Source organism: Mesorhizobium sp. M7A.F.Ca.US.010.02.1.1 (genome assembly GCF_004023085.1).
Classification (GTDB): domain Bacteria; phylum Pseudomonadota; class Alphaproteobacteria; order Rhizobiales; family Rhizobiaceae; genus Mesorhizobium.
The window spans coordinates 1-53,026 of sequence record NZ_RZRV01000043.1 but is presented as its reverse complement, the minus strand read 5'-3'; the positions used below and the strand labels follow the sequence as shown (position 1 = coordinate 53,026).

General features: G+C 58.3%; 40 protein-coding genes and 5 pseudogenes. 16 read left to right on the top strand and 29 right to left on the bottom strand.

All coding sequences use genetic code 11. From position 1 onward, the window contains the following. Nucleotides 1-23: 23 nt before the first annotated feature. Together EOA19_RS36485 and EOA19_RS29345 are read right to left on the bottom strand one after the other, a co-directional pair. Nucleotides 24-152, bottom strand: a complete 129-nt coding sequence (locus tag EOA19_RS36485) for a hypothetical protein (protein WP_135907184.1) — start codon at nucleotides 150-152, stop codon at nucleotides 24-26. A gap of 880 nt (nucleotides 153-1,032) precedes the next feature. Next, a complete protein-coding gene (locus EOA19_RS29345; protein WP_256748481.1) occupies nucleotides 1,033-1,488 on the bottom strand; it encodes a transposase in 456 nt (151 codons plus the stop codon). A 793-nt stretch (nucleotides 1,489-2,281) separates the two neighbouring features. On the opposite strand from EOA19_RS29345, the gene EOA19_RS29340 reads away from it, so the two are divergent. Continuing rightward, on the top strand, nucleotides 2,282-2,797 hold the full coding sequence (locus EOA19_RS29340) for a DUF2285 domain-containing protein (protein WP_224570032.1): 516 nt from the start codon (nucleotides 2,282-2,284) through the stop codon (nucleotides 2,795-2,797). A gap of 784 nt (nucleotides 2,798-3,581) precedes the next feature. Here EOA19_RS29340 and EOA19_RS29335 read toward each other — a convergent pair. From EOA19_RS29335 to EOA19_RS29300, 8 genes and pseudogenes are all read right to left on the bottom strand, one after another. Next, nucleotides 3,582-5,057: an NAD-dependent succinate-semialdehyde dehydrogenase gene (locus EOA19_RS29335; RefSeq protein ID WP_095769043.1), complete on the bottom strand. Its 1,476-nt coding sequence runs from the start codon at nucleotides 5,055-5,057 to the stop codon at nucleotides 3,582-3,584. A 415-nt stretch (nucleotides 5,058-5,472) separates the two neighbouring features. Then, nucleotides 5,473-6,198 (bottom strand): annotated as a pseudogene (locus tag EOA19_RS36585) (pitrilysin family protein); the annotation flags it as partial. A gap of 549 nt (nucleotides 6,199-6,747) precedes the next feature. Further along, nucleotides 6,748-8,052 (bottom strand): annotated as a pseudogene (locus EOA19_RS29325) (pitrilysin family protein); the annotation flags it as partial. Between the two features lie 276 nt (nucleotides 8,053-8,328). Continuing rightward, nucleotides 8,329-8,601, bottom strand: coding sequence for a hypothetical protein (locus EOA19_RS29320; RefSeq protein ID WP_024505391.1), 273 nt, complete (start codon nucleotides 8,599-8,601; stop codon nucleotides 8,329-8,331). A 1,401-nt stretch (nucleotides 8,602-10,002) separates the two neighbouring features. Continuing rightward, nucleotides 10,003-11,331: a HAMP domain-containing sensor histidine kinase gene (locus tag EOA19_RS29315; RefSeq protein ID WP_063169275.1), complete on the bottom strand. Its 1,329-nt coding sequence runs from the start codon at nucleotides 11,329-11,331 to the stop codon at nucleotides 10,003-10,005. After that, complete coding sequence (locus EOA19_RS29310; protein WP_024505389.1) at nucleotides 11,328-11,987, bottom strand: response regulator transcription factor; 660 nt, start codon at nucleotides 11,985-11,987, stop codon at nucleotides 11,328-11,330. The genes EOA19_RS29315 and EOA19_RS29310 overlap by 4 nt, the downstream gene beginning before the upstream one ends. Nucleotides 11,988-12,606: 619 nt before the next feature. Next, nucleotides 12,607-13,039: pseudogene (locus EOA19_RS29305) on the bottom strand (helix-turn-helix domain-containing protein); the annotation flags it as partial. A 244-nt stretch (nucleotides 13,040-13,283) separates the two neighbouring features. Beyond that, the gene (locus tag EOA19_RS29300; RefSeq protein ID WP_224570033.1) at nucleotides 13,284-13,742 is read right to left on the bottom strand and encodes a response regulator transcription factor; all 459 of its coding nucleotides are present in this window, start codon (nucleotides 13,740-13,742) and stop codon (nucleotides 13,284-13,286) included. Nucleotides 13,743-14,493: 751 nt separating this feature from the next. Between EOA19_RS29300 and EOA19_RS29295 the strand changes: the two genes are divergently transcribed. Both EOA19_RS29295 and EOA19_RS29290 read left to right on the top strand, forming a co-directional pair. Then, on the top strand, nucleotides 14,494-15,615 hold the full coding sequence (locus tag EOA19_RS29295) for a DUF418 domain-containing protein (RefSeq protein ID WP_063169274.1): 1,122 nt from the start codon (nucleotides 14,494-14,496) through the stop codon (nucleotides 15,613-15,615). A 1,543-nt stretch (nucleotides 15,616-17,158) separates the two neighbouring features. Beyond that, the gene (locus EOA19_RS29290) at nucleotides 17,159-17,371 is read left to right on the top strand and encodes a cold-shock protein (RefSeq protein WP_008874821.1); all 213 of its coding nucleotides are present in this window, start codon (nucleotides 17,159-17,161) and stop codon (nucleotides 17,369-17,371) included. 228 nt (nucleotides 17,372-17,599) lie between these two features. Here EOA19_RS29290 and EOA19_RS29285 read toward each other — a convergent pair whose 3' ends face one another. The 6 genes from EOA19_RS29285 to EOA19_RS29260 all read right to left on the bottom strand — a co-directional run bounded on the left by EOA19_RS29285 (nucleotide 17,600) and on the right by EOA19_RS29260 (nucleotide 23,508). Continuing rightward, complete coding sequence (locus EOA19_RS29285; protein WP_024505385.1) at nucleotides 17,600-18,070, bottom strand: MucR family transcriptional regulator; 471 nt, start codon at nucleotides 18,068-18,070, stop codon at nucleotides 17,600-17,602. A gap of 894 nt (nucleotides 18,071-18,964) precedes the next feature. Then, nucleotides 18,965-19,507 (bottom strand): tetratricopeptide repeat protein, encoded by a 543-nt coding sequence (locus EOA19_RS29280; RefSeq protein WP_082826568.1) that lies wholly within the window; start codon nucleotides 19,505-19,507, stop codon nucleotides 18,965-18,967. Nucleotides 19,508-19,560: 53 nt separating this feature from the next. Next, nucleotides 19,561-21,624, bottom strand: coding sequence for a type III secretion system export apparatus subunit SctV (gene sctV, locus EOA19_RS29275; protein ID WP_063169272.1), 2,064 nt, complete (start codon nucleotides 21,622-21,624; stop codon nucleotides 19,561-19,563). A gap of 232 nt (nucleotides 21,625-21,856) precedes the next feature. Next, entirely contained in the window at nucleotides 21,857-22,747 is an 891-nt protein-coding gene (locus EOA19_RS29270) for a hypothetical protein (protein ID WP_024505382.1), read from the bottom strand. 117 nt (nucleotides 22,748-22,864) lie between these two features. Then, a complete protein-coding gene (locus EOA19_RS36140; RefSeq protein ID WP_224570034.1) occupies nucleotides 22,865-23,107 on the bottom strand; it encodes a nodulation protein NopA in 243 nt (80 codons plus the stop codon). Nucleotides 23,108-23,178: 71 nt separating this feature from the next. Continuing rightward, the gene (locus EOA19_RS29260) at nucleotides 23,179-23,508 is read right to left on the bottom strand and encodes a hypothetical protein (RefSeq protein WP_081714433.1); all 330 of its coding nucleotides are present in this window, start codon (nucleotides 23,506-23,508) and stop codon (nucleotides 23,179-23,181) included. A gap of 1,348 nt (nucleotides 23,509-24,856) precedes the next feature. On the opposite strand from EOA19_RS29260, the gene EOA19_RS29255 reads away from it, so the two are divergent. Next, the gene (locus EOA19_RS29255) at nucleotides 24,857-26,971 is read left to right on the top strand and encodes a hypothetical protein (protein WP_224570035.1); all 2,115 of its coding nucleotides are present in this window, start codon (nucleotides 24,857-24,859) and stop codon (nucleotides 26,969-26,971) included. A gap of 525 nt (nucleotides 26,972-27,496) precedes the next feature. Here EOA19_RS29255 and EOA19_RS29250 read toward each other — a convergent pair. The 12 genes from EOA19_RS29250 to EOA19_RS29195 all read right to left on the bottom strand — a co-directional run bounded on the left by EOA19_RS29250 (nucleotide 27,497) and on the right by EOA19_RS29195 (nucleotide 37,047). Next, a complete protein-coding gene (locus tag EOA19_RS29250; RefSeq protein WP_024505378.1) occupies nucleotides 27,497-28,300 on the bottom strand; it encodes a hypothetical protein in 804 nt (267 codons plus the stop codon). Between the two features lie 355 nt (nucleotides 28,301-28,655). Further along, nucleotides 28,656-29,693, bottom strand: a complete 1,038-nt coding sequence (locus EOA19_RS29245; RefSeq protein ID WP_024505377.1) for an EscU/YscU/HrcU family type III secretion system export apparatus switch protein — start codon at nucleotides 29,691-29,693, stop codon at nucleotides 28,656-28,658. Then, on the bottom strand, nucleotides 29,690-30,508 hold the full coding sequence (sctT, locus tag EOA19_RS29240) for a type III secretion system export apparatus subunit SctT (protein WP_063169270.1): 819 nt from the start codon (nucleotides 30,506-30,508) through the stop codon (nucleotides 29,690-29,692). The genes EOA19_RS29245 and sctT overlap by 4 nt, the downstream gene beginning before the upstream one ends. A gap of 8 nt (nucleotides 30,509-30,516) precedes the next feature. Further along, entirely contained in the window at nucleotides 30,517-30,792 is a 276-nt protein-coding gene (locus EOA19_RS29235) for an EscS/YscS/HrcS family type III secretion system export apparatus protein (RefSeq protein ID WP_024505375.1), read from the bottom strand. A 2-nt stretch (nucleotides 30,793-30,794) separates the two neighbouring features. Beyond that, the gene (gene sctR / locus EOA19_RS29230; RefSeq protein ID WP_029354851.1) at nucleotides 30,795-31,460 is read right to left on the bottom strand and encodes a type III secretion system export apparatus subunit SctR; all 666 of its coding nucleotides are present in this window, start codon (nucleotides 31,458-31,460) and stop codon (nucleotides 30,795-30,797) included. Continuing rightward, nucleotides 31,453-32,481 carry a type III secretion system cytoplasmic ring protein SctQ gene (gene sctQ, locus EOA19_RS29225; protein WP_095769044.1) on the bottom strand — a complete coding sequence of 343 codons (1,029 nt, stop codon included), beginning with the start codon at nucleotides 32,479-32,481 and terminating at the stop codon, nucleotides 31,453-31,455. Before sctQ ends, sctR begins: the two co-directional genes overlap by 8 nt. Before the next feature lie 89 nt (nucleotides 32,482-32,570). Beyond that, complete coding sequence (locus EOA19_RS29220) at nucleotides 32,571-33,083, bottom strand: hypothetical protein (RefSeq protein ID WP_063169269.1); 513 nt, start codon at nucleotides 33,081-33,083, stop codon at nucleotides 32,571-32,573. After that, nucleotides 33,059-34,417 carry a type III secretion system ATPase SctN gene (gene sctN / locus EOA19_RS29215; RefSeq protein WP_063169268.1) on the bottom strand — a complete coding sequence of 453 codons (1,359 nt, stop codon included), beginning with the start codon at nucleotides 34,415-34,417 and terminating at the stop codon, nucleotides 33,059-33,061. The genes EOA19_RS29220 and sctN overlap by 25 nt, the downstream gene beginning before the upstream one ends. Beyond that, entirely contained in the window at nucleotides 34,414-35,037 is a 624-nt protein-coding gene (gene sctL, locus EOA19_RS29210) for a type III secretion system stator protein SctL (protein WP_024505371.1), read from the bottom strand. Before sctL ends, sctN begins: the two co-directional genes overlap by 4 nt. After that, nucleotides 35,034-35,720, bottom strand: a complete 687-nt coding sequence (locus tag EOA19_RS29205) for a nodulation protein NolU (protein WP_210326671.1) — start codon at nucleotides 35,718-35,720, stop codon at nucleotides 35,034-35,036. Before EOA19_RS29205 ends, sctL begins: the two co-directional genes overlap by 4 nt. Beyond that, entirely contained in the window at nucleotides 35,665-36,528 is an 864-nt protein-coding gene (sctJ, locus tag EOA19_RS29200; protein ID WP_024505369.1) for a type III secretion inner membrane ring lipoprotein SctJ, read from the bottom strand. Before sctJ ends, EOA19_RS29205 begins: the two co-directional genes overlap by 56 nt. Nucleotides 36,529-36,537: 9 nt before the next feature. Beyond that, on the bottom strand, nucleotides 36,538-37,047 hold the full coding sequence (locus EOA19_RS29195; protein ID WP_024505368.1) for a nodulation protein NolB: 510 nt from the start codon (nucleotides 37,045-37,047) through the stop codon (nucleotides 36,538-36,540). Nucleotides 37,048-37,234: 187 nt separating this feature from the next. Between EOA19_RS29195 and EOA19_RS29190 the strand changes: the two genes are divergently transcribed. The 12 genes and pseudogenes from EOA19_RS29190 to EOA19_RS29135 all read left to right on the top strand — a co-directional run bounded on the left by EOA19_RS29190 (nucleotide 37,235) and on the right by EOA19_RS29135 (nucleotide 52,788). Further along, the gene (locus tag EOA19_RS29190) at nucleotides 37,235-37,933 is read left to right on the top strand and encodes a secretin N-terminal domain-containing protein (protein ID WP_024505367.1); all 699 of its coding nucleotides are present in this window, start codon (nucleotides 37,235-37,237) and stop codon (nucleotides 37,931-37,933) included. A gap of 301 nt (nucleotides 37,934-38,234) precedes the next feature. Further along, nucleotides 38,235-40,169 carry an HrpF/NolX family T3SS translocon protein gene (locus tag EOA19_RS29185; RefSeq protein WP_024505366.1) on the top strand — a complete coding sequence of 645 codons (1,935 nt, stop codon included), beginning with the start codon at nucleotides 38,235-38,237 and terminating at the stop codon, nucleotides 40,167-40,169. Between the two features lie 1,056 nt (nucleotides 40,170-41,225). Further along, nucleotides 41,226-41,570, top strand: a complete 345-nt coding sequence (locus tag EOA19_RS29180; RefSeq protein WP_082826567.1) for a helix-turn-helix domain-containing protein — start codon at nucleotides 41,226-41,228, stop codon at nucleotides 41,568-41,570. A 37-nt stretch (nucleotides 41,571-41,607) separates the two neighbouring features. Beyond that, nucleotides 41,608-42,945, top strand: coding sequence for a serine hydroxymethyltransferase (glyA, locus tag EOA19_RS29175; protein ID WP_063169266.1), 1,338 nt, complete (start codon nucleotides 41,608-41,610; stop codon nucleotides 42,943-42,945). 57 nt (nucleotides 42,946-43,002) lie between these two features. After that, nucleotides 43,003-44,178 carry a methionine adenosyltransferase gene (gene metK, locus EOA19_RS29170; protein ID WP_063169265.1) on the top strand — a complete coding sequence of 392 codons (1,176 nt, stop codon included), beginning with the start codon at nucleotides 43,003-43,005 and terminating at the stop codon, nucleotides 44,176-44,178. Between the two features lie 100 nt (nucleotides 44,179-44,278). Next, nucleotides 44,279-45,292 carry an adenosine kinase gene (locus EOA19_RS29165; RefSeq protein WP_063170366.1) on the top strand — a complete coding sequence of 338 codons (1,014 nt, stop codon included), beginning with the start codon at nucleotides 44,279-44,281 and terminating at the stop codon, nucleotides 45,290-45,292. A 65-nt stretch (nucleotides 45,293-45,357) separates the two neighbouring features. Continuing rightward, a complete protein-coding gene (tdh, locus tag EOA19_RS29160) occupies nucleotides 45,358-46,392 on the top strand; it encodes an L-threonine 3-dehydrogenase (RefSeq protein WP_063169264.1) in 1,035 nt (344 codons plus the stop codon). 714 nt (nucleotides 46,393-47,106) lie between these two features. After that, nucleotides 47,107-47,275 (top strand): annotated as a pseudogene (locus EOA19_RS36135) (transposase); the annotation flags it as partial. Nucleotides 47,276-48,080: 805 nt separating this feature from the next. Further along, nucleotides 48,081-48,767 (top strand): response regulator transcription factor, encoded by a 687-nt coding sequence (locus tag EOA19_RS29150; RefSeq protein WP_063169262.1) that lies wholly within the window; start codon nucleotides 48,081-48,083, stop codon nucleotides 48,765-48,767. A gap of 71 nt (nucleotides 48,768-48,838) precedes the next feature. Beyond that, entirely contained in the window at nucleotides 48,839-50,260 is a 1,422-nt protein-coding gene (locus tag EOA19_RS29145) for a type II and III secretion system protein family protein (RefSeq protein ID WP_063170365.1), read from the top strand. 12 nt (nucleotides 50,261-50,272) lie between these two features. Further along, nucleotides 50,273-50,833 carry a CpaD family pilus assembly lipoprotein gene (locus tag EOA19_RS29140; RefSeq protein ID WP_063169261.1) on the top strand — a complete coding sequence of 187 codons (561 nt, stop codon included), beginning with the start codon at nucleotides 50,273-50,275 and terminating at the stop codon, nucleotides 50,831-50,833. Nucleotides 50,834-50,916: 83 nt separating this feature from the next. Beyond that, nucleotides 50,917-52,788, top strand: coding sequence for an acyltransferase family protein (locus EOA19_RS29135; RefSeq protein ID WP_063169260.1), 1,872 nt, complete (start codon nucleotides 50,917-50,919; stop codon nucleotides 52,786-52,788). A 106-nt stretch (nucleotides 52,789-52,894) separates the two neighbouring features. Here the strand turns inward: EOA19_RS29135 and EOA19_RS29130 are convergent. After that, nucleotides 52,895-53,026, bottom strand: a pseudogene (locus EOA19_RS29130) (IS481 family transposase); the annotation flags it as partial.

Here is a 53,026-nt window from a genome sequence, read left to right as displayed (position 1 = left end):
GCATCTTCCGCCCATGCCAGCAGCTACGCCGCCAGAGCGTCATCCGCAGCCTGCTTGATCAGCCATTCGATGTGATTTGACCACATCTGCAACACCTCGCGCTTCTCCTTGACGTTGCTATAGAGATTGTAGATTTCGCCAATGTCTGTCAAGGACGCCGCCTTGTGATTCAGTATGTGCTCGATGACGTGTGGCAATACCTGCCGCCTGCCGAGATTTGTCGCGAGCGTCCTGCGCAGATCGTGAAGGGTCCAGTTCTCCAAAGCCACCCCGTCAGTATTGACCTTGCCGTCTAGAGCCTTCTTGCCCTTCGCGTAGCCTGAGAAGTGGCTTCTTTCGTTGCCCCTCGCAGGGAAAAAAACGTGTCATTGGTCTTCGGTACCGTCTGGGGGACCGACACCGCCAGTGTGGACAGCGGAATAAGCGTAGGCTCTTCGTTCTTCGTGCGGTCACCCGATAGTTCCATGTTCCGGCTTCAAGGTTGAGGACCAACGCATCGCGGCAACTTCCGTACGCCTCTGTCCGGTCAGAATGAGCAGCTTGACGATGGAGCCGAACGAATAGCCGATATCGCCCGGTTCGGGCTCACAGCCCGTTCATATAGCCGCCAGTTCGGCATCGTTCACCACTCGCTTGCGCTTGACGATCGGGGCCGGATCCGGATTTTCCAATCCCTCGCGGGGAAACCGCGGATGAGCCGTTGCGGCGGTTTGCGACACCAGTTGAAAAATGCCCGCATACACCAGAAGGCCGTGTTAGCCGCTTGCGGGTGACCCCCGGCGACGATCTTCTTGGTGATGTTAGCAATGTCGGTGTCGATCACATGGTGGATAGAGCGACTCCCGAGGGCAGGCACAAGATACCGGTTCAGGCTGGCCTCGACCAGTGCGGTGTTTTGAGGGTCGTTACTCGGCGGCCTGGAGGTGACCGCCATCGCCGTCCTCGGTATCGTCAGCGCTGATATGCGCCTGATCGGCAAGGAAGGCTGGCAGTTCCGATGGAGCTATGCTGGAATTTGGGTGACGAGGCTGATCAAGCGGCGCTCTGCGGCTTCGTTTCGATGACCTGGATTCCGTCCAGGAACCTGGCACCTGCGATGAGTTTCGGCAACTGATTTTGTCCTTTCAATCGTCGCCACTTCCTGGCCGCGGCCAACAGCTTGAAGACCATCAGCTGGGCGGTTTTCGAGGATAGCGAGCCCTTGGTACGCACCGTGCGATAGCGAACGGTTGCAAAGACGCTTTCGATGGGATTGGACGTTCGCAGATGATCCCAGTGTTGGGCGGGGAAATCGTAGAGCGCCAGCGACGCAATATGATCTTTCGTCAGGCAGTCGACCGCCTTGGCATACGCCTCGGCCTCCATCTCGATCGCATGCGCAAGCAATTTGCGCGCGCCGCTGCGAAGTACATCCGTCAGGGTATCATCGATTTCGTCGGGCTGACGAAGGCGAACAATGTGTTGATAGTCTCGTTCATGGCGTATCACTCTCCTTGAGAGGTACTGGCAGGCTTCATCCCCCGCCTCGATACGCCGCTCTCCTCAAGCCGCCATCATCCAGTTTCCGCCATGGCTCCCCCTGATTGATCCGCTTCACCTGTGCAACTGCACAGGCTGCCCTAGCGGGGAGATTGGCCTCCAATGGCGAAAGCTTGCCGCAGGAGACCCTCCGATGACCGTGCCTATGGCGCCGCCGCTACGACAACTTGCCGACAAGCAGCGTGCGATCCACTGCCGCGCTACTGCGCCTTCAAGGGACGTCTGGATCGCGACGCAGGAGCCGATGACCGTTACGGGATCAATTCCAGGTCGCGCTGGCCGTCGCTGTGCCAGTTCGACGGTCTGGTGGCAATTTGGGCACATCTTCTGTCGCCGACAGTGGCGATGGCTGACGCTTCAACGAAACGGGGTCTTCGACGTCTGCTGCCTTCGCCGATGCTTTGCGAAGTGGCATAATGTTTCGACGCACGCAGGCGCGGGCAGGGGATGTCAGTCATGAATCTCCTGACTGGCGCGGATCAGGCCGATTGGCGGGATGAAAGATCATACGACTACACCGCTGGCCTGACGCTGCGGGAGTGGGCTTGGGAGTTCTTACGCCGCAATCCAGCGTTCCAGCGCGATCTGACCGCTGCGCGCCAGCATTGCAAGACTTGGTCTCTCCAATCCTTTCTCGATATGGTCGCGTCGGCCGGCGACCTGTCACGCTGGGGTGTTCTGTTTCGCGGAGTCTTGTGGCCGCGCTTCGGTCGTATTCTGGTGTCCGCTCTGGTGCGTCCATGTGCTGCCGGTCATTGCGGAACGGTTGCCTGCCTCGTCGCCGACACCGCCGTTCGAACTCTCGGCATTGCCCTGTCGTGCAATCGTCCTGCTGGCGCCCGACAAGAGCCAGCATGTTCTTCTTCGCAATGCGGACCACGCGCTGCAGCTCGCCGTCTCGGGCGCGAATATCCTCCACCCTGTTTGCCTGCATACGCAAGCCATCTGGCCCGCGGTGCTTTTAAAGCATCGACTGAGGGGACTGGAGTGCCTCAATGCTCTCAGTCTAGGGCAACAGTTGCCCCCCCGCTTGTTTGCGCCGGAAAAGCGCGGCGTTCGTTTGTCCTTCGTTCTTCGTGCGCTCGACGGTTCGCTCGCCGGAGCACCTCATCGCGAGCTCGCCGAAGTTCTCATCGGTCAACGGCGCGTCCATGCCGACTGGGCGGATCCTCGCGATCATCTGCGCGACCGCATCCGTCGGGCCGTCTCGCGTGGCCGCGCGCTCATGAATGGTGGCTACAGAGATTTCCTAATTTGAAAAGCGACAGTCCGCGCTGTGCGTCGGTGGATGAACGTTCGCTCGCAGCTGTACCCGTCACCAACAGTTCGCCCGCCGACAGGACTGCATGGCGCCTTGCAAGTGCGCTCTGGTCTAGCTTGTCGATGCCGAAATGAGATGGGCGAGGGTGCCAAGGCGGTGGTTCATTAGGGCCGGCCTCGACCTGGACGCACATCATTGGTCGGAAAGCGGCGTGCACCGCAATGTCGCCATAGCAGCCAAGATCCTTTGAGGCCGGACCTGCAGTCCTGTTGGACCGGCGGGTGCAACAATATGGAGGGATCTGAGGCCTCACACCGTTCCCTGGTCGACAGCTCGGTCAACATAGCACCCACCGCTTGATTATGGAAATGGTGTGCCTGGAGTGCAGCGAGTAGCGGCTTGCTGCGCACTGTCCTAAGAATAGCAGTCATGACCCGTCTGGGGTTCTGCAACACGACGATTCAACCGCTTGGGCATTGTCGCATATCCCACAATGTAGAATGCGCAACAGGGCAAAAGCTGATCCATCGGCGGTTTATCAATGCTTTTTGGCTTGGCACGGCACATGCAACGCAATCGGCAAAAGGCGCACGAACTGAGTGGCCCATCGGCCCTAGGAGCGCTGACTTATGCCCTCCCAAGGCATGTCCGGCCCGACAGCGAGCTCAGTCTCCTGCCGGGCATCCGTGTTTCAGGTCAACGGCGTTTGGAACTTCCAATTAGGTGGCGGCATTGACCGCAGGCCGCCCCCCGGTGGGGCGGAGAGACAGTGCAGCAGGTTTCAAATCCCGCCCATGCAAAGATATTTCATTTCCAGATAGTCCTCGAGGCCATGACGGGAACCCTCCCGCCCGATGCCGGATTGTTTGATCCCGCCAAACGGTGCCGCCTCCGAGGACATGCGTCCCGTGTTGATGCCAACCATGCCATATTCCAGAGCCTCTGCCACACGCCAGACCCGCTTCAGGTTTGAGGCATAGAAGTATGCGGCGAGGCCGTATATCGTGTCATTGGCCTCGCGCACGACCTGATCCGCATCGTTGAAGCGAATGATCGGCGCGAGCGGCCCGAATGTCTCCTCTTGCGCGACTGCCATGACGCTGGAAATCTCGGTGAGGACCGTGGGTTCGAAAAACGTGCCATTCTTGCCGATACGCTGGCCCCCGCATCGTATTGTGCCGCCTTTCGCAATGGCATCTGCGACGTGAGACTCGATCTTGGCCAGAGCATGCTTGTCGATGAGCGGTCCGATGTCCACTCCGGCATCGAATCCGTCGCCAACCGACAAGTGCCGGATTCTTTCCACGAATTTCTTGACGAACTCATCGTGAACGCTCGATTGGACGTAAATGCGGTTCGCGGAAACGCAGGTCTGGCCGGCATTGCGGAACTTCGCCTGGACCGCACCGTCAACAGCACCGTCAATGTCGGCATCATCGAAGATGATGAAAGGTGCATTGCCGCCGAGTTCAAGGCTGACCTTCTTGATCTGGTCAGAGCACTGACGCATCAGCAGCCGTCCGACCTCGGTCGAACCGGTGAAGCTGATCTTTCGAATCTTGGAATTGGTGCAGAGTTCACGGCCCACGCGATCACCTTCGGACGCATAGATCAGGTTGACCACGCCATCGGGAAAGCCGGCCTGATGGGCGAGGGCGAACATTGCGCCAGCCACGAGCGGCGTCTGTTCAGCGGGCTTGAGCACGATTGTGCAGCCCGCAGCCAAGGCCGGCGAGATTTTGCGCGCCACCATGGAGGCCGGGAAATTCCATGGCGTGATCGTGCCAACAACGCCGATGGGCTGCTTGATCACTAGCATTCGGCGGTCTGTCGAGGGTGCCGAGATCGTCTCGCCATAGACGCGATTGGCCTCCTCGGCATACCATTGCAGATACGCCGCCGCATGCGATACCTCTGAAATGGCTTCGGCAAGCGGCTTGCCCATTTCCGCAGTCAGAATCGCGGCGAGATCGCCTGCATGGTCGATGATCAGCTGATGCCATCGCCAAAGAACGTCGCTACGTTCTCGGGCCGTCAACGCGGCCCATCCCGACTGCGCAACATAGGCCTTGTCTACCGCAGCACGTGTCTCCTCCACGCCCATATCGGGAAGCTCTGCCAAAACTTCGCCGGTCGACGGATTGACGACCTCGAACGTCTTATTGCCAACTGGTCTGCCGAGTGCCGGCAGGCGGTCGATGGCTCCAAACAGGTGCGGGGATTTCAGACGGCGGATCATCGGCAGGCACAGGGGCAATACCGGATTCCTCCTCAACGCAGCGAACATCCAGGTCGACAGGCCGTCAGTGTGTATTCTGCACCAGTGGGTTCGTCGTAGGGCCTCGGCAAAGCAGCTGGTAGACCACGCTAGCCCGATGAAAAGACAGCAGTTTCGTTAGTTTGAGTGCCCGCGGTTCATCAATTGATGGATTAAGCAGTCGGATGTTTGCTTCATCCACCATGCCTGCTGGTGGCATGCGACTGAATTCTGCAAAAAGGCGGCATACATGCTGAGGAGCGCCATTTCGGCGAGAGGCCGCCGGACCGCCAATGCCGCGCAAGGTCGGCGAAAACGACTCCGCGCGTCTGCATGATCTGCTTGGCCCACGGGCCTCCACATTCGCTCTTCCCACGAGAAGCCCCGATGAAGAAGGAAGGTGAGATGAGTTTCTTTACTCATCCTTGCCGCCCAGCGGCGGGCCGACCACCAAAATGGCGGGCTCGGCCGAAAGCAGCTTTTTGGCCGCCGCCTTGACCTGTTTGAGCGTCACCCGACCGATGCTGCGGGCGCGACGCTGGTTGTAGTCGACGTCGGCCTTGTGAATCTGCAAATCCAGGAGCCGGTCTGCAATCGAGCGGGTCGAGCCCAGTTGGTCGATGGCATAGGCGCCGATCAGGTGCTTCTTCGACGCCTTGAGCTCGGCCCCGGTCGGTCCTTGCTGCGCCATCTGCTTTACCACATCTCGCACGATGCTCAGTGTTTGGGCAGCGCAGTCCGAGCGTGTCTCTGTCGTAACCAGAAGCGAGTCAAGGGTTAGTTCAGAGCTGACGTGATAGGCAAGGCCGCGTTTTTGACGTACCTCCTCGTAAAGGCGGGAAGTCAAGTATGAGCCGCCAAGGATGTCGTTCAGCAGCACGGCCGCGTAGAAATCCGGCGCGCTAGGCTTCACGCCAGGCCAGGCCAACGTCAGCGAAGTCTGCGGCAGGTCGTAGTTCTCCTCCACCAGTTGACCGAGTTTCGGCGCGACATCGTAGACGGGGACGAGGGTTTGTTGCTCAGGCAAATCACCAAACAGCTGGTCAAGCCTTTCCCTCAACGTGTTCGCGTCAATGTCACCCACCACGGCAATATGGAGCCCGTCGCGAGCGAAAATGGCCTGGTGGAAGGCGCGGAGGTCGGACGGCGTGATGCCGGGCAGGCTCTCTTTTGTGCCTTCTCCCAGCCTTGAACAAGGATGCGCGCCATAGATCGCGCGCAGCCATTTGCGCTGAGCGATGGCGTTAGGGTCTCGCTCGCTGCCGACGATGCGGGAGACAATCTCGGCGCGGACGCGATCGATCGGCCCCTGCTCGAAGCGCGGCGCGTTCAGCGCGAGCCGAAGCAGGCCGAACGCCGCGTCCTGCTTTTTGGAAAGCATGCACATCGATCCGTAGATGTCGTCGCTTTGCGCGTCCAAACTCATTTCGGCGCCGGCATGGTCGAGCTTCACCTGGAAGGCACCGCTGTCGTAATGGCCAGCGCCTTCGATGAACAGGCCGGCCATCAGTTTGGCCATCCCCTCCTTCCCGACCGGGTCCTGCTTGGTGCCGCCCTTGAAGGCAAAGCCGATGTTGACGATTTCCACTGTGTGGTCCTCCACCAGCCAGGCGATGATGCCCTTTTCGGACTTCACCTCCTGGATGTTCATCGCAGCATGGGGCCGAGCGCCGAGCGTCATCTCTTGATTCTCCGTCTTGGGCAAGAGATAGCCCGTGGTCGAACGGTCGAACGCGAGATAGCGGGCGGCAACTGCTTTGATTTGCTCGGGGGTAACCTTGCGGATGCGATTCGGCCGTTCCTCGACATCCTTCACGGTACCGCCGGTGGCCAGCGTCGAGCCGTAGATGCTGGCGAGCCAGTCCAGGTTGTCTTCCGCAAAGATCATATTGAGCAAATAGTGGTCCTTGGCCTTGCCTAGTTCCTCGTTGCTGACACCATCCTCGGCAATGCGGGCAACTTCGGCAGCGGCCGCCGCTTCGAGATCAGCCAGCTTGGCATCGCCGCGCGGTGCGCCATAGATGGCGAACTTGGTGTCGTCGAGCATAGTGCCCTGGAAATAGACGCGGGCGCTGGAAGCGATACCTTGCTGGACAGCGAGCGCCTGGTAGAGCCGGCCGCGGTTACCGCCGCCGAGAATTTCGGCCAGCAGGTCGAGCGCTTCGGCCTCGCCCGGCTTGGCGGTGTGGTAGGACGGCACCACCCACTGCGTCGAAAAACTGGGCACGCTGACGCGGGCGTCTGAGAGCGTGACGGTGCGCCTGGTGTTCTGCTCGGGCTCAACCGGCCGGATGCGCGGCGGCAGGTCAGGTCCGCGCGCCACCTTGCCATAGGTCTTTTCGGCCAGCGCCCGCACCGTGTCCGGTTCGACATCGCCGGCCACGATCAGCACGGAGTTGTTGGGCCAGTAGTACTTTTCATAGAAGACGGTGGCGTCGACGCGGTTCAGCTGCTCGATCTCCTGCATCCAGCCGATGATCGGGATGCGATAGGGGTGGTTCTGCCACAGCGTCGCGTCGATCTCCTCATGGAGAACGTCCTGCGGGTTGGTGTCGGTGCTTGAGCGGCGCTCCTCGATGACCACATCGCGCTCGGTCTTGACGACATCGTCGGTCAGGATGAGGTTTCGCATTCGGTCGGCCTCGAAGCTCATCATCAGCTCGAGCGCCGACGGCGCCACTGTCTGATAGAAGGCGGTGTAGTCGGAGGAGGTGAAGGCGTTGTTGGAGCCGCCGATCTCGAACACTGCGCGGTCGAATTCGCCGCCCGCATGGTTGGTCGTCGCCTTGAACATCAGATGCTCGAAGAAATGGGCGATGCCGGATTTGCCCGGCGGCTCGTCGGCGCTGCCGATCTTGTACCACACCATGTGGGTGACGATCGGCGCCCGGTGGTTGGGAATGACGACCACCTCCATGCCGTTGTCGAGCACGAAATCCCTCGCCTTGCCGTCCTCCCATGCGACGGGGATCGGAGCCGGCCCCGCGCCGACCAACTCGGACGCAACGGACGTCCTGCGAAGCCCATGAGTGCGGGGCTTGCTTGGTAGTTCTGGTAGGGAGAGTGGGGTTATGGGCTGCGTTCCTGGCAAAGTGATCTGTTCCTCATTTTGAAGGATCTATGTCTCCCGAACGCCTATTGGGAGAAAGTGGATCGGCACGCGACGCCGAGCCACATGAGCCGTCAGCGTGTTGCTGGGCCTGACGCGAGCCTCATCTTTGGATGCGTCCGGGAAACTTTCGGCATGGTGAGGCCATGGGAAGTCTGCTCGTTATCCATTGGGTGTTTGCGGATACCTGAGCATGCCCCGTGCCAAGTAAGAAAGCCCCGATTCGCAAGGTTTGATCCAACCTTGATACTTGCGATATCCGACATTGTCGGGCATCCGACAGAAAGCGCCTTTCGCCGGCGCGCCGGCTATGACGCTCGCCTCCTCCGGCGTGACGACGATCCTTTGGCGGGCGCCGCGCACACCGATCTGCCCGCCTATCAGCACCGCGACATCGAAGGACAGCGCGATCGTGACTGGATGGGTCTTACGCAAACATGCAGCAGTGCCACCGCGATCAGGACTTCATCCGCCCCACAAAGACCCGAGCGCGAGGGACGACGTGTAAGGCAACATGTCATCCTCGATAATGATGCCGCGCATAAAGAGGTAAGGTCCCTCGTCGTACCGGCGAGCCCCTTCGCTGGGTCTCGCGAGGGTCTGGTTTGCGAACGTCGACCGACAGCATCACGGCATGGGCGGCCCCATCGGTAGGCAAGCATTGACCGTGCCATCAGCGTTGAGGCAGCGCAGAGCCCAATTTCCCGGTGCCAGCCGGTACGTTGGAGCTTCAACTGTGGCCAGCCAAGCGGGCCGAGGCCGTGAAACTCCTGATACCCTGGACCGTCCGGATTGCAACGCACGACGCCTTGGTCTCGCGCCAACGTCCATTGACGCTCAGCGAAGCATCATGCGGACGAGCTGGGAAAGCTTGGCCGGGCCGGCGCCTTCCCAGGCGCATGGGACGCGCGACGACCCATGTGGACCTTGGATTTCACTACGCACTTACGCTGCTTTGGCCTTGTCAGCAGCCTGAGCATAAAGCGTGCTCAGCTTTCAGGGCGAGCCTCTTTCATGTTGATAGCATCTGTCGTCATTCAGGATCGCCCCATTTTCGCATGCCGCTTGCAGCTTTCAGACTGTTGTCAGCCAGGGCCGCCATAAAGGGTCTCGTTTAACGCATTCGGGAGGCTTCATCACTCGACCACATTAATTTCGGGCCGTTCGCCGGCGCTCCGAATGGCACTTAACACCAGATCCTCTCCAAACCCGTGATGATCCAAGAGGAAAACGAAAAATCCCTAAATCATAAAAAAGCACCGATACGGTCGGCTCCAGGCTGATGAAATTGCGGTCTCACTGGCCACGCACGATACTTGCGATGGCGATGGCCATTGCAAAGGCCGGTCAAGCACCCAAGACGCTGACAAGCACGCCTCCGACCAAAGCTCGATCGTTGGCAGCCTTTCTAGCCGTATACTTGGGGCATTTTGGGACGGCGATCCGGACGCCGATTAAAACCTGCCGGTCGTCTAAATGGAATGGTTGGTCCGGGTCCTTACTGGACCTGCGCCAACCCGATCGGGCCGGCGCACAGGGGCACCCAGACAATTGGACACGTCGCCTTTGCGCGGCGGCTTGCACTTTCTCGGATGGCCTTTTTTCTCCCCGGGCGAAATCGAGCGAGCGGTGAGGCGGAGCCTTCGATTTTGCCGATCATGTCGTGTCGCTTCGATCGAACTGCTCAGACGATGATAGCGGCATTGATTGCCGCGGCCGAAATGCGTTGTGTGAAGTACGATTTCTACGCCGTATACATACTGCCGTACAGTTCGCCCTGTCAGCAGCCTTGCCAGCAATCCGCCCTGTGTCCAACTGTCGTCGAATTCACCGGTGTCATTGAGGAATTCGTATGATCGCCTCGAAACCATCATTGCGACCGCGGGCGGGCGACGCAAGCTCTAGACTGCCACCGATCCGCTGGATAACCATGTTAGCGATATGTAGACCAAGGCCTGAGCCCGCAGCAGGAGTAGCACCACGACTAAATCGCTTTGTAAGCCCTTCGAGGTCGGGGAGGGGCACCACCGGTCCGGCGTTTGCAATAGCGATGGTTCCATCAGTTTGGACGGAAACTGTTGTCGGAACAGTGGGCAGTCCATGTATCAGCGCATTCTCGATCAGGTTACGAAGGAGGATCCCAAACGCATCGACATCCACTTTGCGCATCAAAGTGGGGCAGCCGTCGACGTTAAGATGCAGGCGTCCGGCATATTGCGGCTTTTTCCTCAGGTCATCGATTTCCAGCCGAACCGATCGGACAAGATCGATCGCGTGATCCGCCATGCCAACCCCCGATTCGGCTTGAGCGAGCTGAAGCACTTTTTCGACAAGGCGGCCAAGGCTCGACAGCGCTTGCTCGATGCCGCGCGCACGCATTTTGGCCGACCCATTGGGAAGCTCGGCCACTAATCTCTGCATCTGAGCGATTGAACCTGCGATCGGCGTGCGCAGTTCATGCGCACTGTTTGCGGCGAACTCGCGTTCGGCCTCGAGAGCCGCCCGCAGACGATCGAGAAGCCGATTGACGGATGCCGCGATTGGAGCCAACTCTGCCGGGAAATCGCCCAAGTCCATTGGTGACAGATTGCCGCCGTCGCGCGATCCGATCTGCTGTCGCAGTACCTCGATTGGCCGCAGCGAGCGCCGGATCACGATCCACCAAACAGCTAAGCTAAAGGGCAGGAGCACGAGTGTCGGAAGGAAGACAAAAAGTGCGCCCTTCGCGATTGTGGTACGGCGGCCATCAAGCGGTTCGGCCAACTGATGATACACGCCGTCTTGGATCTCCTCTGTGTAGACGCGGTAATCAGCGTTTCGCCAAAAGCCGTTACTCAGGGGAGCATCAGGGAAGGGCTGCTGACCCTCTTCCGGTTCAGAAATAAGCACTACCCCGTACTTATTAATAACCTGCTCACGATAGGTCCAGTACTTTTCATAAGTTGGCAAGTGGTTATTGTATTGATCAACGTGTTTTCCATTCAAGACCTTGATCAGCTCTGGTTCTCTGTACTCTGCGCTCCCCTGGAGCAAGTCATCCGAACTTTCGTTTACATTATTGCAAAAAATGAACGCAGCAATGGTTGGGGCGGCGATCCAAACCAGGAGCGTTGCCCCGCCTAACCACGATATCAGCTTTCTCGTCATGCTGTTCGAGTTCGTCATGTGACCACGAGCCTGTATCCGGAGCCACGCACGGTTGCTATTCTATCCCCGCCGATCTTCTTGCGGAGCCGGCTGACATAAACCTCCACTGTGTTGCTCTCGAACTCCGAATTGAATGAATAAAGCGCGTGCTCGATCCTCCCCTTTGAAACGACCGAACCGGGCCGGCGTAGAAGGCAGTCGAGCACCGCCCATTCGCGTCCAGACAGGTGGACCTCCTGCCCGTCGCGGAAGAGGCGTCGCTCGGCTGCCTGTATGGAAAGCGTCCCAACCGAAAATTGCGGCTCCGGAAAATGCCCTTGGCGACGTGCCACTGCACGGATGCGTGCCGAGAGTTCCCCCAGATCGAACGGCTTGACCAAATAGTCGTCGGCGCCAGCGTTGAGCCCCTCGATGCGATGCGAAATCCGATCGCGGGCTGTCAGAATGATGACCGGCGTTGTATCAAGCCCCTTGATCAGCTCCCGCAGATAGTCGATGCCATTGCCGTCCGGCAGGTGAACGTCGAGCAAAATAACGTCGTAGCCGGCCACAGCTGCATGACCGCGCGCTCCGGACAGGCCCTCGGCCCAGTCGACCGCGTGGCCACCAGCCACCAAATGATCGTGCACAGCACTTCTAAGGTCGTCGTCGTCTTCAATGAGCAGTATTCGCATCAGGCTGCCGAGCTCCGGTATGAGGGCAAGGCTCCTGCCTTATTGATCGAAGCTGACAGTAGGCTGAACCGGCGCCAGCGAATATCTGGGGGCTTTCAGGCTGCTGTCAGCTACAATTGCAAGAAAGGGGTCGTTAACAAAGCCAAACGAAGAGGCCTTATGAAACCCCTCCTGATCTCGGCACTTTTGCTCAATGTGACCACCGGCGGCTGTACACTGGTTGGCGGGCAATTCGACGTGGCGGTCAACGAATGGCAGCCGCGCCACGCGTCAATGTCCAGGCTTGAAACTGACAGGTGTCTTAAATACGAGGGCACCGTAGCGGGTGCCTCCAGTTATCGAACAGTGCCTAGCAGGTCAGAAGTGCACTTTGACCATAGGGGTCGTCCGTATTTTCGGCGCTCGCGAACAGAGTCGACGGTCAATCGATGCGCCACTGCCAGAGTCTGGAACGGTCAAGTGTTTGTTATCCCCCGTCCGGGCCATATTCTCTGCCGAGGACCAAGAAGGCCCTATTTTCGGTGCCCACGAACAGAGCCAACGGTCAATCGATGCGCCACTGCCAGGGTCTGGAACGGTCAAGTGTTTGTGATCCCCTGTCCCGGCCGTGTTCTCTGCCGAACTCGCCCTTGTAGTCGGCACACCAAAGATCGTTAGGGCGACAGCCGTTTGAAAGTGGTGTCCCCGTCGCCCTGTTGCGCCTGCGCTTGCGGCGCTCGACCATGCCGTGGCGGTCGAGCACGGCATGCACGGCCGAGATCGCGGGCCGGTGCACATCCGGATACAGCCGGGCCAGCCGCTCGCGTATCTTCGGCGCACCCCATGTCGGCTTGTCTTGCTTGAGGCGCACAATCAGCTTCTCGATTTGAAACGGAAGCTGATTGGCGTGGCGATAGGGCCGCCGCGATCGGTCCGTCAGCCCTCCAGGCCGCTGTCGTTGTAGCGCGTGAGGATCTTGTAGCCGGTCTTGCGCGAGATATCGAACTCCCGGCAAAGCACCGCCATCTTCTCGCGTCCAGCAGCCGGGCGACGAACTTCAGCCGCTCTTCCATGACGTTACACTCCTTCCAAGGCACCTTGCTCTCCTTGCAAAGGGCCGAAAGTGTAACCCATCTATCCGGAATGAACTGTCACCCATCTCTCGGGAAGGAAAGTCATGGCCAAGGCAACTGGAAGCCGAATTTTCTTTTAGAGTATGAATCAGCGCCGTCTGCCGAAAAGCGCGTCCACGATCTTCCCTTTTGAAACGACCGTGCAGGGCTGGGGCAGACGGTAGTCGAGCACCGCCCATCCGCGTCAAGTCAGGTAGACCTCCTGCCCGTCGCGGAAGAGGCGTCGCTCGGCTGCCTGTATGGAAAGCGTCCCAACCGAAAATTGCGGCTCCGGAAAATGCCCATGGCGACGTGCCACTGCATGGATACGCGCTGAGAGTTCCCCCAGATCGAACGGCTTGACCAAATAGTCGTCGGCTCCAGCGTTGAAGCCCTCGATGCGATGCGAAATCCGATCGCAGGCTGTCAGAATGATGACCGGTGCCGATTCAAGTTCCTTGATCAGCTCCCGCAGATAGTCGATCCCATTGCCGTCCGGCAGGTGAACGTCGAGCAAAATAAGGTCGTAGCCGACCACAGCTGCATAATCGCGCGCTTCGGACAGGTTCTTGGCCCAGTCGACCGCGTGGCCACCAGCCACCAAATGATCGTGCATAGCACTTCCAAGGTCCTTATCGTCTTCAGTGAGCAGTATTCGCATCATGCTGCCGAGCTCCGGTATGAGGGCAAGGCTCCCATCTTATTGGTCGAAGCTGACAATAGGCTGAACCGGCGGCAGCGAATTATTTGGGGAGCTTTCAGGCTGCTGTCAGCTACAACTTGCAAGAAAGGGGTCGTTAACAAAGCCAAACGAAGAGCCCCTATGAAACCCGTCCTGAACTCGGCACTTTTGCTCAATGTGACCCCCGGCGGCTGCATCAGCAAATTGATTTGGGAAACAGGCGCGCCGGTTCTAATGACCGACGCAGGCCGAGGTCTGGAGCTGGACCAGCGAACGGCGTCTTCGGTTTTTCAGGCAACAGCCACATGGAAGAATATGATTGGCTCGACCATGCGCCGAGCTTTGTCGAACGGATTGGTCGCGGGCGCACTACCACAGATTATGGCAGGGTTACGCCCTGGCCTTGACACCCGGGGTGATCGTCACCGGCGGAGCCGCGGCGTACTGATCGGATATCTAACGTCGCTGAGTCTCTCGTCGGTGCAGTGGATCTCTCGGCTTAGCCATCATGCAAAAAACGACGGTTCCGCGACACCACTTTTCAGGTCCGTGACACAGGCTTTGTGAGCCGATCTGTTGTTCTTACCCCAGGCTAATGGCTGAACAGCTCTGTCGCCGGCTCGATGCGCCAGATGGCGCGATGTTTTGAACCCTTTCACGAGGCGACGGCAGCAGCCGACCGGCTCTCCTATCGCGGCTCCCGCGATCCACACACCCAACAAGGGAATCTACCATGGTAATGAAGGCACCGGTTGCCGACGCTAGGAATGGGTCGGTAGTAGATCGGCTGGTCGGCATCGACCTCGCTCGGGGCCTGGCTGTCTTCGGGATGTATGCCGCCCATCTCGGTCCCGACCCCGGCGAAGGAGGACTAGTCGGGTTTCTGATGGAACTAACCCATGGGCGGCCGTCGGCCCTGTTTGCCGTATTGGCCGGTTTTTCAATCCTCCTGATTACAGGTCGCAAGGCGCCGAAGTCGGGGATAGCCGGTAGACAGGCCATCGCCAGAGTCGCAATTCGTGCCCTTGTTTTGCTCGCGCTTGGCTCAATCCTGGGCTGCCTCGGTACCCAGGTCGAAGTCATCCTAGAATACTACGGAATTTGCTTCTTGTTGGTATTGCCGCTCCATCGGCTCAGCGCATATCAGCTGGGCTTGATCGCTGCCGCTACGGCATTAGTTCTCCCGCAAGTCCGTTCCTCCCTTCTGTCGGTTGCCCCCAACCTCCTCGACCCGGTCTTCAACCTCATGGTCAACGGCTACTATCCCGCGGTGACCTGGGTTCCTTTCCTCATCGCTGGCATGGCCATCGCGCGCCTTAATCTTAATACGCTAGCAGCGCATTGGCGCCTTGGTCTGGCGGGGGTCGCGCTGGCCGTGTTGGGCCATGGGGGATCCTTGCTCGCGCTGAGTTCCCGCGCTTTGACTGAAACCTCCTTGTGGTGGTCTGACGTTGACGGCGCTTTTGAGCCTTCCAAGTCGTCATTTATAGTCAAGTCGTCATGGATAGCCGCACCTCATAGCGAAACGACGCTTTCGATCGTGGGCAGCACCGGTTGCGCAATGATCATCTTGGCGGCTTGCATGCTCGCTGTGGATGCGCTCCCGCGTCTGCGAAAGCTGGTCTGGCCAATAATCGCAGTCGGCTCGATGTCTTTGACGGCCTATGTGCTGCACATTGCGGGAATAGCCTATCTTATGAAGATAAACATTTTCAAAGACGAGAGCCTGTCCACGCTCTTTGGCTTCGTTGTGGTTATCAGCACTTTTGCGGTGCTTTGGCTGCGCATCTTCCAGCGAGGACCGATGGAAGTGCTGATGGGTAGGGTCGCAGATCTCGCGCGTCACATCCGCTGAGCACCGCCGCGCCCCGGCCTCCCGATCACATTACGGACAAGGTGGGGCTTTGTCCAAAGCTTGTTCGCGGCAGGGGAGGGTACTTCCTCCCAGCCTGCCGCCTTGTTGATGGAAGCTAAAACGGTCGCGCAGGCGCTAGAGTTGCATCGGCATAATCAGCTTAAACTCGCGAAGTTAAACCCGCGGTTGGTCTATCTCGGCCCGCCTCACCTGAAAGGCTAAGGTATCCGTTTCGGTCAAGGGTTTTAGGGGCCATTTTCGCTGCGCCTTGAGGAGAGCGTTTGCTAGGATGAGGAGCTTTCGCAACAAGATGATGACCTTTGCGGGTTTGCCTGCCGCCTTTAGCGCCTGGTATTTTGCCTTGAGGTCGGGGTTGAAGCGCAGGGCGAAGGGCCGGGCATGTAGAGGGCCTGGCGAACATTGGCCCGGCCGCCCCGGATGAAGGCGCGGCCGCTCCATTTTGCCGAGGCCGGCGAGGCTTGCGGCCTTTGGTTCCGAGTTCCGGCATGTCGATGGTGAGTGTGCAGGCGGTGGCATCCGATGCGCCATATGCTGGTCAGGATTTCGCGGCGCTGGACAGCGTCGGGATCGGCTTTCATGAGGGTAAGCATCGTCTGATCGATATCGCTGAGTTCACGTGGATCTGCTTCCAGCCACTCGTTGTTGTGGCGCCTGAGCAAGGCAAGCGGTCAAGGTCTGGCTCTGGTGCTGGCTGCGGTGCGATCCCCGCACGGGCCAGGTGCCGATCGTGTCGACGATCCACCTCGCCGCGACCAGAGAGCTGCTACTCTCTTCCGCTGTTCATTCTGGCCTCTTCGCAATGAATGTCATAAAATCACCTGTCGCAATTAATGGTTTTTGATTTGGCTCCTACAGCTGGCAGATATCGCCGAGAGTTCCGCAGAGAGCGTCGAAAGTTTTGGCCGCCTTCTTCCGCAGCCGCGCCTTGAGTTTTGAGCAGACCTGTCTTGATCGGGTTGAGATCGGGCGAGCATGGCGGCAGGATCAGGAGCCAGTGCCCCTTTGGCCAACCAGTGGGCGGCGCGTACCTTGCCGACAATCTGGGGTTCCGAACCCGACAGTTGGTTTTCAACCCGACAGTGGCCCGCCTCAGAGCAGGCTACCGCCCTTCGGAGCAGGCAGAAGCTAATCGAGGTTCGCGGGTTCCGGTTTGAATGTGCAGGTCGCTGCGCGCCTGATCTTTCGGTCTGGCGGCACATGACAAAAACTCTCATTTTGGCCGACGATACCCGGTCAGGAGCGGGTATCGCAGTCGAGAAGCGACCCGAGCACGTCCACAAGATGTGCCGAGTTTGCAAGGTGTGTCATTGTTTCTGTCAACGTTCGAGCGACAGCGCACGACGAAACGTCTGGCATACGCCTCGTCTGGCACGCGCCTCGCATATGTTGCAGTTGCTGCTGGAGATCAGGCGATCGAGTGGGCCTTGCAATTTTCCGATTTTGATGCGCCTAAAGTCTCGTGTACAAATCAGGCTGGCGTGAATGGCCTGCCTAAGTTGCGACTTATTACAAAGGAATGGATATGGCGACTGGAACGGTGAAGTGGTTCAACAGCACGAAGGGTTTTGGTTTTATTCAGCCTGACAACGGCGGTCAGGATGTCTTTGTCCACATTTCCGCTGTTGAACGAGCGGGCCTGTCGACCCTTAATGAGGGCCAGAAGATCAACTACGAGGTGGAACAGGATCGCCGCACGGGAAAGTCCTCTGCAGGCAGCCTCAGCAAGGCTGGCTAACGGTCCGGGAAAGCCTTGGCAAGGTTCGTCATCGCCGGAACGCATTGACGGCTCGAAACCCGGGCCGGAGCATGCAAGTTAATGCCGCGGCAGGGATTGCTGGAGCCATCATGAATTACTCTGGAAATGAGGCTCTTGGACGGGAAAGGCGGGGCTCATCCCCGCCCTTTGATTCCGCGCAGATTGGGCCAACGGCTGCTGCGCGTCCGAACGACTGTTGATACGGATTTAGGCTGCGACCTTCTTGCGGGTCCGTTTCGCCGGCGCCGTGGCTGGGGCTTCCGGCTCTTTCGGTTTGCGGCCGAGTCCCATGGTCTTGGCCAAGGCGGAGCGCGCAGCGGCGTAATTCGGCGCCACCATGGGATAATCCGACGGCAGACCCCATTTGGCGCGATATTCGTCTGGGGTCAGACCATAGTGCGTCGCCAGATGGCGCTTTAGCGATTTGAATTTCTTGCCGTCTTCAAGGCTAATGATGTAGTCCGGTTCGATCGACTTTTTGATCGGGACAGCAGGTTTTTTTACAGGCACAGGCTCTTCTGCCGGTATGAGTCCAGCCGTGCCGTTTAGAGCCCCGTGCACTTGGGCGATCAGGGCAGGAAGCTCCCCCGCCGGGACGGGGTTGTTGGAGACGTAGGCTGATACAACATCGGCAGTGAGCTCGATGAGGATGTCGGTCTTGTGGGGTTCTTCTGTCATAAACTTCTCCGGGCAGCTTGAAACACAGTTGGGCGAAGTGTCGCTTCATAGTGGCGGTTGCCGCTGAAAGCAAATGGATCGACGGGTGCGCTGCTCCTCCACCATTGAAGTCTCGGCGACGCATCCCGTCATCGTCCATCGCTAAAGGCAGCGTATTGAATTATGGGAGCGGTCGCGCCCGCCCCACCATAGCGATACAGCAAGACAATCAAAAAAGCCGGTCTTTGCTTGGCCCCAAATCTTTTCTCCTTTCGTGAACGCTGAGCTGCCAAGCTGCTACAGTTCACCTCGCGGGGCAACCGTGCACAACACAGGAGTTGCCCGAGCGATACATTCTTCACTTGCCGCTTATCAGCGCTGGTGATTGCACTTTGCAGCCTGCCTCCGGACCCGCAGCGCTCACGCTGTTGGTTTTGCGCCTGCAGGCGTCGGAAGTCGGATCGCCGCAGCTAATTTCCTCAGGCGGACGAATTCAACAAATCGATTGTTTGGATCGAAGGCATCCACACCATCGATGCCTCTAGAATATGATCCAGCTACAATCACCGTGCTGTAATGGCAGGGACGGCCAGCACAAGCGCGACACGATCCGGCGGGTCCATCGCTGCGTTACGTATTCATGGCTACTGCATCGGGCGCTCGGTCGACCGCCTTAAGCCAGGTCGCCGCATTGCGAGACGGTGACCGGCGAGGGAGAGGGCGCTCTGGCAACGAAGCGAGGCGGGTGGCCTTGCGGGTGGCCGCGTGATGTCATCCGGCTCTCCTGCCGATCTCTGCCGGCCAGATCTGGAGCAACTGTTTTGCATAGATATGGCTCTCTTCAGGGGGCCATCTATGATGGGAGCCGAGCGCGTGTTCGAGCCGGGGAACAGGCTGCGCATGCACTGTGCCCACCTATTGCGATCGTGCTAACCTTGGTTGTTCGGACTTGCCGTTAAAGGCAAGCGACAGATTGAAGTTATGCTGCACCATCTGATTGCCTGGCTCGTTTTCGAGAGCTCGCCGATACAGGGCCTGTGCCGCGTCATGCCGCCCCTCAATGTCCAAAATCACGCCCTTCGCATTCAATGCACGTACGTTTCCTGGGGCTGCAACCAAGACGCTGTCGAGCACCTCAACCGCTTCGTGCGGGCGCTTCTGGCCCACCAAGGCATTTGTAAGTCGTATCGCCGCATCAACATTGTCCGGGTGCTGCTTCACCTCATCCCGCAAAGCCCGCTCTTGAACATCCTGACCAACTTCGCGCAAAATGCGTTCGCGCATAGCCGGATCGATTTGATCGGCGCTGAGCAACTCGGGGGAAGATGTCTCCTGCACGGAAAGAGCCGGCTTTTGCCAGCTGGCGCAACCGCCCAAAGGCAGAATGGCGAGTACGGCAAAAAGAAGTGAGTTCCGGCGCAGAAACATAGGCGATGGAGAAACTGTATTACTATTCATGTTATCTCTCAGTTATCGGGGAGGCGCGTGGCGTTCAGTTAGGAAAGGTGGGACTACTCTAACAATCCGCTGTTCGATCCGTGCGGGAGTGTGACGGATCCTGCGGGGCGAATTGTAAAGTCGGAGGCGAGGTCTTGATAAGACAGCACGGCGAGATCAACCCCGTTTCGCGTCAGAAAGCCGCGGACGAAACGTCGGACATCCATCGACGTCAACAGAATAGGGCGGGTTTGACCCGGTTCTGCGTTCGAAAGGACCTGACGTATCTGTGATAGCATCGCTTCGCTTTGCCGATCCTCCAGTGCGAGATAGGGGCCTGCATCCGAATCTCGAACCGCGCCACGCATCACATCCTCGCTCTCGCGCTCGACGACCAGGGCGGACACGATGCCCTCCGTGTTGGCATGGCGGTGGCAGATCTGTCGCTTCAAACCAGAACGGACATATTCCGTCAGCAGGGCAACGTTCTGCTCACGCTCGCTCCATTCGGCCAATGCCTCCAACACGAGACGGGTGTGGCGGATTGGGATACCTTCCTCCAGGAGGCGGCGCAGAACATCGGCAATCCGAGGAATCGGCGTCGTGCGTAGCACCTCTTTCACAAGCTCAGAATATTCCTGCTCCATTCGGCCCAGGAAATGTCGGGTCTCTTGGATGCCCACCAATCGCGGTGCGTAGCGGGTCAACGCTGCATGGACGCGCAAGGCGAGGAGTTCGCCGGGAGCCCTATGCTCCGTGCCGGCGCCCGTAAGGGCCTTTGCAGGGGTATGTTCAACCGGGAGTCTGTCCGTTTTCGGCTCACGTCTAAGGGGGACACCGCTCGAGTCGACGTGCGCTACATCGGCTCGGAGCGCCATCTGGTTTGGATCTAAGGCGTCCTGTTCGACTGGCACGCCCTCGACATCAATTCGGAATTGCGATTCAGGCAGCTGCTCGTCAACCAAGACAGGGATGCGAGGAACGATAATGCCCAGATCGGCTGTGACCAGGAGCGAAACGCGCCCAATATGTTTTTGCAATTCGGCTTGATCGACCGCCTGCATAAGATCTGGCGCTAGAAAAAATGCGATCGGGAATTCCTTCGCAGGCGCGGCTTGCTTAGGCTCCGCTGCAGTTCCACCTTTCGCATCGGCAGTGCCGGCGCCCAGCACATCAGCCTTGACAATGCTTACCGCAGCGAACACTGCGGCCAGCATCAGAAAGACGGGGAGGGGAAACCCAGGAACGAACCCCATTACAACCAGGACGCCGGCCGCCAGTCGCAAGGCTCGAGTGCTGGCCGTGAGCTGACTGACCATTTCTGTACCGAGGTTGATCCTCGCCGTCCCAGTCACACGGGTGACGATGGTCGCCGCAGTAATGGAGAGCAGAAGGGCCGGAATCTGCGATATCAATGCATCGCCTATCGTCAGCAGAGTGTAGTGATGCAGTACCTCGCCGAAGGACATGCCCTTGGAGAGCAGGCCGATCGAAATTCCACCCAGCATGTTGATGCAGATAACCACCAGCCCGGCGATGGAATCGCCCTTCACAAATTTCATCGCGCCGTCCATCGCGCCATAGAGTTGGCTTTCCTTCTCCAATTCGGCGCGCCGCCGGCGGGATTCGTTGGCATCGATGTGGCCGTTGCGTAGCTCTGCGTCGACCGCCATTTGCTTGCCCGGCAGAGCATCCAGCGTGAAACGCGCCGCCACTTCTGCCACCCGTTCGGCACCCTTCGCGAGGACCATGAATTGCACCATGGTGACGACCAGAAATATGACGAAACCCACCACGATATTGCCTGAAATGACGAAATCGCCAAAAGTATGAATAATGCTGCCGGCCTCCCCCTCGGCCAGGATCAGTCGCGTCGTTGCGACCGTGAGCGCGAGACGGAATACAGTGGAAATCAAAATAACGCCGGGCAAAGAGGAAAAATCAAGTGGAGTACTGACATACAGGGCAACCATCATCAGCAGTATGGCCAACCCCATATTGAATCCTATCAGGGCGTCGACCACCACGACCGGGATAGGCATGACCATCATCGCGACAGCCAGAAGCAGCATCAACGCAACCATTAAATCCGGGCTGGCCGGCGCACGCTTGATGAAGTCACGCAGGACGTTGGCCATCGAGACACCTTTGCAATCGGTTGAGACTTACTCTGCTGTTACGCCATGAAACGTGGCTTTCGAACTCCGAAGGCGCCTCAGCCTTGGCCAGCGCGTGACCCTGCATGAGAGCCACAAGCAGGCGCGAAATGGCTGGGCAGCAAATGTTTCCAACGCAGCCAGCTTGTCAGCACCGAGCGCGACAGGATGTTTGGCTGGCCATAGAGTGCTGCTTGATGGGGCCTGCGAGCTTTCAATATTGGAGAGCAGCAATGCGGCCATTCCTGCTCAGCAGCACACGGCTGTCCTCAATACGTTCGACCACCCATCCATCAGCCAAAATGGCGCCGACAAAATACTTCTCGCTGTCGATGACAATATATGGTTGGACCCCATGCCACACAGCTTCGACCGCGATTGCGGATGGCGCCTTCTCCTCTTTGATGAGCACTCCGTTCACCAGTGTTAGAGTACCCTTGGTGCGACGATCGAACGATTGCTGAAGCTTCTGCCAACTGATGACCGATTCAGACGTGACGGTGCCTTCGGCGGTCACAACACCCTTTGCCGACCCAATCTTGACGTCGAGAAGACCCGCTCGATCGACTTCCTCCTGCAGCTCTTGGGCCGCTGCCTCCGTAAGTTCATTGTCAGCGCGGTGACTGATCGTTCTGGACGCGACTTCAGCCCGAAGTGAATTGGGGCTCGATCCACTTGCATTGCCAAGATAGGAGATCGTGCCTGAAAGCGCGCCGATCCCGAGTGAGCTGATTATGACCATGGCGAGCACACCGATCGGTAGGCGCGGTATGCCGGTCGAACCAGGCGGCTCTGCATCCTGCACGGACAAAGCAATGGACATCTCGCCTACGAGCAGGACGACAGGAAGGGGCACAACAACGGACTGGCCTGCGGCGATATTCCGGTTGCCCTCGATACTGAGTCCGGGTGCAAGCGCCTCCAGTTCGATCGACTTGCCAAGAAGAGTTACACGAAGGTGATGCGGTGCCAGTCCCTGCTCGACAAAGACCAAATCGGCATCGAAGCCGCTGCCGATTAAACACTTTTGAAGATCCGTCTTGCCGGTCAGACCGCAATAGTGCCCCGAACGCACTTCGAAACGGAGGGAAACGGCGTCATCCACAGAGCATCTCTCAAACAGGATAGAAGCCGCATGGCAATTGCCATGCGGCTCATTTCGGGACTACGTCGCGTCAATAAGGAGACGCGCTAGGGGGCAGTCTAAAACCCGCTTCCGACATTACGAAACGCGTTCGTCGGCGGCCTTCTTGATGGTCTGGAGATTGGTCGTTAGAGTGCGCAACTGGACACTCCTTTTCGTCGCCTCCAAGCTAACATTGGTTAGTTCCTGCACTTGCGCCTGAAAAGCAGTAGCATCAGCTCCGCTTGTATTGCCGGGAGTGCCACTGTTAGTTTTATCGGTATTGCCGGCGCTACTGGTATTGGTATTGCCTGATTTTTTATTATTATCAACTGCAGCCATGATCATTCCTTTTTCTGTTGGAGTTGTGCCGTCAATAACGGCCTGTATGACCTCACGCCGGATTTCCCGCGTCAGGCATCTTCTGTGTCATCCAAAGCTTCATCGGCCTCAGCCATCGCATCGTTCGCGAATTGGAACGCGAACGATCGCAGGATACTTTGGAAGGCTTCACTTTGTGCTGCAGACTGTGAGTTGTCTTGAAGTTGATCATTTGAAACGGTCCGGTTATCCGCCCGATCGTTCCCGCCAGCTGCCTTGCCATCATTCCCACCAGCTGGCTTGCCATCATTGCCATCAGCCGGCTTGCCATCACCAGAATGCTCGGATTTCGAATCCCCATGGCCCTTTCGGATCAAGGAAGTCCCGAGGTTGCCAACTCCACTCCCAATTGCTGCTATCATCAGGTACTCCGGCATTTGCCATTGGCGGCGACGTGTTAAAGGTTAGCCTCGATCAAGCTAAGGGCGGGAGCTTTCGAGAACCTGACGGCTTTTGACAAAAACCGGCCAGCGCAAAAACGTATGCTCTGCAGGATGTTGCTCTCGCATCGAACAGTCGACCACGATCTCGGCTGTTCGGCCAATCCCGCCGTCCACGCATGCCGCGACCGAATGGCAGCCGCAGCAGCTCGTTTGCATCCTCGATGCTGTGGTGTCGAACAGGAGACACGGTCCACGTGCTGCATGACCGCAATGACCGTATTCTTGCTGGCTCCACGGGCGCACGCAACGAGCAGGAACTCGGTCTTTGCATCACCATTCTCTCGCCTGCACATCACGGCCCGGCGCGGTGAGCTCATTGGCTTCGAGAAGGTCGGCGACCGTACGAACATGGGATGGTCTGCCGGCTTTGGGAGGCCGGTGCGGATCCTCTTCTCACCATATCGAAAGCTTGAAGCGGTCGGATTTTCTTGCCCTGTTCGTGAGAACTCCCATCGTCAGCTAATCGTCAGCCAAGCGGTCTATCTAGGCCGGCCGTGCCTGACCTTCGGATCCAAAGGTCCCGTCTCGACACTTTTTGTAACTATAGATCGAAATGGTCCGCGTGATACGCAACGCACACGCTTCTCTGAAGCAAATGTGTGACTTTGTCGGTGGCGAACGAGAGGAGTGACGCATCAATAAAATCGTCAGGCACGTGTCTAGGAAGGGGAGCTAGCCGAGTTGGTCTGATTTCATTCGCTGTTCCTGGAAATCGGCGGACTGAAGCGCTGATAATCTCAGGACATCGATGGCAACGTTGCGAAAGTCCTGTGAGCTCGGGCCAATCTTGGCCTGCTACTGAGAAGCACTTTGGCGGGAACATTACGCCGTCGCGGGTCTGGCTGACCGTGACGTTAACCGAAAGATGCCGCTGGTCTCGTCAGCCGCCAGCACAATAGCAGCACATTCTCGCCTACTACGGAGACGCAATATGAAGGGCATTGGCCGACCACGGAAATCGCAGGCTGAAACTGGAGCCAGCCGCGCGGGGCGGGCGAGCAGTTCCCTTTCGCAATCAAGTCTTGCTGCGGGAGAAGGTGGACAGTCATTCGATTCCGTTGTGGAGCAGATGCGCTCTGGGGACGCCGATAGGAGGCCCTCCTCCCTTCCAGTTGCGCGCGGTCCAGGCGATGCCCGCGAAAGTCTGCCAGGCGCCTCGATTGGCGAAGATCAAATCCTGAACACACCGCCACGTGGAGCCGCTGCGCCACCACGCGGAACCGTAGCGCCACGTGGCGCAGCCGCAAGGCGGCGCGGTTCTCCCTCCATGTCTGAGGGCGAAGCCATGGCGCCGGTCGGTAGCCAACTATCAACCGCGCAGGTGGAAGGCACCAGCTCATCGTCAAATAAAGATATCAGTCCGACACAGCTCAGAATGAACAGTCTTGTTCAACAACTGACTGATTGCGAGGCTGCGGCCAGGAAAACCGACGTCCCCGAGGAGGCGGTGGAGCTGATCAGTGGGGTCGTCGATGCAGCCTCAGCAATTCTGGAGTACCGCGCTAGCCTGCCTGCGGCTGAGGCGCAGACAATTATGCCAGACGACAAGGTGCGTAGATGTTGCCAGATCGTGTGCGACGCCGCGAATGAAGTAGACAAACTTGGCCTGTCGACGATCACGAAATTGGACAAAAAGACCAAGAAAGCGGCAGGTATGGTCGATAAACTCTACTCCTACTCCCAGGCGGACCGGCAGGAGCTGTTGATTTTAAATGTGGAGAACCACCATACGGCGGCAATTAAGTGGTGGGAAAAAAAGGCATGGCGCTCCGAACGGCAGCGATCCGCCTGCGCTGCCACCGCTAGCCTATCCAGTGGAACGCCCGTGATGCGGGAAGCCGAGCGGTGCGCACTGCGGCTGCGTGCCGGCTCGGTACTGAGTGTCAGGATCTGGCTGGTCCGTGAGCGGATCGGTCTTGCGCGGGCCAAGATTGAACTGCGGGCGAGCAGGTTCGAGCCAGATTTGAAGGAACTCCTCGTCGGTCGAAATGGAGTGGTGCAGCTGATGGCAAGCGCCGCTCAAGAAGCTCTTCGCGCCCTCTCTTTGGCGAAGGGCATAATGGATGATGGCAAAACACTCAACGCTCATGATTGCGCGGTTGTAGAAAAAATCATGGAGCGGCTTTCGGATTTTGGATTGGCGTTGCACGAGGTGCATACCAAGCTAAGCCATACCTACCCAGATGCCGGCCTCCCATTGAAACTGTTCGAACGGATCGTGGACGATGCATGGATCACTGCGCACGATGCCATGCACTTGTTGAACCTGCAGTCTCCGCCGTCAGCCATCATGGCGCCACAGGCCCAGGCGGGCGCTGCGATGCCGGCCAGGGCAGGCGCTGCGATACCGGCTGACACTGCTGGTACGGCTGCAGTGTCAGAAGGCACTACAGCGCGAAGGAAAGGGAAGTCAAAGCATAAGTCGGCAGCTCGCGCCGGGACTTCTGCCGCCGGGCAGCCATCAACACCAGTCGCTGCGAACGCCGGCACAGTGCCAGCAGCCAAGGTTCTCGCGCGCTCGGATCAAGTTGCGAGTACACAGGTGAGAGCGCAAGAGGTGGCTGCGAGTTCGTCGGGGGCAGGCTCGACAATCGGGGGCGCCGCGTTGTCAATGGAGGTATTGACGGAGCGGCTCAAACGATTGGACGAACTTTTGCAGTTCGATCTGGCCGGTCAGCAAAGCGTCGTCTCCCAAGTGCGCCAGATGAAGCCTGAGGAGGCCGGTAAGGTCGTGGACGATGTGGCCCAGTACCTGCGAGCCCAGGCCATTGAGATGCAAACCTGTCTCGCCGGGTTGCAGGGGCGTAATGTACGCCTGCTACTCACCTCCACCCAGCTACCCAAAGTGCACGAACGCACAGACCAGCTCAAAGGGTTGCTGAACATGGTGCTGGGACAGGCCAACGCATTGAATGAAGGAAAAGCCGGCATTACGACTGATTGCATGAAGACCTACGCATTTCCGGCGCAAAAATACCTGGAACATTTGTGCAATGCCGACGAATTGATGCCGCCGGAGGCACCGGTCGCGCTGCGTGGCGAGCCAGGAAAGCTGTTTGAGATGAAGCTGCAGCCCAAGATGCTGGTCAATGGTGCGATGCCGAGCCCGATGTGGGTGCACATCCACACGAGTCGCCCCGTCATGGCCAGAAACTTGGAAGGGCTGGCTGATTCCGAATTCACCGCTTGCCACGTTAAATCCAACGAACAGCGCGGCTACAATCGAGAGCGAGAGGAAGCCGATGCTAGGTCCGGTCGCGAGAAGGTCATAATTCATCGCGGCAAACTCACCCCCGCTTTCTGTAAGTCCTTGTTGACCTCAGGGCTTGGCCGCCAACCACGCCATTCGCGTGCCGAGCTCCCGTCGGCGCAGGCTGCATGACAGGGCACTCAGAATGCGGCCGGCCACGCTGTGAGTCAGCGAGCATTTCTCCTGGCCAAACCGCGAATGCCGCTGCGCGAGTTGCGGTCCGGCGATTGGAGTCGATCGGCTACCGTCAGGGCCGATTTGCGATGTCGCGTTACCGGCTGTTGACGTGGCGGCGTATCTTGCCTCCCATCCAACTTATCGCCGAGATCGCGCCGCCAAGATCGAGGCGGAAGGTCTTCCTGCGAGCGCGGAGCAGGCATAGCCGATCCGATCGGGATCGGCGCATCGCAACGACCCAACGGTGTGGTGGAGAAAATTGGATTCGGGAGAGCTCGGTTCCAAGAGGCGGAGTTCCGGCCCGAATACAATCCGCTCGCAAGCACCCACGATGCGCATCCGCAGTTTATTGTCTGGGAGATGGGCTGGATTGCTCGGCGGCGCTGGCGCTAAGGCGGGGCTGTCGCCGGACAATTAGCATTCACTGCCAACAGCCTTGCAACCGTCACCAGTTGCAAGGCTCGGCGGCGGGTCGACAAATCACATGAAATCGTCGTCGGACCCGCTATCGCTGCTGTCGCTATCCTCGGTTTTGTGGAGATAGAGTGGAGGTTTGCCTGCACGCTGCCACTCACCGGCACTGTTCTTCGTCCATTTGTCGGGATGCTGCGTAGGGTCAAGCACCAGGTCGCCATGATCCACTTCAACAAACCCCATCGTCTGCGCGCGCGCTTGTGCTTCCGGATTAGCCGCACGCCAATTCAGCAACGGTCGGTCGCCGTCTATCCGAAGTTGATGCTCCAGCAGAATATCGCCCGCATTTTCGACGAGCGGATGGGCGACTTGAAGATCCACTATGGAAGTGACCTCAGTTCGACCAGGAAATTGTTCCCGCCAACTTTCCGATTCGAACTCGTTCATGCTGAATCCGCCTTCCATTCTCAGCAGTCCGGCACTCCGGTCTCCCAATTGGTAACTGAAATATCGCGCGTGCTCCGTATCTCGACGGATGCCATATTGCTGAGCAACGTCCGCGGTGCGCCTGGCTCGTGACGATACGAACTCCGAATACTCTTGAGGATTGTCGGCGATGTGCGTGATTTCATCACCATGAAATTGCCTCACCTGTCTCCTGAAGGAAGTCCTGTTGATCTCCACCACAGGAGGTCGGGAATTGAGGGAGTATGCTTGGGGAGCCGCCGATGATGAGGCGCCGCTACCTTCCGATCCGGATAAGTGCATTCGGGCAAATGTGTCCGCGAACCCTTCGCTTCCTGCATCCGATTGCTCGCCGGCATTATGCGCGCGGTAACTATCGGATGAGCCACCAATTCGACCATACATGACGATTCGTACTCCTATGTTTCGCAACCGAGCTCAAGTTAGCACGGCTGTTCAACATAGGGCGCTTAGTTGACGACTAGCTGACGAGGGCATTCCAACGGCTGCACCAATCAAATCCGCACTGCCGGCCTCAAAACCTCGGACTGCGCCACGCACCGGCCAGCAGAGGCTGCAAGGTCATGCCCGGAGGACTTGCCGTAGTTGCTGGGTGGCAGATCCGAGGGGAGTGATTGCCCCAGGCCCGCGGTTGCGCGGTTGGCCTGACAGAGACACTGGGGCACGGATGGCCAGCCGACATTTGCCACTAGCATGGAGCCAGGTCAGTTTTGAACTGGGCAGTCGTGGACTTCCATGACTAGGCCAAGCCTGCGGCAAAGAATGCTTTCGCGACAGGCTGGAAATATTGCATAGGAACCGCGTGGCCGAGTTTTGTAGTGCCTATCAGCTGACGCGCTAAGACATGGTCATGGACGATCGTCAGGCGTAGTGCCCGCGCCTCGCTCAACACATGTGAAACGCGCTCACCTTCGGCACGGCAAACTAAGAACGGCACCCCGGTTTCACCGCGAACGTAACGCAGACCGATCAGGACCGCCCTTCCTGTTAAGACCAGCGTGGCGCGATGCACGCCAAGCGCAGGCTCGTCGGCCGCCTCCTCGCGGATGCGACGCTGTTCACCTTTCAACTCTGGCGCTCCTTGCTGATCCTTCGACTCGCGCGTCACTTCGGTATTGGTCATGCGCATTTCGCGCAGATACAACGCGCGCTGGAGCAGAAGATCGATCAGTCCGCCGACCAGCAGTGCGCCGGCGCCAATTCCCATCAGCAATTTTGTCTCCATAAAGATGAGGCCAACACAGCCCATGCCGCAGATCGGCAGAGGGACCATTGTCTTCCACATCCCGAGAAGGACAATGGAAAAGGTTGCGCTGAGAACCAATACCTTGAACATGGTCTTGCAGACTTCGACCATGGAACGAGCAGACCCCAAGCGCTTCAGCCCTTCAAAGGGGTCAATTTTCTTAAAGCTGAGCTTCATCGGCTCCAGAGAGAAGACAAATCCACCATTGGCTAGCAGGCTGGCCAAAATCACCGCGGCGACAAGGGTTCCAAGCAGCGGGCCAACAGCCGCGACTGTGAGTTGGACGAGCACAACCAATGCCTGCGGCACCGCGGTATCGAAAGGTAGGCTCTGCAACTTGGTGGCTAATAGGAGCGCTTCCCGGCATTTGTCCTCGATCACGCTGCCTCTTAGCCAAAGGTAGCCGAGCCCAGCGCAAGTCCCGACCGCGCGGACGAAATCGGAGCTACGTGGCAGCTGTCCTTTTTTGCGCGCTTCACTTAACTTCTTCGGGCTGGCGGCGTGTGTCTTCTCTTCACTTGTGTCGCTCATGGCAGCAATTTGTCGAACCACTCCAGCACGCCGTTGGCACGTGTGACCTCCAGTTTCATGCTCTCCACCAGATAGGCAGCGTAGGTGACCATGAGAACTGGAAAGACAATGTTCTTGATTGCCGGAGACAGTTGGCTCGCCTTAAATTGCGGGGCAAAGCGACGCAGCAGCATCATCGATATATCAATCAGTATCAGGAAGAACACGACAGGCCCCGAAACCAATAATGCCGTGCGCATTATGCTGTCGAGAAGCCCCAACAACTCCATTGCTCCTGGCCCGCTCAGTGTCGGGTGAAACTGATACACCGGCCAGATCAAGTAGCTGCGGTACAGGACACTGATCAAAGTTTCCAGGCCTCCTGATCCGACGAATATGGCAATCGCAGTGATCCCCAGAAAAACGCCCATCGCGGAAGCCTGACTGTTCGTCGCGGGATCGGCCGAAGCGGTCGGGCTGCTGATGCCGCGTTGGTTGTCGATAAGCTCCCCGGCAGCCTGAAGGCCCCAAAGCGGAATGCCAAGAAAAGTGCCAAGGAGTACACCGACAAAAACTTCCTTGAATCCGAGCAGGGTTAGCTGGATCAGGCGCGTATCAGGATCCAGCGCCGGCAATCCGCCGCTGACGTGTGCCAGGCATGGTAGTGCGAAGCCAACAGCCAAACAGCCCCGGATCAGCCCACTGATCTGCGAGCGTGTGAATACGGGAAAGATCAGCATGATGCCCATCGCGCGGGCTGCCCCAAGACCTGCCGCAACGACGAGTTCGAAAGCCGTCTGGATCAGAATTTGAATATCGGCCGATGGCGCGTCCATGGGGCGGACTAGTAGCTAAGTGTCATTGCGGGAAACTCGGTGAAGATCTGATCGGCTAGCTCTATGAGCGGGGCGCTTAGCACAGGAGCAAACAGCCCAATCACCGCGACAACGACCAGAAGCTTCACGGTGAGCGGCAAGCTTTCATCCTGGATCTGCGTCGCCGCCTGGAGGATGCCGATGACGAGGCCGACAACCACTGATGCAATGAGCGGCGGTAGAATCCAGATCATGAAAACCACCAGTGATTGGCTCATAAGAGTAATGATGCTGGATTCAGTGATGATCAGCCTCCCGGTAACGTATAACTCAGCACAAGCCCATGCATCAATTTTGACCAACCATCAATGGCAACAAACAAGAAGATCTTGAACGGAACAGATATAACAGTTGGTGAGACCATCGACATACCCATTGCCATCAAGATAGTTGTCACTATCAGATCTATAACAATAAAAGGCAGATAAAGTAGAAATCCTATCTCAAATCCGCGCTTCAATTCTGATAGCAAGAAAGATGGTACAAGTATTGCAAAGTCATCAGGCGTGGCTGCAGCGTGCATTTCCTCTGGCCAGACCTTTTCTGTCGAAGATAGGAAAAATCGCCGCTGCTCTTCATTTGTGAATTTCTTGAGATGCTCGCGCAAGGGCTCACTTCCGGCTTTAGCGGCGCTTACCCAGTCGTCGAATGTCTGATAGTGGAGCTTGGGATCCGACATGCGGTCATAGGTCTGCTCAGCAACGGGCGCACTAACGAACATAGTGAGGATCATCGCCGCGGCGTACAGCACCACATTGGGTGGTATGGTCTGGGTCCCGAGCGCATTGCGGACGAGGAAAAGAACAATTGATACCTTTACAAAGGCCGTTGTCGTGGCAACTGCTAAAACCAGCAGACCGAGTCCGGCGGTAACCGCAAGAAGCGCCAGGATTGTCGGCTGAGCTTCACTCATTGCATGCAAACCCGCCACGGAGCCTGATGCCCAGCTCTTCTCCGATGCGGACAATGTCGCCACGCCCGATACGCTGACCATTGGCCACTATGTCGACCGGGCCGTCGATCGGCCATCCAAGTTCAAAAATATGCCCTTCGCCGGCACTTCTTAATTCCCCAAGAGAAATAGGCCAGCGGCCGCATTCAAAGACAAGCACGATCTCGACATCGTCGAGATCCTTAGTAAGCTCCAGTTGCGATCCGGGTTGTGTCATATGCGCACTCTCCAAAGGACACGGTCGCGGGCGGAAAGGCCCCCGCAAGATTAATTCATCGCCGTCAAGATCCGCCTCGGCGCACAACTGGCCGACAGCTAGGGTGATCTGGCCGCGGCCGAACGGCGCAATATCGGGCAACAATGCATCACCGACACATGCGCTTCGAAGAAGCGCCGCAGGAAGGCGAAGCGTGCCGACCTCTCCTGCAACAATGAGCGGGAGCTCTGGAGGCAGCCCGCCCAGCTGCCGCGGCAACTGGGCAAGCAGTTCGCCTAGCGCGCGAAACGCAGGCGGTACTAAGCCGTCAAGTGGCGTGAACAGGAATAGACGGCCCTTGCCCTTGACCGCGCCGAAAATGATGTCGAGTTCAAGATGAGGAGCCAGCATCGTGGCTTCGCATACCCGCACGAGTTGCACGTTCAGACGCGTCGTCTCCTCCAGTCGAGTGACAAGCGGCTCCAGAGCGAGTTCGAGAATTAGCGAAGCAGTTGGCTCGGAAGGGAAGGCCAAGCCGTTCTGCACTGTCGTGATGAACTCCTCTACGAGCGGGCGCGACAGTGACAAGATGACCGTTTCGGCTCCCACTCTCCAGACGCAGTCAAGCATCGGAATGGCAGCAGGTTCCTGCTGCCAGACAAGCCCTGCCGTTCGCACCGATAGCGGCACCTCGTTGATCCGGCTTTGAAACGGCGTGCGCGGCGCTGCTGTATCATTGAGCCACGAGACAACCGTGTGGGACAGTTTCAGAACTGGTTCGAACATGGCGGGTGTGACCGCAGCGCCTATCAAAGACTGCACGGTCGTGTCATTCGGACGACCTCTTGCGACCGTCGGATCCGGTTGCGCGGCATTTAGGCAAGCGACCCCCTCGCATATTTCAGCAGTATCTCATCGTCGGCCTCGATCTCGGCTGCGGCCTCCGAATGAGTCTCGACGGCGCGCCGCACGTCGTCCTCGATTTGTTGCCATTTGTCCCTTGCCGCCGAACATATGACCCATAGCTCCCTCGTCCTGGACGCCGCCATCTCAGCCTCCTCTTGAGCGATTTGGGTATCATCAAGCATCTGCCGTCTGGAATTGATCTCAGCGGCAAGTTGTTCAGTGTGAAGGCGGTGACGGTCGAGCGCTGCGCTAGACAAGTTGTCGAGTGACATCAGATGCTGATAGAGCGCTGCTTCTTTTCTTGAACAATGTTGCTGTATCATTGCAAGCTCCCTAGAGGCATTTTGTACGGCTGAGGCGGCCACATCGCGCTGGGCTTCCTTCTTGGACAGCTCGCCAAGGGCACGACGCTCTTGCATTTCCTTCAGAAGCCGTATACTCGAAGACTGAATCCAGTTTACGCGGTCAGACGCGACATCCATGCGACCGTCTCCTCGAAATCTGACGCGTCATCTTCGCTCTGGCGCAGAAACTCCCTCAGTTCGTCGATTGACGCGACAGCCCGGTCAGTCAGGGGATCTCCACCTGGCTTGTATTCGCCAACATTGATCAAGAACTCGGTCTCGGCATAGCGCGACAGGAGCTCGCGGAAAATGGATGCTGCCTTGCGATGTGTCCCCGAAACGACTGCATCCATGACGCGGCTGCGACTCTGCAGCACATCAATAGCGGGGAAATGCGATCGCGCCGCAATAGCGCGTGAGAGGATGACATGGCCATCGAGAATACCACGCGATTCCTCGGCGATTGGATCACCCGTGCCATCACCCTCTACAAGCACCGTATAGAAGGCCGTGATTGAGCCCCGCTCACCCATGCCGGCGCGCTCGAGCAGGCCTGGCAGCATGCCAAAAACGGAAGGAGGAAAGCCCCGTCGCGTCGGCGGCTCACCCGCAGCAAGGCCTATTTCGCGCATAGCGCGGCAGAAGCGCGTCAGCGAATCCAGCATGAGAGCAACGCGTAGGCCTTGATCGCGGAAATATTCCGCGAGCGCAGTCGCCATTGGAGCGCATTGCGCACGCTCTACCGCCGAGCGGTCGGATGTTTCAACCACGACGACCGTACGGAGAAGGCCCTCTTCACCAAGATTCCTTTCGATGAATTCACGAACTTCCCGTCCACGTTCGCCTATGAGCGCCACTATGACGACGTCAGCGGCGGCACCCTTTACGATCTGTGACAACAGCGTCGACTTGCCACCACCTGGCTCGCCATAAATCCCGATCCGCTGGCCCTCGCCGCACGTCAGCAGACCATCGAGGACACGGACCCCAAGCGGGAATGGCCGCTCAATCATGCGCCTCGTCATCGGATTGGGGGCTCTGCCATGCAGGGGCCGAGTTTCGACGGTCTTGATTTCGCCTTTGCCGTCCAATGGGCGGCAACGACTGTCGATCACGCGACCGAGCAAATCGCCGCCGACGGGCACCTCACGCATTCGGCCAGTGGCCACGACCTCTGCGCGGCTGGATAGGCCCACCAAGTCCCCGATCGGTGTCAGCAATACACCATCACCCGACAGGCCGATCACCTCGGCCTCGAGCGACAGCCCGGTTCGCGGGTCCTCTAGGAGGCAAAGTTCCCCAATACGAGTGTCTGGCAAGACGGCATGAACCAGTGTGCCGATAGCCCGCGTGATCCGACCGCGCACCGCACGCGTGTCAATTCGCTTGGCCGCAGCCCTCAAAGACGAGATTGCTGGAACGAGAGCTCGAGTGTGGGCGTCAGCGTTATGTTCTGGGACGGGCTTTCTCATAGCTCGCCTTTCTCACAGAGCGTCCCGAAACCAAGGCGCAGCGCGCGCATCTGGGCGTCAAGTCCAAGGTCAACATTGCCGTACTCGCTCCACAGCACGCAGCGTTGCGGCGACAATGTCGGGTCGGGCTCGATCCGCACCCTTGGTCGACCATCCTGGCCGTCGCATCGAGCAAACTCTCGTGCAAGCATGTCGACTTGCATGGGAGAAACATGAAGGCAAACGTCGGCGCCGCTGTATTGACACTCTATGGCGTGACGAACAGCCCTCACCAATAGCTCGCCCGGATCGAAAGCGCCGATAAGATCGCTCAATATTTCCATCACGAGCTGCGGCAATTCCTGCTCCAGAGCCGCCTTTCGTCGCGCGATTTCGGAGATTGTCTCCGCAATCAACCCTGCCATCTCCTCGGTGCCTGCATTCGAGCCCTCCATGTGGCCGCGCGCCCACGCCCGCTGGTAAACCGCGCGTGCCCAGTTTCGAACGCGCTGCCGATGCCGTTCTGCCGCGGCAAGGGCTTGCGCGGCGCTGTGCCAGGTTTCGAGCTCGCTCGCGGGTATCAGTGGTCCGACTGGACGCATCTGCGGCGCTATTGGCCCCTCGGAAAGTTCGACTGTCATTTCACCGGGGTCTCTGTCTCAAAATGAGCTACTACAAGTGAAAGCAATTGGCCGGCGGCGGTCCAATGCTCATGTGCTGGAGTCTCCGCGGCAGTCCCCTCGGGCAATCGAAGAAGCACGCGGTTACGCTCGGTCGCTGAACTGTCCTGGAGCCAAGCTCCAAGACATGCGTGTCCATCGTATTCGATTTGCTGAGCGAGTTTTTCTGGGTCCGAGATCAGTCTTTTGTCAACAGCATGCAGCAGGTGTCGGATTCCGAATGCGTGTGCATCCACGCCGATGCGTTTAACAAGGATGGCAAGCTCAGGCTGAGAGACAAACGCGACCAGCGAACGGGCATGCCAGATACTACCAGCAAGAAGGGTCGCTCGATATGGATCATGCCCGCGTAGAAGGTCCGGCCTGCAGCCGATGTGGTTCAGATCCACGTCATCGTTGCCCAGCAATTCTGCCAGCCTTGGATGCAGTCTGGAACACTTCTGCAACTTCACTAACGTTTCGGCCGATAACGCTGGATCAAGACGCGCCGCAAGACGGGTTGGATGGGCCGAAGCCGCAAGCTCGCTCGCGCCCGGAAAGTGCGGACCATCAGGTCGGGCGGTCTGTATAGGCATTGGCAATGAGATGTCACCCACGTCCAATTGCAGGCATTCTTTTGCGAATGGCCTCGACAGCAGAAGCATCCCGGCGCCCCTCGACCTTGGAAACGCCGGTTGATTGCTTGCGCCGACGCGTAACAACGCCGATCAAGAGATAACAGGCCACGGCGAATACGGCTGCGGCAAAACCTGTTACGGTCGCCAGAAGTGGCGCAGGAAGAGGTAGTGATGCTTGTGGCAAAACAGCAGTCGGATCGGGCCGTTGCTCGTGTGCGGAACGTTCTACCGGCACCAAAACCACTTCCACCTTATCGTAGGACAGGCCTTCGATGCTGTCGGCTACAAGCATCTTTATCTTTGGCAGCAGAGCCGCGACATTTGTTTTTGCGTCGTGCCTGATAAACACCGAGGCCGAGGATGGCGTGGCACCGGCTCGCACAAGGTCGTTATGCGGCAGCACGACGTGAACACGTACAGAAAAAACGCCATCGATATCGCTGATCGTCCGCGACAACTCTTCGCTCAGGGCATACACGTAACGGGCACGCTCTTCGGTCGGCGAGGCAATCAGGCCTGATCCTTGGAATATCTCACCGAGGTTCTTGAAGGATTGGCGCGGCAGCCCCTTGGCGTTCAGAAGGTTGATTGAGAAGGCGAGCAGCTTTTCGTCAACCTGGATCGTGCTGGTTCCATCCTTGGCGACCACCCGGATCGCGGCGACCCCGTTGTCTTCAAGAAGTGCGAGCATTTCATTTGCCTCACGCTCTTGCAATTGCGTGTAGAGGTCGGCTTTGCAAGCAGTGAGGGCGACGAGAACTGGCAGCATGACAAGTCTAACCGACCGCCACCCTGACAGGCCACGCATGATTTCGCCCTCGGCCAAGCCAATCATGCGCGCGGTTCAGCCTTCCTTCAAAAGTTTATTCACGGATGATGTGACGCCGCTGACGCCTTTGGAGATAAGCGCCACCTGGGTGACGCCGTTGTAAACATCCCGAAGACCAGCCATCATCGTTTCGAAGTCTTGCCCTTGTTGGGGAATGCCCGAGATTCCGGTTCCCGCCTCACCTGGAACGGGAAGCTTCTGCGCCGGTCCCGGTAGAGCGCCCTTCGAAAGGGCTATGTCATGGTCGAGCGCGGGGAAGGAAACAGTGTTGTGTGGATATAGGGAGGAAATCGTCTGCAACACGCGATCGCCCATGCCGCTCGTCGGCGCAGCCGCGCGCTGAACATCCATCGCCGCAGCAACTGGCGCCGCACTCGCTGGCCCCGCGGCGGCATCGTTTTTCAGCGAGTCGGCTGCATGCCCTAAGGCGCGCTCAAACTGGGCCTGCTCGACAATCGACGGTGATCCGACCCTGGGGAGGCCAGCCGTTAGAGTGGCAGAGATCGACGTGACAGGCATCATCATGTAAGGACTCGGTTGCTCTCTCTGACCGGGCGAGCCCCGCCCATTCATCACCCGGTGTCGGCGCAACACTCCTAGGGGGGCAAGCTGACAACAAGCTGACTAACGGCGGCGTCATTTCGACAATCTAAAATCTCTTCGGCAATTTAGTCACTTGTGATGATTTCAGCGTTTGGTTTATCAGTGCGACATGCCGAGAACGCTTATCCAACCCGTCACCCTGCATGTTTTGAGACTTCTTTGTGCCGGGTTTTTTCTGTCCACCGGGATTCACCCGGCGCATGCAGTCCCGCTGTCCCTTCCGGCGACACCCTATAGATACACGGTTCTGGATCAGGAGCTCGCTGCAGCGTTGCAGGAATTCGGCAACAACCTGAATATCAGGGTCAACATCAGTCCTGCGGTGAAGGGGCGAATTCGCGGACGTATGCCTGATTTGCCACCGCGCGCGTTCCTCGACCGCTTGACGAACCTTTACGGTCTACAATGGTACTATGACGGCCTTGTGCTCTATGTGTCTGCTGCACAAGAATCGCAAACTCGAATGCTTTTGATGACGTCGATTCGCTTCGATGCGTTCAAGGGGGCTCTCGACAAGCTTGATATCTCCGACGAGCGCTATGTGGTCAAACCCGTGCCAGGCAATGGCCTCGTCTTCGTTTCCGGTCCACCGCGCTTCGTCGCACTCGTGGAGCAGACCTTTAACGGCTTGGTGGCGCAGGCGCAGGCGCAGACTCACATAGCGGCAACGCCAAAGGAATCAGTGCTGATCTTGTTTCGCGGCTCCTCCACTACGGTCGTTCGCGACGGACGACCGGATGCTTCTTATTCTTCTGACATCCCACAACAGGATAGCGTTGGCGGGAAGCCTGAGCTGGGCAAGAAATGAACATTGAGGATTTCCCGCAGCTCTGAAGAACATGACTGCGGCTACCCCTTTGTGAACTCTTCGCAAACTCGTCAGTTTCTCGAAAGCTAATCCGCTCATGATGAGTCCCGGCAGCTCTCGCGGTGACTCCGGCCATTGTGTTGGACCGAACCTTGGAGCCGGCCCGGAACACAGCAATTGAAGGCAGGGCAGGCGCATTCGTGACCTGCCGACGCTTGGAATTGTCGAATTTTGTGAAACGCAAGGGATCTTCTGTCGGGGTCTCTTGTGGGGATTTCAACGTCACGTCTGAGGATGCATAATGTCGGCCAGTAATCTTTCAACTTTCTACCGCTCAAATTCGCTACAGTCCGCAAGGGGTTGGCCGGGCCTGAAAGTTTCCCATTTTGCGACCCAGCATCAGCAAAGTGCATCGTGCTTCGAAGCGATGCTGTCCACTTGTGTGCTGGCAGACAAGCCCGGCTCTTTCGCGCAAGGGGATCTGCCAGCGTCGAATCTTGATTCGACAATGGATAAATTGCGGCAGGACCCTTTGGGCCATCTGGCACCGGATGTCTTGACATTGAATGGCTTGGAGCAACACCCACTGGATCTGCTGCCGCCAAATATGAGGGCGGCTCTCAAGGAGGACCAATCGCAACGCTCCAAGGCGACTGAAGCCCAACATCTGCTCGGCGTCACTCCGAAGATCGAGCCGGCTCCCAGGCCGAGCCCCGGAATCACGTGGAACGGTGGGTCGCTGACCACGGCTGAGTTGCAGATTGTTGCGGTACTCAACCGTCACAAGGACCAATGCCCGCTTACTTGGAAGTCGTTGACCGACAAAGCCAATGATCCCTCTACGCCACCGGATCTGAAAGCGGCGATCCAGGGACTGCAGCAGGATTCGGGACTTTTTTATGCGATTGGCTCGCAGGGCGACGGCCGCTGTGGAGGCAAGATCAACGCCAAGGACTTGGCCGGATTTTCAAACCACCACCCACAAGTTGCTGCATTTCAGGAAGCCCAAGCGCGAAGCTACGAGCAGAACTACATACCATCCGACGGCAGCGGAGGTTTGCAGCCTTCGGTCATGACCTTGAGCGATGCCTTGCGGGAGTTTTACCGGTACTCCGAAAATCTGTCCAAGGACCTGAGTCTGGATGAGTTCAAGAAAATGGTCGGCGGCGAATCGAAAAACGGCAAATTTCCGCCCCAGGTCATTGCGGCGGCGCAATATTTCCTCGATCACCCCGATGCTTGGAACCAGTTGTGCGGTGGCTCGAAAGGGAAGATGCACAAAGAGGATTTCCTGCAAGTCGCCTCATCGTCGATGAGCCTCACGCAAACTGAGCTGAATACGGTCGAGATGATCAAGGACCATCAGGACACGTTCTTTGGAAGCGGTGTTCTGACTCGCGACAAACTGGCGAAAATGAAAGACGACAAGAGCCTTGATCCGAAAGTGCGGGAAGCAGCCTCTCAGCTCCTTTCAGATCCTCTTTTGTTTGGCCTCCTGAACAATTCGATCACGGGCTATAAGACCCATCATAAATTCTTCGACTTTGGCGGCGGGCATACGGTTGATTCCGGCAATATCAGCAAAAAAGACTTTGCCCATTTTTGCACAAACATGTCGTCTGCGAACCGCAACGTTCAGCAGCCAATCACCCACGGCGCCCAAACCGCAGAAGAGCAGAATGCCGTCGCGGACATGAAGATGGGCCTGATGGACCAGCCTGACATTAAGTCAGCCAAAAAGAACGGCGGGGCCGTCATGCACGTCGTCGACTCCGTGCTCAAAATCGAGACGAAAGTGCTCGACTTGGCGGCAACGGCGGTGGGACTGCTCAGCTTCATTCCGGGCCTCGGACAAGTAGCCGATCTTGCCTCGATGGTTCTCGAGGCTGAGTCGCAAGCAGCCAATCTCCTGCGTACGGCCATTAACGGAGGCGATATGAAGCGAGCGCTGGAGGAAGCTGGCCTCAATATGGCCGCGCAGGCGATCGGCCTTATCGCAGGCCCCGAGGTCAAGCTGGCCATTCGAAATGGGCTCGTAAAGCACCTGATGGAAGAGGCCTTGGCGGCAGGCATTGATCTTTCGGTCTCGACGGCGCAGGACTACGCAGAAGGCTATGTGAATAACCTCAAAGCGCGCCTTGCAGGCGGCCCTGAGCAAAGCCTAGGCCTTCCGAGCATGCCATCATTCCAGAGTGTGGCAAGCAATGTGCCCTTCGTCGGCATTGCCTTATCCTAGCCGTCGCCTTGCGCGGAAGCTTTGGCTCGCGCGCTGACATAAGGGTCATTGTGGCACAAGCAGGGGTTCATCCGCATCAACGCAAGCGGTGTTCCTGACGCCATCTGGATCGGACTGTGAGGGGGATGTCCGAAGTCTGTGAAGACTTCGGTATATGACGACTTCAGAGTTACGCTGAGCCCAGCCATCTCGAGCCGGTGCGCCGGGTCGAGGTTTTCACGGGCGCCGGCCGGTAGCGGGAATGGTCTCCGGAAGGCACGGCGCGGATGGTGGCGGAGCGGCGCAGCCGAAGGAACGGCTGTCGCGCGCCCAGGGCGGCCTCCCGAACAGCAGACGATGATCTCCTGCCTTGGGCCTATATCCTCGTGCCACGCTCAAGGCAGTCGGCTGAAAACAGCGCTGATTTAAAACAGCATTATCCTGCACTGCACCCTCGATCCTTGCGCTCACCGATCGCTCGTCGACACGCACGCGGTCAAGTCGTTATCGGCGCTATGCCGATGGGCTTCGAGAGCAAGGTGGACGCTGAGCGGTGCGTCAGCCTCAGGGCGCGGCTGGCCAGCTTTGGGTCTCACGCTCTATGACGGCAACACCCGGCTGATCCACTTGGCCTGTTCGCGGGCTCCCGGCAGCGGCGCGGAAGCCACGGTCCGCCTTCCTCGGCTTCAGGCCAAAGATACCGCAGCATGCTCCAGAGCTATGTCTGCCGCCTTCGCCCCATCGTCGCTGGTCATGTGGAAAGGACAAGCAGGCTACGCACCCTATAATCCCGTCGGGCAGGATTCGACAGTCGACGGCGAGACATTCGCCAAACCTCCCCCTTGATTCTCAGCAACGTTAAAAAAAATTCACATAATGTTCGTGAGTGTAGTCTCCTGTCAGGTGGTACATTAGCCCCAATATCTGGCGTCTTAGTCGTAGAAAGGACTGTGATCTATCTTCCATTAGCATCCATACCAGCGGATTTACAGCAAATGACGAGAGAGGTCTCATGCGGATTGATGGGGATAGAAGGGCTAGCGGCTTGCTGCATCCCGTCCGGGTTGATGCTAACCAATGTTGACACTGGTAAATCGCCTAAGGACGGCAGCGCATCTTGATCGCCTTCGAATCCTGGGCCTTTGCGCGCATGCGGATCTAACCGTCGGCGAGCTGGCCGATATTACCGGTCTGCCTCGCGAGCAGGTTCGACGCCACGTTCGGCGGCTGGTCAGAGCCAACTTTCTTTGCTGCAACGAACAACGTCCGCAGTCTTCGTACCATATGCAAGCAGGAGGCAAGGATGGCGAGCTGGCTCAATTGGTGGTCGATCTCCTGCCCCACGATGATGGCCATCATAAAAGAGACCTACAACGCCTGGAAGCAATACAAGACGCGCGGTTGAAGGGACCGCCTGCTTGATCGTGAAATAGATCAGTCCAAATGGAGCGCGACTACCATGGATAACTCCGCCGGCGGCGCCATCGCGCAGCCCGACACTTACGGGCGGCCTCACTTAGCCGCCGTCGACTCCCGCGTTCACGAACTGCTTCTAAGACAGGAGCGTCAGGAGCGGACAACTCTCAAACTGATCGCCTCCGAGAACTTTGCCTCCTCGGCGGTGTTGGAAGCGACCGGGTCGATTTTCACCAACAAGTATGCCGAGGGATACCCCGGTGCGCGCTACTACGCCGGAAACGAGATCGTCGATGAGCTTGAGACCCTCGCGATCGAGCGCCTGAAAGCGCTATTTGGCAGTGAACATGCCAACGTCCAGCCTTATTCAGGCTCGCCAGCCAACCAGGCTGTCTATCGCGCGCTTTTGAGCCCCCGTGACAAAGTCATGGGCTTGCCTTTACCCGAAGGCGGCCATCTGACTCACGGTTGGTCCGTCAATTTTTCCGGCAGCGATTATCAGCGCGTCCCGTACAGGCTGCACGAAAAGACACAGCAAATTGACTATGACCACTTGCGCGAGACCGCCAAGCGGGAACGCCCGAAGCTAATTTGGGTCGGCGGAACTGCTTATCCGCGTATTTTTGACTACGCGGCAATGGCCGAAATTGCTTCGGAGGTGAACTCGTATCTGGTGGCTGACATCGCCCACATCTGCGGCCTGGTTGTCGCAGGAGTGCATCCGAACCCCGTGTCCCATTGCGATGTGGTCACCAGCACCTCTCACAAGTCGATCCGCGGTCCCCGGGGTGGCTTCATTTTATCAAGGAATGAAGACCGTTATCAGCCCCTCCATCATCCGAAGAGCAAACACAATCTGGCCAAACGTATAGACCGCGCCGTGTTCCCTCTTCTGCAAGGCGGACCGCATATGAATACTATCGCCGCGCTTGCCGTCGCTTTGCAGGAAGCAGCGAACTCGTCCTTTCGTGTCTACGGTCAGCAGATCGTCCACAACGCCAAGGCTCTGGCCCAGGCACTTCTGGAGCGAGGTTATGAACTCGTCACCGGGGGCACTGACAATCACATGCTGATCCTTGATCTTCGGGACCGGTCGCTGTCAGGCAAAGCCTATGCGGAGCGCTTATCGCGTGCAGGCATCATTGCGAATTTCAATATGGTCCCGGGCGACCGGCGGCATCCGGCGCTGACAAGCGGCATCCGCTTAGGGACACCAGCGGTGACGTCCATGGGCATGCGCGAAACGGAGATGGTGCAGATCGCCGCTTTCATCGACTCGGTCTGCCGCCAGCCCGATGACCAGGAAGTTCATGCGAGCGTACGAAGAGACGTTGCCGACTTCTGCACTGCGTTCGATGTTCCCGGCATCCCCGACCGATAAGCCACCCCAATCCAGAAACTCCTCACTAACTCCAGCACTTGAAGCGAGGGCATTTTTATGACCAGGCAGTTCGTGTTCTCTTCCGAATCCGTCGGCGCGGGACACCCCGATAAGATGGCAGACAACATCTCCGATGCCATTCTCGATGCGGTCCTGCGCACCGATCCGAAGGCGCGCGTCGCCTGTGAAGTGTTGGTGAAGACGGGGATGGTCGTTGTGGCTGGCGAGATCACCAGCCATGCCCACATCGATTACAGCCAAGTCGCCCGCGATACGATACTCGATATTGGCTACGACGATGATGCGATTGGCTTTGATGGTCGACGTTGCGCCGTCGTTCTGGCCCTCACCGAGCAGTCGCCCGACATAAGCCAGGGCGTTGATGAAGGACGAGGGCAGGATCTCGGGCAAGGGGCAGGGGATCAGGGCATCATGTTTGGATTCGCATGCAACGAGACGGATACATTGATGCCCCTGCCGATCCAACTCGCTCACCATTTGACGAAAAGACAGGCCGAGGTCCGGAAAGCGGGACAGCTTGGCTGGCTGCGTCCGGACGTGAAATCTCAAGTGTCGGTACGCTACGAAGGGCTCCGCCCGGTGGCGCTGGATACCATAGTCCTGTCAACGCAGCATGACGAAGCGGTCTCACAAGCCACGGTCCGCGAAGGCGTCATTGAGGAGATCATAAAACCGGTCCTGCCGGCCCACCTGGATACTTCGGGGATCAGATTTCTGGTCAACCCAACAGGGCGGTTCGTGGTCGGTGGGCCTGCCGGCGACTGCGGCCTCACAGGACGGAAGATCATCGTCGATTCCTACGGTGGGACCGGGCGTCACGGCGGCGGTGCCTTTTCGGGCAAGGACCCATCCAAGGTTGACCGCTCGGCGGCCTATGCCGCCCGGTATGTCGCGAAGAACATCGTTGCCAGCGGCCTTGCGGAGGTCTGCGAGGTTCAGCTTGCCTACGCGATCGGCGTGGCCAGTCCGGTTTCTGTCATGGTCAATACCTTCGGAACCGCAAGGATCGAGGAAAAAAGGATCGAGCGCCTTGTTCTCGAGGTTTTCAATCTCCGACCGAAAGGCATCATCAAGATGCTTGATCTCTTACGGCCGATATACCGCAAGACGGCGACATACGGACACTTCGGGCGTGAAGAGCCTGAGTTCACTTGGGAGAAGACGGACAAAGCTGACGATTTGCTGCGTGAAGCCGGACCGGCAGCTGCGTGAGGGCGGCTGGATCAAGCGCATGCGGCAACCCATTTCAACTCGCGAGACCACGCCCGGCCGGCGTGGCAAGAAGCCGGCTCGGGTTTTGGCGGAGATTTTGATGCCGGATTATGACGTGCTTTGCATCGGCAATGCCATTGTCGACATCATCGCCCAGTGCGACGAGGAATTCCTCGAGACCAACGGCATCATCAAGGGCGCGATGAACCTCATCGACACACAACGCGCCGAACTGCTCTACAGCCGCATGGGCCCGGCGATCGAAGCGTCCGGCGGCAGCGCCGGCAACACGGCGGCCGGCGTCGCCAGCTTTGGCGGCCGCGCGGCCTTCTTCGGCAAGGTCTCCAACGATGCGCTGGGCGAAATCTACGCCCACGACATCCATGCGCAGGGCGTCGCCTTCGGCACCACGCCGCTCAAGGGTGAGCCGCCGACGGCGCGCTCGATGATCTTCGTCACGCCCGACGGCGAGCGCTCGATGAACACCTATCTCGGCGCCTGCGTCGAGCTTGGCCCTGAGGATGTCGAAGCCGACAAGGCGTCCGGCGCCAAGGTCACCTATTTCGAAGGCTATCTGTGGGACCCGCCGCGCGCCAAGGAGGCAATCCGCCAGACGGCGAAGCTGGCGCACGCGGCAGGCCGAGAAGTGTCGATGACGCTGTCGGATTCGTTCTGCGTCGACCGCTACCGCGACGAATTCCTCGACCTGGTGCGCTCGGGCACGGTCGACATCGTCTTTGCCAACAGCCACGAGATCAAGTCGCTCTACCAGACATCGTCGTTCGACGAGGCGCTGGCCCAGATCCGCAAGGATTGCCGGATCGCCGCCGTCACCCGCTCGGAAAAAGGCTCGGTGATCGTGCGCGGCGACGAGACCGTGGTGATCAAGGCGACCGCCATCAAGGAACTGGTCGACACGACGGGCGCCGGCGATCTCTATGCCGCCGGCTTCCTGCATGGCTACACGCAAGGCCGCGACCTGCAGACTTGCGGCGACCTTGGCTCACTGGCAGCCGGATTGGTGATCCAGCAGATCGGCCCCAGGCCCCGTCAGAATTTGCGCCGCGAGGCTGAGCAGGCGGGGCTGACCATTCCGGACGTTCAAACGAGTTAGTGGCCTACCTTCCCGTTGTGCAGGCTATCTCGCCAGAAGCGCAATCACGGAATAGGGAAATCCTGATGTCGAACATGATGAAGGCGCTTGTGAAGGCCAAGGCCGAACCGGGCATCTGGATGGAAGAGGTGCCGGTGCCGGAAATCGGCCCCAACGACGTGCTGATCAAGATCAAGAAGACGGCGATCTGCGGCACCGACGTGCACATCTACAATTGGGACCAGTGGGCGCAGAAGACGGTGCCGGTGCCGATGGTGACGGGCCATGAATTCGTCGGCACCGTTGCCGATTTCGGCGCAGCGGTCACCGAATACAAGGTCGGCCAGCGTGTATCGGGCGAAGGCCACATCGTCTGCGGCCATTGCCGCAACTGTCGCGCCGGGCGAGGGCATCTGTGCCGCAACACGCTCGGCGTCGGCGTCAACCGTCCAGGCGCCTTCGGCGAGTATCTGGCGATCCCGCAGCACAATGTCGTGCCGATCCCCGACGATGTGCCCGATGAGATTGCCGCGATCTTCGATCCCTTGGGCAATGCCGTCCACACCGCATTGTCCTTCGATCTGGTCGGCGAGGACGTGCTGGTGACTGGCGCCGGGCCGATCGGCATCATGGGCGCGCTCGTCGCCCAATGCGTCGGCGCGCGCAAAGTGGTCATCACTGACATCAACCCGGTGCGGCTGGCGCTAGCCAAGAAACTCGGCGTCCAGCATGTCGTCGACGCCTCGAAGGAGAAGCTGCGCGACGTCATGCCGGTGCTCGGCATGACCGAGGGGTTCGACGTCGGCCTCGAAATGTCAGGCGCCGCCCCCGCTTTCCGCGACATGATCGACACCATGAACAATGGCGGCAAGATCGCCATTCTGGGCATCGCGCCGACCGGCTTCGAGATCGACTGGAACAAGGTCATCTTCAAGATGCTGCATCTCAAAGGCATCTACGGCCGCGAGATGTTCGAAACCTGGTACAAGATGATCGCGCTTGTGCAGGGTCCGCTGGATGTCTCCGGCCTGATCACCCACCGCATCGGCATCGACGATTTTCAGATCGGTTTCGATGCGATGAAGAGCGGCAGTTCCGGCAAGGTGGTGATGGACTGGTAGGGATTGCCTTGGCCGCTATTCAGGAAAAGCTGACGACAGCACCTCTGGTCCGCCGGACATTTTCCAACTAGGGGAACATGGCTGGGTGGAGAGCTATGGCTCCGCTACGTGCGCTCGCTAATCATATACGGCGACGTATCGCGGCCCACCCGGTGACGGTCGATGGGGCAATTCGCTTCAGTCGATGACGGAAACCCGGTGAACCGATGCTGAGGCCCCGACGCGATCGTCTATTTCCTATGATCTGCGATTGAGGTCGAGGTGTTGCCGCTTTCAGCGGGTAAGATGCGATAGACGACTTCCGGTACCCTTCCGGTCAGCGAAAAGGAAGGCAACGAGCCGCATTGCCTCAAGCAAAATGTTACCAATAGTGTCCTGTTCCAAAGGGGATGGACAGGTCGTGCCATTCCGGTTCGGGGGAAGGATGGCGCGGCTCAGCATGGCGACACGGTGAAGCGGCGATCGTGGAGCTTTATTGCGGCGTTGACAAGCGGCGCATTCTGGATGAGTTCGAGGCGGTAACCGGCTATTATTCGCAAGCGCGCGATCCGTCTTATGAACCGTCGTGAGCAGAGGCCGTCTGCGGGCAAGAGCCGCAGCCGCTGTTACGGCAGCGATGTCCGCGACGCGCTCATCGTGTTGTGGGAGGATTCGGAGCGGCTGGGTCCGCATCGACGCTCGCGGCGGCCAGCGCCGCCGGGCAGGAATGAGTTCGCAGTTCGCCGCTCGGTGCCAGCCCGCACCTTCGGCGATTGGAAAGATCCGCCGCCCGGCTTTGTTGAGCGCATTCGGGCACGTCTTCGTCAGGGAGCTTCGTGCAGACGATGGTGCTGACCGGATTGCCGCCGGCTGGACCGATTGCATTCCGCTCCGCACGCGCGACAGCGGCAATGTGATCATGGCGATCAAGCAGGCCCGCTCCCGGTTTCGCTGACCCTGTGCTGCTGTTTGCCGGCATCCGCCCGCACAGGAAGAGCTTGTAAAAGTGCGGAAATCGAGGAGCCGTTGGTCGTCGATCTTCAGCCTGAACGCGGTCGTTTGCTGGTGCCGCAAATCGGCTGTTGCATGTACATCCCTGTCAGACGTCAGTTTTCCTCGCCTATTTTGGTGTCGAGCGCGAAGTGCTCCAACCAGATTGCAAGGCTTTTTGGAAATGAGAGCGGCTTTGCGCAGGGCGCTCCGTTGTTGAGCATTCAAGCTACCAAGCCAATGACGCGCAGGTTCCACCAGGCTCGCCAGCCTTGAAGGACAGCGAAAAAAGCAGAGCACGACAGACACAACAGTGCATCAGGACGCCGCAGTCGTTGAAGATGGTGCGCTGCATCCATACCGTGGATGCATTCGATCCAAATAATCGATTTGTTCAATCAGTTTCTCGAAAGCTAACCCTACCCTCTGTGGGAATCGGGCTCTGAGCCGCGACGCTGCCTTGCGAGCGCAGGGGCTGCACGTAGGAGAGATGATGCAACGAGAAATCGCACGCGGGTTGCTGGCCTCGTGGGTTCGCCGACCGGCGTATTTGAGCCCGTCAGTTGGTCCTCACCCGCGCCTATTGCCACCGAGCGACTTGCATGTCCCTCCGACTCGGACCAGTTCCGAGAGCTGCGACGAGTTGCGCGCCGTGTGCTCCGATCAGATGGCCGCCGGTGACGCGTTCGATGGGCCGTCCCTCTTCGAGAGGAGATGAAATGCGAACGCTGCTCGTGGATCATCATGCGGATCTTGCGCGCGCCATGCGACTTGCGCTCGGGGATGGCGGCTTCGTCGTTGATGTCGTTGGTACTCTGGAACTGGCTTCGAGTGCATTTTCTTGCGCCAGCTATGAAATTCTCCTGCTGGAATTGGCTCTGCCAGATGGCGATGGCTTGGGTTGGCTGAGGCAGTTGAGGACCCACGGGCATTCAGTTCCTGCCGTCATTATGAGCAGCCTTAACGATCTCGATAAGCGAATTGCGATCTTCAACGGTGGTGCGGACGACTTTCTGCTCAAACCCATCTCTACCGATGAGCTTATTGCCAGAATGAGAGCCATTCTGCGCCGGGCGACACAGATGACCGACCTGAGGCTCGTATTTGGCAATCTCGACTTTGATCCGGTCGCCCGCCAGGTTTTCGTTGATGGGCACCCAATGATGATCGCACGTCGCGAACTCTGTGTTCTAGAGCACCTGCTTAACCGGGCAGGCCGCATCGTGCCCCGTGCGCAATTGGAAGATCACCTCTATTCATTCAACGACGACGTGTCTGCCAACGCGCTTGAAGTCGGAATTTATCGTTTACGGGGACATCTGACCAGATCAGGTGCAACGCCACGGATCAAGACCATCCGAGGCATTGGTTACATCCTAGAATTGACTGACGCCTCGTCCGCATAGTTTGTCGAATCGAAAGAAGATCTATTTTGCTGATCCTTCAACATCCTTGCGCTGCGCTCAATTGGCGGGCGATCGCCAACAAGGTTACAAGACCTGCAGTGCCCCGTTACCTGGGCCATCTCCTCTGCGCGCTTATTGTGACTTTCCCACTTGGTGTCGCGGCGCAAAACAAGCAGGACAAAGGCCCGCCGCATGCGGCTTCGAATAGCATCAACGCCACGCTGACCCTTTCCTCTTCGCTCGGGGAGACCGTTCATCTGCCCGGGCCAGCCACGACCATCTTTGTTGCTGACCCCACGATCGCGGATTTTCAGGCGCCATCGAGCAAAACAATCTTCGTCTTTGGCAAGAAATCGGGGCGGACCAGCCTATTCGCCTTGGATGGCAATGGCGAGCCTCTCGCCGAATTGCGTATCGTTGTCACGCAACCGATCGGGGATTTACGCGCCATGTTGCGGGAGCAGGTCGGCGACTATCCCATCCGCGTCAACTATACGCCGCGCGGCGCAATCCTTAGCGGGACGGCGCCCGACGCAGAGGTCGCCGACACCGCAAAAAGAGTCACTGAGCAATATCTGGGCGACGGAGCGCAAGTCGTCAACAACATCAAGGTCGCTGGATCCCTGCAAGTTAACCTCAGCGTGCGCGTAGCCGAAGTCTCACGCAGCGCCATGAAGTCACTCGGCGTCAACTTGTCCGCCTTCGGTCAAATCGGCAATTTCAAAGTGGGCGTTCTAAGCGGAAGCGCTGCAAGCGCTGGGTCTGGTTCAACCCAGGGTGGCGGTACAGCAGAAATCGGATTCGACAACGGTGCCGTCAACGTCAGCGCGGTTCTCGACGCGCTCGCCAAGGAGCATATAGCTTCCGTCCTGGCTGAGCCGAACCTCACCGCTATGTCGGGTGAAAAGGCCAGCTTTCTCGCGGGCGGCGAATTTCCCATTCCTGTCCTGCAGGAAAACAGGCAGGTATCGGTTGAATTCCGTCACTTCGGCGTCAGTCTGGAATTTGTGCCGACAGTTCTCAGCAACAATCAAATCAACATTCACGTAACGCCCGAAGTCAGTGAACTGTCGACGCAAGGTGCCGTGCAAATCAACGGAATTTCCGTGCCGGCAGTTTCCACGCGCCGAGCCGATACGGTCGTCGAACTCGCCAGCGGCCAGAGCTTCGCAATCGGCGGTCTAATCAGGCGGAACGTCAACAATGATGTCAGGGCCTTTCCCTGGCTCGGAGAACTGGCGATCCTGGGACCGCTTTTTCGCTCGACCTCGTTTCAAAAAGAGGAGTCAGAACTGGTCATTCTAGTTACGCCTTACATTGTAAGACCAGGCTCCAACCCAAACCAGATGAGCGCACCGACCGAGCGGGCGGCACCGGCTTTGAACGGAGGGGGCGCTCCGACGAATTCCGTGACAAGTCCCCCGCGAGACCGCGCTGCTATCCGTGCGGGCGCGCCAAGCGCCCAGGGCGGTCTCGGCTTCATCATCGAATAGTGTCATCCAAAGATGTTGCGTTTTATAATCCTCTTTGTCGCTCTGGCACCAAGCGTAAGTGGCTGCACAAGCACTACGCCAGTTGATGTCGAACCATCGGCACCAATGCTTGTCCGAGAGGAGACCACCGTCCTGACGTTGCAAAGCCTGCGCGCTTCCGAACGGCAGCGTTTGCGTGTTTTCCTAGACAAGGCCAGTCGCGGCCGGTTCGATGCCATCCACCTCCTCATCAGCGGTTCGCCCCAGCTCAGCGCAGGGGTAGCCCATCAGGCCAGGCAGTTGGCAATCGAAGAAGACAACATTCAATTGCGCGATCAACACGACGCCGGCTCAGTGCGAATTGAGGCGATTGTCTATCACGCCCGTCCGCCGGTCTGTCCCTCATATGGTGCCTTACCCAATGAAGAATCCTTCAAACAGCCGCTTGGTTGTTCGACAGGACATAACCTGGCCGTGATGGTCAACGATCCGCGCGATCTGCTCGACAATCAGGCCGTCAAGGCCGGCGATGGCGATCGTGCTTCTGTACCAGTTGCAACTTACAGAACATTCGGGACGGATAAAGGTGGCTGATACCGCCCTTATCTCGGCAGCACTCCTACCGGAGATTGAAAGCTTCCAATCGCGTCCTGATCTAAAATAAAAGGAACCGCTGGATGCAATATAGGCGCTATATCGAGGGCCTTAGGGCCGTTGCTGTACTTCCGGTCGTACTCTTTCATTTCGGAATTTCGGCGATCCCGGGTGGCTTTAGCGGGGTCGATATCTTCTTCGTCATCTCCGGCTACCTAACCAGCGGAAGCCTCCTGGATGACCTTGAACGCGGCCAATTTTCCATCGTCAACTTCTACTGGCGCCGTGCCCGGCGCATTCTGCCGGCGCTCGTCTTTGTGATGCTTCTCACCTGCATTGCGGCATTGTTCATTCTTCTGCCACCGGATCTGCGCGGATTCAGTCTTAGCATCATAGCTACCTCGACCTTCTGGTCGAACGTTTTCTTCTGGAAAACGTCAAGTTACTTCTCTATCGATGCCGCGCTTCTACCACTGTTGCACACTTGGCCGCTTTCCGTAGCGGAGCAGTACTACATCTTCGCACCAATCCTGATGTTCCTAATCTATCGCTACATCGGGAAGCGCTGGCTGACGACACTTCTTCCGATAATTCTCTGCAGCTTCGTAGTGGCGGTGATGGCGACATCGCTGGCACCCACCGCCGGATTCTATCTGCTGCCGACCCGAATCTGGGAACTCATGTTGGGCGCCCTGCTCATGCTCAAATGCCCCTCGCCGCTGGGCAACCGACTCCTGATGGAGTCGGTGGGGGTGGCCGGATTTGGCCTTCTCGCCATCGGGTTCTTCGCGATTTCGGCGAGTGATCCGTTCCCAGGCTACAACGCCTTGTATCCATGCATCGGAACGGCCCTTCTGATCTATGTTGGCCAAAATACCCCCTCGACGGTCGCCACCCGCATGCTCGAAGTCAGGCCGCTGGTCTGGATTGGGCTCATCTCGTATTCGTTGTATCTTGTTCACTGGCCTCTCAATGCGTTCGCGCACTATCTTTCGTTCCAAAAACTCGATCCGTTGATGACCGGTGCGATGTTGGTGGCAAGCCTCGCATTGGCTGCATTCTCCTGGAAGTTTGTAGAGCAGCCGTTTCGACAGAAGAGGGCCTTCACCTCCCCGGGGCCTATCTTCGCCTTTTCAGCGCTCGCGATCGTTGTCCTTTGTGCCGGCGGAGCGGCGGGGGCGCTCGGCAACGGCTTTCCGCAACGGTTTCCGGACTATGTCCAGCGGCGCATTTCCGTCGGGGACTGGAGGAATGGCATCTGTTTCAACGAGGGCACCAGCCGGATCGAAAGCTGGAATATGGAGGATTGCACGCGCACCAGCGGTTTTCCAACAACGGTTTTTTTGTGGGGCGACTCCTTCGCCGCGCACTATGTTTCCGGCTTGGGTGCTAACATAAATCGATTGCAGGCGAACATCGTTGAATATACGTACGCCAGCTGCGCGCCGATACTCTATTACTACCCGTACGATCGTCTTGATTGTGTCCGGTTCAATCGCAAGGCCTTGGACGTCATCTTGGAAGCGGACATCAAGACGGTTATCCTCAGCGGTAGATGGAGTGACTATGAGGTCAGAGGTTTCGACGGTCTTCAGCAAACAATCGCTACGCTTCGTGCCCTGGGCGTGCGCGTGTTTGTCATCGGCCAGTCTCCGCAGTTCCCAACTGACGTCCGGAAAATTGCGTTCTTCGCCAAGCGCCAAAATCTGGACGATACGTCCTGGCCGATCGCGATGGACCCCGACGTCAACGAACGTGTGCGCTCATTTACCAAAGGCGCCACATTCATCGATCCGCTGAAATTCCTGTGCAGCGCAGGACGCTGCGCCTATTTCGATAGAGGAGAGTTTTTATATTTCGACTATGGTCATTTCTCTTCAGCCGGCGCCACACTGGCAATCTCGAAATACTGGCCGGCTTTTGGCAAGGACAATGCTCTTCCTAAGACGAAGTAGCGGCTCAGCGGCTGACAAGCACCAGTACGGGTCCCAGTGATAGCTCCTGCTTCCGCAGCAGCCGCGACGATGGAGCTGTTCAGGTTTAAGGCCCCCCGATAGTGACCTAGGTGTGGAGCTTCAACAGGTTGTCCTCGATCAGGGCGAGGCGACTGATAGGCGTTTTTGACTTTAGGCTGCCATGTGGACGATGCCAATTGTATCTGTGCAGCCAGACAGGCAGTTCGGCGGCACGATG

Coding starts and splice junctions, on each gene's coding strand:
- EOA19_RS29315 (WP_063169275.1), bottom strand. CDS start 11,331: ATGACGAACTCGAACAGCATGACGAGAAAGCTGATATCGTGGTTAGGC.
- EOA19_RS29310 (WP_024505389.1), bottom strand. CDS start 11,987: ATGCGAATACTGCTCATTGAAGACGACGACGACCTTAGAAGTGCTGTG.
- EOA19_RS29300 (WP_224570033.1), bottom strand. CDS start 13,742: ATGATGCGAATACTGCTCACTGAAGACGATAAGGACCTTGGAAGTGCT.
- EOA19_RS29295 (WP_063169274.1), top strand. CDS start 14,494: ATGGTAATGAAGGCACCGGTTGCCGACGCTAGGAATGGGTCGGTAGTA.
- EOA19_RS29290 (WP_008874821.1), top strand. CDS start 17,159: ATGGCGACTGGAACGGTGAAGTGGTTCAACAGCACGAAGGGTTTTGGT.
- EOA19_RS29285 (WP_024505385.1), bottom strand. CDS start 18,070: ATGACAGAAGAACCCCACAAGACCGACATCCTCATCGAGCTCACTGCC.
- EOA19_RS29280 (WP_082826568.1), bottom strand. CDS start 19,507: ATGAATAGTAATACAGTTTCTCCATCGCCTATGTTTCTGCGCCGGAAC.
- sctV (WP_063169272.1), bottom strand. CDS start 21,624: ATGGCCAACGTCCTGCGTGACTTCATCAAGCGTGCGCCGGCCAGCCCG.
- EOA19_RS36140 (WP_224570034.1), bottom strand. CDS start 23,107: ATGGCTGCAGTTGATAATAATAAAAAATCAGGCAATACCAATACCAGT.
- EOA19_RS29260 (WP_081714433.1), bottom strand. CDS start 23,508: ATGATAGCAGCAATTGGGAGTGGAGTTGGCAACCTCGGGACTTCCTTG.
- EOA19_RS29255 (WP_224570035.1), top strand. CDS start 24,857: ATGTCTGAGGGCGAAGCCATGGCGCCGGTCGGTAGCCAACTATCAACC.
- EOA19_RS29250 (WP_024505378.1), bottom strand. CDS start 28,300: ATGTATGGTCGAATTGGTGGCTCATCCGATAGTTACCGCGCGCATAAT.
- EOA19_RS29245 (WP_024505377.1), bottom strand. CDS start 29,693: ATGAGCGACACAAGTGAAGAGAAGACACACGCCGCCAGCCCGAAGAAG.
- sctT (WP_063169270.1), bottom strand. CDS start 30,508: ATGGACGCGCCATCGGCCGATATTCAAATTCTGATCCAGACGGCTTTC.
- sctR (WP_029354851.1), bottom strand. CDS start 31,460: ATGAGTGAAGCTCAGCCGACAATCCTGGCGCTTCTTGCGGTTACCGCC.
- sctQ (WP_095769044.1), bottom strand. CDS start 32,481: ATGTTCGAACCAGTTCTGAAACTGTCCCACACGGTTGTCTCGTGGCTC.
- EOA19_RS29220 (WP_063169269.1), bottom strand. CDS start 33,083: ATGGATGTCGCGTCTGACCGCGTAAACTGGATTCAGTCTTCGAGTATA.
- sctN (WP_063169268.1), bottom strand. CDS start 34,417: ATGAGAAAGCCCGTCCCAGAACATAACGCTGACGCCCACACTCGAGCT.
- sctL (WP_024505371.1), bottom strand. CDS start 35,037: ATGACAGTCGAACTTTCCGAGGGGCCAATAGCGCCGCAGATGCGTCCA.
- EOA19_RS29205 (WP_210326671.1), bottom strand. CDS start 35,720: ATGCTTCTGCTGTCGAGGCCATTCGCAAAAGAATGCCTGCAATTGGAC.
- sctJ (WP_024505369.1), bottom strand. CDS start 36,528: ATGATTGGCTTGGCCGAGGGCGAAATCATGCGTGGCCTGTCAGGGTGG.
- EOA19_RS29195 (WP_024505368.1), bottom strand. CDS start 37,047: ATGATGATGCCTGTCACGTCGATCTCTGCCACTCTAACGGCTGGCCTC.
- EOA19_RS29190 (WP_024505367.1), top strand. CDS start 37,235: ATGCCGAGAACGCTTATCCAACCCGTCACCCTGCATGTTTTGAGACTT.
- EOA19_RS29185 (WP_024505366.1), top strand. CDS start 38,235: ATGTCGGCCAGTAATCTTTCAACTTTCTACCGCTCAAATTCGCTACAG.
- EOA19_RS29180 (WP_082826567.1), top strand. CDS start 41,226: ATGTTGACACTGGTAAATCGCCTAAGGACGGCAGCGCATCTTGATCGC.
- glyA (WP_063169266.1), top strand. CDS start 41,608: ATGGATAACTCCGCCGGCGGCGCCATCGCGCAGCCCGACACTTACGGG.
- metK (WP_063169265.1), top strand. CDS start 43,003: ATGACCAGGCAGTTCGTGTTCTCTTCCGAATCCGTCGGCGCGGGACAC.
- EOA19_RS29165 (WP_063170366.1), top strand. CDS start 44,279: ATGCCGGATTATGACGTGCTTTGCATCGGCAATGCCATTGTCGACATC.
- tdh (WP_063169264.1), top strand. CDS start 45,358: ATGTCGAACATGATGAAGGCGCTTGTGAAGGCCAAGGCCGAACCGGGC.
- EOA19_RS29150 (WP_063169262.1), top strand. CDS start 48,081: ATGCGAACGCTGCTCGTGGATCATCATGCGGATCTTGCGCGCGCCATG.
- EOA19_RS29140 (WP_063169261.1), top strand. CDS start 50,273: ATGTTGCGTTTTATAATCCTCTTTGTCGCTCTGGCACCAAGCGTAAGT.
- EOA19_RS29135 (WP_063169260.1), top strand. CDS start 50,917: ATGCAATATAGGCGCTATATCGAGGGCCTTAGGGCCGTTGCTGTACTT.